Raw genomic sequence first — 57,671 nt, forward strand, 5'->3', positions numbered from 1 at the left:
CTAAAAGAAGCGAATCAAAAACAGCACTTTTTCTCTATTATGTCATACGAAATGGGACTTCATACAGAAACAAATCCCGTCATTTACTGGTCCTTTTCGTTTAGTTTACTCCTATGAAAATAATCTTAAATCATTGGATACGTTCTTTTTTAGCAATCGCATTAGCGATATTCCTTGCTAGTTGCAGTTCTATCACGCGCCCGCCTCCAGCAGCCGCTTTTATGGACAGCTATGGAAGAAACGATGTCATCAACAACGTCAGTTTTTCATATTATGCAGGGCAACTTAAAAATGGCGTTCGCGATGAAGACGGTCACAACACGGAATGGTGGGGCGACGCCTCTTTCGAAAGATTTATCAGCGGCGATTACTTCACTTTCGGATACGGACTGCAATCACTCACTCCAATCGTGCAAGCCGGTTTTGCCTCCCCGTATTTCGGCATCACAGGATGGGGCAACGCATTTGCAATTTTGTACGCTCCAATGCATGATTCCAGCACATTTTTCACCCGCTATTCCGGCGGAGGAATGCTTATCGAGCAGATTCCGATCAACGACAAATGGAAATTAGGCTTTACACAGCATTTGTCAAGGAACGGTCGCGAAATCGACAACGGCGGTAGATTTAGACAAATATGGATTCCGAATCCTGAGCCTAAATTTTATACAGAAGTTGGCGGAGGCCTTTTTATAACCGGCGCTGTTGGAGAAAATTGCAAAATGTCGTTTGAGCTCCGTTATGGCAGAGACCTCGATGAAAAGCGTAATCGTTTTGCAATAACGATAGACTTTTGGGGATTTTCCTCGCCATTTTCATTCGGCGGAAATGACGAAATAAGGAAAGCAGCTGCAAAGAATCTCGAAAAAATGAAAAACATGAAAACAGCTTCTATTGACAACACTCAGACAGCAACGCTCACAGATACACAAAAAATCGATTCAAAAACGACTAGTTCGCTAACAAATTCAAGCACGATCACCACAACAGATACGCTACATACGATAAAACGACGCTGGTTCCGTTTCAGCGACAGCTCTCAAACGATTTCAACCATATACCACCCCGTTAAAAACGTTACAGCCAGCACCACCAAAGGAATTTGTTATAACGAAAAAAACAATACCGTTTGGCTCAAGCAAGACTACGGCAAAATGTTGTACCAAGTATCCGCCGATTCGATTGACTATTGTCAAGAGATGGAACGCAAAAACCTGTTGGGAACAACCCTTTTAGAAGGGCTTCTCGGGTTCTTGATTGCAGCTCAAACTACGGGGAATTTCCCTGCTGCCATTGCAATAGGAGCCGGTTTTGGCACCGGAATTTGGGCACTTTTTAACTTTGGCTTTGATCCAGAAGAACTCGCCCCCAAAGTGTATCGCGAACTCTGTTCCGAAAAGCACACCCAGGAGCAAATCAAAGAGTGGCTCAAGCAATACCCGTGCGGTGGAGATTTACAACAAACCGCCCCATAAAATAGCGGTTTTCACAAACAAAAAAACTTTAATTTTTCACACAGCGGACAGAAAATGCAATATCCTTGTTATCGCCAGGGATATCTGCAGAGTTGTTGCGGAAATACATATCCATGAAATAAGAATTGGCAAAATAGACTTCAGTCGTACTCCAAAAATACGCACTGCTATCCTGAAATCCGAAATGCCCATTGGCATCCCTGAAACCAGCCGGCATCGCCGCAAATCCGAAAGCGTCCGCTCCGTTGCCATTTTCCGTCCAACCGCTAGTAGCTTTCAGCTTCAATGCGGCGATAGAACTGCCGCCCACCGCTTTTAGCAAAGCTTCGAATTCTTCCATGCTAGGGAGGTGCCAACCTTTAGGGCATACACCGCGAACAATCTCGCTTGCCTTGCAGTCTCTCGTATAACCGCAGCCTTGCGCATCCGTACTGAACAACGCAGCACTGTCCATAGCAGCAGGCCATGTATAAAGCCTCCCCAACGTTTTGCATTTTTCCGGGTCGTTATAGACGCAATAACTTGACGTATCGGCGACACCTCCATTAACGGACTTCAAATTATAGCGGTAATTCAGATTTTGTGCCATCCATACTTTGGAATAGCCCGTTCCTTCGGGAGCGATTGTCGTAGTACGGTAAACTTGTCCGTCACGAAGATCGGTCAATGTATTTTTCTCAGCATCGTAAACACTTTCGTCGCTGAAGGAAATCGTAGAATTACTGTCACAGGCAACGCAAGCAAAAGTTGCGGCACAAAGCAACCAATTCAGGAGCTTAAAAAGAACCTTTTGGGACGTAGATATTACAGACATGGTTACATTGAAAAATATAATAAAGCCACTTCAAAAAAGAGGTCACGCATATAAATCTGCGATTTTAGAATATTTATATGCATTTTTCGAATAAAATATCAGTATATTTTTCTCATCAAAGCATATAAAACACACGCCTTCTCCATTTTTATATGCATTCAAAGCCTCGAGCAGCTCCGCGACAGCACTTACTTTACACAAAATATACCTAAAAATGCATATAAATCGACTGAATTTGAATTTTTATATGCACATCCGCATTTTAACGGCATAATTATAAGCTTTAACCATTACATTTCTTGTTCGCACATTACATTTGCAAGCCCGCCTTTACACTTTCTAGAAGCTGCGTAGAAATCGCGTTAATATATCTCCCAAATACGCTTAAATTTTCCCTTTTCGCTGTTTTTAAAATTTCTATCTTTTCGGTCGAAAAATTCACGAGGTAACTATGCTTTTTAATTTCGACATGATCCAAGCTACTTACGCGCGCATTCCTGCACGAGTTGCAACAGCCCGCAAGCAGCTCAATCGCCCCCTCACTCTCGCCGAAAAGATTCTCTACAGCCACCTGATCGAAGGTGCCGAGAACAGAACTTACAAGCGTGGCGCTGATTTTGCCGAATTCCATCCGGACCGCGTCGCTATGCAGGACGCCACCGCCCAGATGGCCCTTTTGCAGTTCACGACGGCAGGCAAGTCCAAGGTTGCCGTTCCGAGCTCTGTCCACTGCGACCACTTGATTATTGCCCGCGAAGGTGCCGAAAAGGACCTCCCGAAGGCCAAGGAAGAAAGCAAGGAAGTGTATGACTTTTTGCAGTCTGTTTCTGCCAAGTACGGCATTGACTGCTGGCTCCCGGGTGCTGGCATCATCCACCAGGTGGTGCTCGAAAACTACGCCTTCCCGGGCGGAATGATGATCGGTACCGACTCCCACACCGTGAACGCTGGCGGTCTCGGCATGCTCGCGATTGGCGTGGGCGGTGCAGATGCCGTGGACGCCATGGTCGGCCTCCCGTGGGAACTCAAGTACCCGAAGATGATCGGCGTGAAGCTCACTGGCAAACTCCAGGGCTTTGCAACGGCTAAGGACATCATCCTCAAGCTCGCAGGCATCCTCACTGTTAAGGGTGGCACGAACGCTATTATCGAATACTTTGGCGAAGGCGCACGCAGCCTCTCCGCAACAGGCAAGGCAACGATTGCGAACATGGGTGCCGAAGTGGGCGCCACCTGCTCCACCTTCAGCTACGACGATTCCATGAGCCGTTACCTCCGCGCTACTGGCCGTGCCGACGTCGCTGACGCCGCTGACAAGATTGCCGCCGACCTCAAGGCCGACCCGGAAGTTGAAGCCGAACCGGAAAAGTATTTTGACCGCGTTGTGGAAATCGACCTCAACACGCTCATCCCGCATTACAACGGCCCGTTCAGCCCGGACCGTGCATTCGCCGTGACCGACATGGCAGAATCCCTCAAGGCTACCGAAACGAAGCCGGAATCTACGCCGGTCGTGAGCGCAGCCCTCATCGGTTCTTGCACGAACTCCAGCTACGAAGACCTTTACATGGCCGCCAACATGATCAAGCAGGCTCTCGCGAAGGGTCTTTCCCCGAAGTGCCCGCTCCTCATCAACCCGGGCTCCGAACAGGTGCGCTACACCGCCGAACGCGACGGCCTCATCGACTTGTTCAAGCAATTCGGTGCAACGATCATGACGAACGCTTGCGGTCCTTGCATTGGCCGCTGGGACCGCGCCGGTGCCGACAAGAAGGAACTCAACACGATCGTCCACAGCTTTAACCGCAACTTTGCAAAGCGCGCTGATGGCAACCCGAACACGCACGCCTTCGTTGCCTCCCCGCTCATGGCTGTAATCGCCGCCCTCTCTGGCGACATCCGCTTCAACCCGATGACCGATACCCTCGTCAATAACGAAGGCAAGGCCGTGAAGCTCGATCCGCCGGAACAGTGCGAACTCCCGCCGAAGGGCTTCGACGTGAAGGACGCGGGCTACCAGGCTCCGGCTGCCGACGGTTCCAACATTACCGTTTCCATCAACCCGACCAGCAAGCGCCTCCAAGCCCTCGCACCGTTCGCAGCTTGGGACGGCAAGGACATCGCCGGCGCCCCGCTCCTCATCAAGGCCAAGGGCAAGTGCACCACCGACCACATCTCCATGGCCGGCCCGTGGCTCAACTACCGCGGTCACCTCGAAAACATTTCGAACAACATGCTCATCGGCGCCGTGAACGCCTTCAACGGCGAAACCAACAAGGTTCTCTGCCAGTGCGGTGAATACAAGGAAGTTCCGGAACTTGCCAAGATTTACAAGGCCAAGGGCACGGGCTCCATCGTCATCGGTGACGAAAACTATGGTGAAGGCTCCAGCCGCGAACACGCCGCCATGGAACCGCGCTTCCTCGGCGTGAAGGCCGTGATCGTAAAGAGTTTCGCCCGCATCCACGAAACGAACCTCAAGAAGCAGGGCATGCTCGCCCTTACCTTCAAGAACGCCGCCGACTACGACAAGATCCAGGAACAGGACGTGTTTGATATCGTTGGCCTCACCAAGTTCGCCCCGGGTTCCGAGTTCACGCTCGTCGCCCACCACAAGGACGGCTCCGTCGATAACATCGCCCTCAGCCACACCTACAACGAACAGCAGTGGGCATGGTTCAAGGCAGGCTCCGCCCTCAACTTGATCCGCGCTAACAACAAGTAAGCGCATATCGCCATTAACCAAAGCGCAGACTCATCCGGGCCTGCGCTTTTTTTTATCCCCCCACACGTAACATTTTTCAAAGTTGCCATTTTTCGAGGAATAACTAAATTTAACACGATATTCACTGAGTTTCGGCTCAAATTTTAGGAAAAGAACATGGCAAATAATCGTGAAAGCTGGGGTTCCAAACTCGGGGTCATCCTCGCAGTCGCTGGTTCCGCAGTCGGTCTTGGCAATTTTCTTCGATTCCCTGTGCAGGCGGCTACCAATGGCGGCGGCGCATTCATCATCCCCTACCTCATTGCGTTTGTGTTCCTTGGGATTCCGCTCGCCTGGATTGAATGGACGCTTGGTCGTTACGCTGGCTACCACAATTACGGCACCTCCCCAAGCACGTACCACGTGATTTTCCAAAAGAAAAAGAAGTGGGCAAAGTACCTGGGTTCGCTCGGACTCCTCCCGCCGATTTTCATCATTTTCTACTACGGATTTATCCAGTCCTGGATTTTGGCATTTGCGTTCTACTCGGCAACAGGCACGTTGATGGACGTTGTCGCGCAGGGGCCGGAAAAAATGACGGAATTCTTCGGCAACTACATCATGCTCAAGACTTGCGTCGGTGGCATCCCGGTCGCCATCATCTTCTTCCTCATTACATTTATCGCGAACATGATTGTGCTTTCGTTCGGTGTACGCAAGGGCATTGAACGCGCGAACAAGATTTGCATGCCGATCCTCTTGATTTTGGGCCTTGTGCTTGTGGTCCGCGTGCTCACGCTCCCGGGCATTGGCAAGGGTCTTGCCTTCATGTGGAACCCAGATTTCTCGGAACTCGCTAGTCCGAAGGTCTGGATGGCGGCTGCAGGCCAAGTGTTCTTCACGATGAGCCTCGGTATGGCCATCATTTTCTGCTACGCAAGCTACCTCAAGCCAAAGGAAGACCTCGTGCTTTCTTCGCTCACGGCAAGCGCAACGAACGGCTTCGCCGAGGTGATTATTGGTGGTACGGTCGTGATCCCGATGGCAGTGCTTATCGCAGGCGCAAACATCGAAGAATGCGCCAAGCTCGGCACATTCGGTCTTGGATTCCAGACGATGCCTTACGTTTTCGGAACACTCCCGTTCGGAGGCGTGCTTCAGACCGTTTGGTTCACGATGCTCTTCTTTGCAGGCATCACGAGCGCCATTTCTATCATCCAGCCGCTCATCAGCTTCTGCGAAGACGACCTCAAGTTTACGCGTAAAAAGTCCGTCACGACGGTCAGCACGATTACCTTTATCGGTAGCCTTACCGCTATTTTCGGCCTCGCCGCAGGCACAGTCGATGAACTCGACTTCTGGGGCGGTACGTACCTCATCGTGTTCGTGGGCATGATCCAGGCGGTTCTCTTTAGCCTCGTGCTCGGACGCCGCAACGCCAAGAAAGCCCAGGAAAATGGCGACCTCCCAGCCGAAGTGGTTGTGGAACCGGGCGAAAATGAAGCTTTTGCCACCATGAACGATGGCTCGCTTCTCAAGCTCCCGCGTTTCCTCCGCCCGATTATCCTTTACGTCTGCCCGATTTACCTGATTGTGCTCTTAGTTTCGTTCACACTCACGGACGGTCTCCCATTCATCACGCTTAGCAACGTAGACCCGAACGCAACGGTCACATTCCTCGGACACACGTTCCCGCAAATCGGATTCACGTGGGCATTCCGCGGATTCTTGCTCGTGCTTTTCTTGCTTTTGAACCTCGCCATCGCCTATGCCTGGCGCAAGGGTGGTCCCGCAGAAAAGGGCCGCAGCAAGAGCATCAAGAAGATGGAAATCGGTAACTCTGACGAAAACATGGAGGGTTAAAAAATGGACGCTGAATTTACTACGGGCGGACTCGTTTTCATGGTTTGCGCTTGGGGCGCTATCATTGGGCTCTGCGCTTTCTGCTTCTATAAAGTGTTTAAGAAGTAGTTGTTAGTCAATAGTCTTTAGTCAATGGTCATCAGCCATTGGTCGTTAGTATCATGCCCGCCACCGCGCGGGCATCGCTTTTTTTACCCCCTCTAATCATTACTATATTTACCTCGCATTTTTGAACAATTTTTATACTAAACAACCTATATGAAACGTACTACTTGCCCTGGCGAAGTTCCCTATTACATAGCTGTATTTTTAACATCTTTTATGCAACTGGGTTTATTCATCCACTTCCAAAGATGGATAACCTTCAACTCCGAGGGTGCACGGTTTTTCTGGCTGAGCCTACTACTCCAATTCGCCATGTTCTCGCCGAGCATCATCATGATGCATGTGGCAAGTTACTTCGCCGGCCGTTTTCCCAAGAGCAAAGTCATGGGTTGGACCTCCATCGGCATGGCTATCTCCGTTTTGCTCATCGCATTCTTCTTTGGCGATAGACTAGACTTTGGTGCATTTGCATTCCTGTTCCTGTACGGCATTTTCCTCTCGATTTTCAATCCGGCAAAAATCGGCCTCATGAAAGAAATCACCGACGGGAACGACCTCGTGAAAATCAACGCCAAGCACTTGATTTTCATGGCGCTCGGTATCACAATTATATCCTTCCTCACGTTTGACTACAGTCCGAACGACAGCTCGACCATTAGCTACTCGCTCCTCCCGTTTATCCTCTCCGCTGTTGGACTTTTCGCTGCCATTTCGTCGTTCTGCATCCGCATCTGCAAGCAGAACAAGTTCGTGAAGCTTCGCTCCCCCATGCGCAATTTCTCTTCGACCTGGTCGAACCCGATGCTCAAGCTCTCGATGCTCGGCATTGCTGCATTCTGGAGCGTGACGCAATTCCTCATCATGATTTCGCAGAACATGACGGGTACGCAGAGCTCAACGCTATTCCAGTGGACATTCATCTTCACCGGAATCGGCTACATCATTGGCGCCATCAGTGCCGCAAAGTCTTCCAAGAACTTCGTGGAAACAGGCCTTATCCCGCTTGCCGCCATTGCGTCTTCCATCACGATGATTATAACGCCATTCATCAATAACCAGTACGTCCTTGCGTTCCTCTACGCATTCATCGCCTTCTGGGCAGGCTCCGCATTCGTCATCCTCCGCACGGTCATCCAAAACGTCACACGCCCAGACACATCTGGCCGCATCCACGCCGTTTCGTTCATGATTCAGATGAGCTTCCTGTTCATCTTACTTGGCTTCCAGGTCATCCTCTTCCTCATGACCGAACTCAGCCTCCACAAACAGCTATTCTTCCTCGCCGTAATCCTCGCCCTCACGTTCGTGTTCACGCTCAAGCGCACCCCGATGACGCTCCTCCGCGCTGGGCTCCGCTTTGCATTCTCATACGTGTTCCGCTATAAGGTCAAGGTCCACGGCATCCAGAACATGCCCGAATCCGGCCCGCTCCTTTTGGTGGGTCCGCACTTTAGCTTCATCGACTGGGCCGTGCTCCAGATGGCATCTCCGCGCACGCTCCTCATCGCAAGCAACAGGAACACGTTTGCAGATTGGTACTTGCGCTGGTTCTCTCACGGCAAGTCGGTCATCAACATCAACCGCCGCGACCCCAGCGAAGCCATGGAAAAAATCCACGAAGCGCTATTGAAGGGCGAAGCGGTGGTCATCTTCCCCGAAGGCGAAGTTTCCAAGACGCCATTTGTTTCCAAGTTCTCGCTCGACTACAGCAAGGCCATCGCAGGCACAGAAGCGCAAATCGTCCCGTTCTACATCCAAGGTCTCTGGGGCAGCCGTTACAGCCACGCCTCCGAATGCGTAAACCGCCCGCAGTACTTCAACCGCGTCATCAGCGTGGGCTTTGGCAAGGCACTTCCCGCCTCCACCCCCGAAGATGTTATCCGCAAGGACTTGCAGAACTTGGGCACGGATATCTGGAACATGGCGATGGACCATTCCGCAAGCATCATTCCGCTTTGGTACCGCGCCATGCGCAAGCGCCGCTCCCGCCCAATCTTGATTGACCCTGCCGGCCGCCACGTGAATGGTTACGAGATGATCCGCCTCTGCCACCACTTCGGCAAAAAGATCAAGTCGCTCACCAAGAATGACCAGAATGTAGGCTTCATGCTCCCCACAAGCCGCGACGCAGCCCTCGGCATTATGTCCATCCTCGGTTGCGGAAAGACGACGGTCAACTTGAACTACACCTCGCCCGTCGACACGCTTATCGGCTGCATTGACAAGGCTGAACTTTCGACAATCGTCACTTCGCACGCCTTCTTCGACAAGCTCTGCGGCAAGAACCCGGACTTCAAGCAGCTCGCCGAAAAATGCCAGATGTTCTACATCGACGAAGAAGAAAAGAAAATCAGTACCTTCTGCCGCCTGCTCGAATCGTTCATCGTCCTTACATTCCCCAAGAAGCTTTTGAGAGATTTCTGGTTCACCACGTCTAAGTTAACCGATGATGCCGTTATCTTGTTCAGTTCCGGTTCTGAAGGTACACCAAAGGGTGTAGAACTCACGCACAAGAACGTGATTTCCAACGCCCAGCAAGGAGACCACGTCATCAGGCTTTGCCGCACCGACGTGATGACATCGCTCCTCCCGCTGTTCCATTCGTTTGGCTTTACGATGACGTTCATGATGCCGCTCCTCGACGGCGTGCCGATGGTGCTCTGCCCCGATCCCACCGACATCAAGACTCTTGCCCGCGTATGCGCCGAATACAAGGCAACCATCCTCATGGGCACCCCGACGTTCCTCCGCGCCATCGCCATCAACCGCTGGGTACACCCTATGTGTCTCGACTCTTTGCGCTACGTGATTGCCGGTGCCGAAAAGCTCCGCCCCGAAATGCGCGAGACCTTCAAGCTCAAGTTCGGCAAGGACATTTACGAAGGTTACGGTTGCACGGAACTCACGCCGCTTGCCACGCTCAACGCCCCGAACGTATTGCTCGACGACTTCTTGACGATGGAAAAGTGCTGCGACCACTCGAGCATCGGCATGGTTGTCCCTGGTTCAACAGGCGCCATCATCGATCCGGAAACGAACCAGTTCCTCGCACCGGGCGAAGAAGGCATGCTCGTCATCACAGGCCCGCAAGTGATGAAGGGTTACCTCAAGGACGAAGCCAAGACATCCTCTGTAATCCTTGAAATCGATGGACGCCGCTGGTACAAGACCGGCGACAAGTGCACCATCACCAAGGACGGGTTCATACAAATTCTCGGTCGCTACAGCCGCTTCGCAAAGCTCGGCGGCGAAATGATTTCGCTTACTGCCGTGGAACTCCGCATTGCAGAAACAGGCATCTTGGACGACCACGAATTTGCGATTACCGCCGTGCCGGATTCTGTGAAGGGCGAACGCATCGTGCTCCTCGTCAAGGGCGACGCAACGCTCGACACCGAAGAAATCTCGAGAAGCCTCCGCAAGTCAGGCATCCCGCCACTCATGCAGCCGGGTTCTGTATTTGGCGTCGAAGCCATTCCGAAGCTCGGAAGCGGCAAGTGGGACTTCAACGGAATGAAGAAACTCGCCACGGAATTAGTCGAGAAGAAGTAATCGCCACTAATAGCTTTAGAATATACCCGCACACAAAAACGTGTGCGGGTTTTAATTAGCGAAACATAAACGCTCCAAACGCACCTCAATTATTGTATATTAAAGGCGCAAAAACAAGGAGATTACATGAGTCAAATTGTCTCTAAATTCCAAGAATTGGGGCTGACGCTCCCCGCCTGCCCCGCACCGGTAGCCGCTTATGTTCCGGCAACGCGCTTTGGCGATACGATTATCGTTTCTGGACAGTTACCATCTGTGAAGGGAGACTTTTCCGCCTTTACAGGCGTCGTCCCGAACCAGATTTCTGTGGAAAAAGCTAAGGAAGCGGCACAGATTTGCTTCTTGAACAACATTGCCGCCGCCCTCACGCAGTTGAAAGCCGGCGAAACACTCCGCCTCGTTCAGATCCAGGGTTTTGTGCAGTCCGCAAACGATTTCCACGACCAGCCGATTGTGCTGAATGGCGCTAGCGAACTTGCCGTACAGATTCTCGGTGAAAACGGGAAGCACGCCCGTACGGCTGTTGGCGTTTCGACACTCCCGAAGAACGTCGCTGTCGAAATCAGCTGCACGTTCCAGGCAATTAAGGAATAATTAAAGCACCAATTTGCGGATCCACTCGCGCATGTGGAATACGGAATAGCCCGAAGTGAGAGACTTCTGGGCTATTTTTGCACCCCATTCCGTCGCCATCTTTTGGGGATTCAGCGGGAACCCGACACGGCCCAAATCCAGACGGTCCGCATCAAAGCACGTGTCTATCGTAACAATTCCCGTACGCGGCTGAATCGTGTGGAGGCGACACGCATCATAGAGCCAGCCAAAGCGCTCATCGTCCAGCTCAAAGCGCTTTTCTTCACGACAGCGCTGTGCAAATTCTGCGCCACGTGCGCCATGTTCACGGTCGTACGCATCATCCAAACGCTGCGAGTCGTGGAAAATAGCAAACAAGCGCACCACGTCAATGTCGGCGCCAGTCTTTTTCGCCAGGAGGAGCCCATTATACTCCACCTGATGCCAATGCTCAATGCCATGAACCTCGGACTCGTAGAGCCGATTCTCAAAAGCAAAGTTCATTAAAGCCGCGAAATCAATCATATTTTAGTTGTTAGTTCTTAGTCATTAGTCAGTAGTTTTATTATTGCAGTTTCGCCGCATTTATCTAAAGACCATTGACTATTGACTAATTGCTATTTCCCGTAATTTTCCTTCAGGTCCATGAGGCGTTGCAGCGCTTGCATCGGAGTCATTTCCTCGGGCTTGAGCCTGCGAATTTCATCCTTGAGCAAAAGCGTGTTCTCGTCTGGCGGTGCAAACAAGTCCATCTGCGGCTGCGCCTTGATTTTCTTGTTTTGCGCCTCGTCGCTCGGGTCAATCTTCTGCTTTTCCAAACGGAGCAAAATCTTGCGAGCTCGGCGCACCACGTTAGGTGGCAGCCCCGCCATCTCGGCCACGTGAATACCATAGCTTGAATCGCAAGCACCTTCAAGAATCTTGTGCAAGAACGTGAGCTTGTCGCCCTTTTCCTGCACAGCGACCTGGAAGTTTCCGGCATGTTCTAACGATTCCACAAGGCCCGTCAATTCGTGATAGTGCGTTGCAAACAGCGTAAGCGCCATGCGGGCAGGCTCGCTGTGGAGAGTCTCGACAATCGCCCACGCAATTGAGAGACCGTCAAACGTACTCGTACCGCGACCGATTTCATCGAGCAGCACAAGGCTATGCGGAGTCGCATTGCGCAAGATGTTCGCCGTTTCGATCATCTCGACCATGAACGTACTGAGGCCACGGCTCAAGCGGTCGCTTGCGCCCACACGCGTAAAGATGCGGTCCACCACGCCAATGCGCGCACTTTCGGCAGGCACAAAGCAGCCAATCTGCGCCATGAGCACAATAAGCCCCGTCTGGCGCAAGTACGTCGATTTACCGGCCATGTTCGGGCCTGTAATGAGCATCAGTCGCGTACCATCCGGCGAGAGCGTCACATCATTCGGGATAAAGTTCAAATCAGGGTTCACCGCAACAATCACCGGATGGAAACCGCCGCGAATTTCAATACCCGTTCCTTCAAAAACTTCCGGGCAAACGTAATTGTACTTACGTGCCGCACGGGCAAAGCTGTACAAGCTATCGACTCGAGCAATTGCATCGGCAATGCCCTGGAGTTCGGCACGCCAGCTGTTCACGCGTTCGCGAAGTTCGCAGAAAATCTTGTATTCCAGCGCATGGATGTTGACTTCGGCATTGCTGATGACGGATTCGCATTCCTTCATCTCGGGCGTGATATAGCGTTCGCCGTTCACCGTTGTCTGCTTGCGGATGTACTCGTCCGGAATCGGCTGCGTGGCCTTCGCCATCTGCGCCTTCGTGATCTCGATGTAGTAACCGAACACGCGGTTGTAACCGACTTTCAATGACGGGATTCCGAGGCGTTCGCGTTCGCGACCTTCCAGCGAAGCAATCCATTCGCGGCGTTCCTTGATGTCTTCGTTCATCGCATCAAGTTCAGCACTTGCCCCCGGGCGGATCATACCGCCTTCGCGCACGGTCATCGGCAAGTCATCATTGAAGTACTTGAGCAAGTCTTCGCCACGGCCCTTTGCTGCATTCAACGTTTCGCGTAGACCTTCAAAAAGCGGCGCATGCAAGCCTTCCAAAACGTCAGCGACCTTCGATGCCTGCGAAAGAGAACGTCCCATTCCAGCAAGGTCACGCGCATTTGCACGACCGCTACCGACACGGCCCATCAAGCGTTCCATATCGAGAATCGACGTGAGCGATTCCTTGAGTTCATCAAGCGCCACAGGATTCTGGACAAGTTCGCCCACCGCTTCTTCGCGTTCGCGGATGCGGTCCACAGCAATCAACGGATGGCTCACCCAGTCCTTGAGCGTACGCCCACCCATCGCCGTCACCGTAAAATCGAGCACTGAGCAAAGCGTGCTGGAATAATCGTCAGCATTCAGCGGACGCACGAGTTCCAAGTTGCGGAGCGTGCTCGGATCGAGCGTCATGTAATCGTCCAGATTCAAAATCTCAAGCGTCGTAAAGTGCGACAATTCGGACTTTTTCTGGTTGATCAAATACTGGAGCAACGCACCCGTCACGGACGTTTCAAAAACGCGACCATCCAAGCCAAGGCCATCAAGAGCTTCGACCTTGAAGTGTGTAAAGAGCACATCCTTCGCCTGGTCTTCTGCAAACAAAATCGCCGGGAGTTCAGTGACCAAGACGTTTTCCGCCTTGATCAAGTCCATAATCGCTGATGGAATCGTCGTCCCTTCGGGAATCACAATTTCCTTGGGCATGCGGCGGCTGAATTCGCATTCAAAAGCCTGCACACTGCTACGGCACGTGGCCAAGTAACCCGTTGTCACATCGGCAATCGCAAAAGCAGCTACGTCCCCGTTTCCGCCCTTGCCATCATCGCTTGTCGCAGGCACATAAGCGCAAAGGTAGTTTGCCTCTTTCGCATTGAGGTTTTCTTCGTTCATCGCCGTGCCGGCGCTGATGATTTCAACAATGTCACGCTTGACAATGCCCTTCGCGAGTTTCGGGTCTTCGACCTGTTCGCAAATGGCGATGCGGTAGCCTGCGGCCACCATCTTTGGCACATAGCGTTCGGCAGCGTGGTGCGGGAACCCGCACAAAGGCGTTGCACCGGAGGCGCCGTTATTGCGGCTCGTGAGCGTTAAACCTAAAATTTTCGAGGCGATTACAGCGTCATCTTCAAAAAGTTCAAAGAAGTCGCCCATGCGGAAAAACAAAATGCAGCCAGGATTTTCTTTCTTGATTTCGTAATATTGCTGCATCAACGGAGTAACGGCCATTAAGCATCTCCCATAGACAATTCAATCTGGTCAGTCGATTCTTCGAGCGGAGTCGGTTCTTCCGGAGCGTTATCAGGCTTGGAGTACTGCGGCACCAGAGCGCCGGCTTCCAAAAGTTCGCTGAATTCGCGCAAACGCGGCAAGTCTTCTGGAATGCGATTGATACCAAAGTATTTCAAAAATTCTTGCGTCGTGACGTAAGTATAGGGGTTACCGACAGTTTCCGCTCTTGCACCCAAAGTAATAAAGCCCTTGTCAAGCAAATTACGGATCGGACCATCCGCAGAAGAAACGCCACGAACCTGTTCAATGGCGGCTTTGGTAATCGGCTGCTGGTACGCAATCACGGCAAGCGTTTCAAGAGCTGCCTGCGAAAGGCGTCTTGCATTTGCTTCCGGGAAGAGTTTGCGCACCCATGGATAATACTTTGCACGTGTTCTAAAGCGGTAACCGCCCGCCTGTTCCACAATTTCAAACGGAGACTGAATCTTGTTCAAAGAATCGTTCGCGGTAATGAGTGCATCCGCCACAGAACGAGCATCCAAAAAATCGCCGAGAATTTCGCGAAGCTTCTTGAGCGTCACGACATCCGGAGACGCAAACACAAGCGCCTGTATAATGCGAGCCAGGTCTTCCCTACTTTCAACTTTCGGGAGTTCCGCCGATTCTTCGGCCAGTTCTTCGACATTCTGATCTTCAGCCATACGTTTGATCCTTTTGTCTAAAGCGGTCTAAAGTCACCTAGTTAGAATACAACCAAGTCGTTCTTGTGGATAAGTTCATCCGGAACATTCTTGCCCAAGATTTCGTGCACTTGGGCAGTCTTCTTGCGGAGCACAAGCTTAAGCGTTTCGCTATCAAAACCAGCGACACCACGAGCCACAGGATTCTTCTTTTCGTCCTGTACTTCAATCAAGTCACCCTTGTCGAAATGCTTCTGTACCGCAATCACGCCAACCGGCAACAAGCTCGAATGATTTTCACGCAAAGCCTTCACGCCGCCTTCATCGACAATCACGCTTCCACGCGGAGTTGTGATAAAGCTCAGCCAGCGCTGACGGCTATTGAGCTTTTTCTTGGAACCTGCGAATAACGTACCTGTAGCATTTTCAAAGAACACCTGATGCGGGAGCACCTTCATACCGCTAGCAAGGAATGCATTTGCACCGCTCTTCGTCACATTGCGAATGGCTTCGAGCTTGCTCCTCATGCCGCCGGTACTGACGGCGGACCCGGCCTCGCCGGGCTTTCCGGCCAAAGCCAAAATGGCAGGCGTGATTTCAGGAACAAAGTTCAACAAGCGAGCGTTCGGATTCTTCTTCGGATTGTCATCGAACAAGCCGTCTTCATCCGTAAAGATGAGGAGCAAGTCTGCATCAAGGAACAGAGCCACATCGCTTGAAAGCTTGTCGTTATCGCCCACCTTGATTTCAGCGACAGCCAAGGAATCGTTCTCGTTAATAATCGGAACAATCTTCTTGGCAAGCATGGCCTTGATGGTGTTCTGCAAATTCTTGTAACGTGCGCGGTCGCGGAAGTCTTCTGCAGACAAAAGAATTTGACCAACAGAGAGTTGCACCCAGCGGAACATTTCGCGATAAGCGTACATGAGGTCAATCTGACCCACGGCAGCGCAAGCCTGCTTTTCGGCAAGCACGGTCGGCTTTTGAGCGTAACCCAGTTCAGCCATGCCAGTACCCACAGCGCCACTCGTGACAATGACGACCTCCTTGCCTGCATCCATCAAGCGAGCCACGGAATCCGCGAGCTTCTGGATGTAACGCGTACGAACGCCACCACGCTCGGAATCCACGAGAATGCGAGAACCAATCTTCACCACCACGCGGCGAGCTTCATCTAAAATGTTCTTTCTTAATTCACTCATTTTTCAGTCGTTAGTTATTAGTCAATAGTTTACTTGCACACCACCAAGCGAATGGCATCAAGGCGGAGCTGCGGATTAGCCACAATTTTCTTGCGTTCCTGCACGTTCTTGCGGAGCTGCTTCAAAGCTTCGCTTGTACCCGCCTTGCCACGCATCGAGAGCAAATGGTTCATGCGCTGGTATTCCTGTTCCGAACGCGCTTCCACGGCATTTGCCGCTTCTTCAGCATACTTCTTAGCCTGTTCAGAAACAATCAAGCGAGCCTTAGCAAGACCATCCTTAGCAAAGTAACGGAGCGTCATATCGACAGCCGCATTGCCCTGCGGAACGCCAACATCCTTGAGCGCCGCATCCGAAAGCGCATCGAAATGCGCGGACATGTTTTCGCCCTTCGCATTCACCAGCACCTTGAAATACTTCGGCCCTGCGATATCGGCACAGCCCCATTCTTCGGACACAGGCAGTTCCACAGCAAAGTTGTACTGCATCATGAGCCCACGCAAACCGGAGTTCGGCCAAATGGCGCAAGACACCGTTCCACGGCCAAAGCTCGTTTCGTAATCGAACACGCCTTGAGCCAGCGGATGGTCCAAGCTGATAAATTCAATATCGTCGTGCGTCATCGCAACATCGCGATCGAACGTGACCGTCATGCAAGTGCCACCACTCACACGACCATCGCCGTCGCCATCTCCACCGCCTTCGCCACACAAATCCGTCTGGCTATTTACGCGACCACCGCCAGCAGTAGCCGCAGCCATTGCCAAATCAGGCATGCCCGGCACAGAGCCCGCTTCAACCTGCGGTCCCATCGTGATGAGGAAGCAATCCTGCACAGAGCTCTTTTCAACATCGAGTCCGCGATTCATCAAGGAATCGAACACTAGATTCTTGAGTTCCGGCTCGGCATCAAGTTCACGAATCTCGTCCGTGATTTCCTTTGCCTTTTCAGGATTGCGGGAGTTAAATTCCAGCAAGCGGTCACGACCGTTTTCAATATGCTTACGCATCTGCTCGCAGTCTTTCTTGACCTGCGGGATGACGTTCTTCACAAAGTTTTCAAGGCTAGCGCGCGGCGTTGCCAAAGCTTCAATCAGCGATTCCGTGTACTTGAGGAAAAGTTCACCACCGCTCATGAGCGGAGCGCCAAACGAATTCAAGCCTTCGTTGTACCAGCGGAACATCACTTCCTGACCCGAGCCCTTCACGTACGGCACGTGGATGATGATGTCCTTATCCTGACCAATGCGGTCTAAACGGCCAATACGCTGTTCCACAAGAGCGGCATCAAGCGGCAAGTCGAACAAGACCAAGTGATGCGAGAACTGGAAGTTACGGCCTTCAGAACCAATTTCAGAAGCGATGAGCAAGTTGGCGCCATCAGGCTTGCTGAAGTTTGCCGCAGCCTTGTCACGAGCCATGATGCTCATGTCTTCGTGGAACATCACAAACGCACCTTCACCCAAGAATTCGAGAAGCAAAGTTTCAAGCGCCTGCACCACCTGAATGGATTCGCAAATCAACAAAACCTTTTCGTTCTTGTATTCCTTGAGGAATCCCTTGAGCCACACAAATCGTTCGTCCATCGCCCAAGCGTCGGAGAACCTCGTGCAGAGGAGGCCATTTTCCTGAATGTCCGTCGAAGCTTCCAAATCGCGGTCGGCAGCGACATCCACCATTTCACGGTAAGCCGGATTCGGTTCGAGCGGAATTTCATCGAGCACACGCTTCGGGAATCCGCCCACGCCCTTACGCGTATTACGGAACACCACGGAACCCGTACCCATGCCATCGACAATGCGGCGCATCCATTCGCCTGCGGTCATCGACTTTGAATTTTCCTGTTCCAGCCACGGACGGATTTGCGAGTTCTTCGGGACGCATTCGTACAAATCGTCCCAACTCATGTGGTGGTTCGGGTCGGTCGGAAGCTTATTTAAATCTCGCACAAGCTTGAGGTAAGCTTCCTGGTCCTTGATAAAATCGTTGTAATCGGCAAAGCGCACCGGGTCAAGCATCTTGAGGCGGTTGAACTGCGATTCCGGATGGAGCTGCAAGGGCGTACCGGTCAAAAGCAACACGCCCTTCGAGCGGCCAATCACCCTGTTCGCAAGCATGTACTCGTGGCTCGTAAAACCATCCTCGCACACCAGATGGTGGGCTTCATCAATGATGGTCATATCCCAGTTCGTCTTCAAAAGGTCTTCAATCAATGCAGGCTGCGCCATCAAAAAATCAATGGACACGATGATGTCGTTACTCTGCATGAACGGATTGGGCTTCGTTTCATCTTTTGCGACACCCACAAACAAACCACGGATGTAACCTTCGTCCACCAGCGTAAAGAGCTGGTTGAAACGGCGCTTCATTTCAATCATCCACTGGTGCTTCAGCGTTTCTGGAACAATCACAAGCGTACGCTGGATGCGGCCTCTCGACTTGAGAGCATGCCAAATCATGCCCGCTTCAATCGTCTTGCCCAAGCCCACTTCGTCCGAAAGCATAAGCCTCGGGAGCGTAGAGCTAGAGCATGCGCGGTAGCAAAGGTAATACTGGTGCGGGATCATGTTCACACGCGGGCCAATCATGCCGCGAACCGGCGAAGAAATCCACTTGTAATACATTTCCATCGCATCTTCATGACGCAAAAAATCACGCGACGAACACACTTCGTCATCAGCCAAGGCCTTAAACAGCACAGCCGGTCGAGCGGTCGAAATCTTCGAGCTCAGCTCGGATTCCTTCATTTCTTTACCATTACGCCCGACATAGACTTTGATTCCCGAATCTTCGCGAACGGAATCCACCACAAAGGAGACTCCCTTTTCGCTCTTGACGGTTTCACCTACTTGCAAAACAAAACGTTCAATCGGAGCTTCATCGGTCCTGTAAATACGAGCTTGGCCGATAGACGGGAACAAAATTTTAACAGTACGGCCCTGAACTTCAGATACAATACCAAGCCCCAGGGTAGGTTCGGCTTGGCTAACGTAGCGCTGACCAATTTTAAACATCATCATAACCTGTAAATTTAGGATTTTTTCGAAAATTCGGCTTGCGAACTTTTTACTAAATTATTCCACAACATGAAATGGTTTTATATCGATACATCAATCACCGACGGGGATAGGCGTCAAGGTCCTTATTCTATCGATGAAATTAGAGATTTTGTCAACGAAGGCAAGATAAAAGACGAAACTTTAGTCTGGCACACCGGCGAAACTAATTGGAAGGCATGGAAGGATTTTCCCGAAGCAAGCGAACCCCCAGAGCCAACCGAAGAAGAACTCCTCAAGCAGACGATTGAAACGCTTCTCCAGAGCAAACTAAACCGCAAACGCTACGCAGGATTTTTTGTACGCGCTAACGCGTTTATTATAGATAACTTAATTCTTTCTATAGTCGGTGCGTTGTTCCTTTACGTCATGAGTTTGGCAGGAATGCTGGACTTGAACGCCGTCACCGAAATCGTAAACCAGTACATCGATAATCCCGCCTCCACAGAACTCGTTTCCAAAGCGCTCGAGCTCCCCGGAATGTCTACGTTCTTTACGATTTGGAGCGTTGTACAGGCCATTTACTTTATCGTTTTCCATGCGGTTTGGGGCGCCACGCCAGGCAAAAAGCTTTTGCGCATTCATGTTGAAATGGCAAATGGCGAAAAGCTCTCTTGGGCTTTCTCATTTTTCCGCTTTGTGGCAAGCATCGTCACGCAAGCGACACTCATTTTTTATGGTTTGGGTTACCTGATAGTCCTTATCGATCCGCAAAAGAGAGCGCTACACGACTTTATCGCACAGACTCGTGTCGTTCATAATGCCATCGAACAAAAAGAAAATAAAGAGGTTTAATTTATATGGATCAGTTTATTGTTCCGCAAGTGAAAGCACCGGTCAATGGTGAAGTTGAAATTTCTGGTGCCAAAAACGCCGTGCTTGCCGTCATGGCAGCAGCCCTCCTCGCCGATGGCGTTTCTGAAATCACAAACGTTCCGCACTTGAAAGACATGAAGACCATGTCCGATGTGCTCCGCGTGATTGGTTGCCACATCAACGGCGGAAGCCACGTCCTGAGAATCGACACCCGCGGTGTAGACCATCTCGAAGCACCGTACGAACTTGTGAAGACCATGCGCGCAAGTTTCTACGTTCTCGGCCCTCTCGTCGCCAGATTCGGTCGCTGCCGCGTCTCGCTCCCCGGCGGATGCGCCTGGGGCCCGCGCCCCGTTGACCTGCACCTCAAAGGTCTCGAAGCGCTCGGTGCAAAGATTACCGTCACGCACGGCTATGTCGAAGCCACTTGCGAAGGCCGCCTCCCCGGTGGCAACTTCAACTTCCCGATTTCTAGCGTCGGTGCAACGGTCAACGTCTTGATGGCGGCGACACTTGCCAAGGGCGTGAGCGTCTTGCAGAATGCAGCCCTCGAACCCGAAATTGACAACCTCATCGACTTCCTCACAAGCATGGGCGCCAAAATCCAGGGCCGCGGAACGCGCACCCTGACCGTCCAAGGTGTTGAATCGCTCCGCCCGGGTACAGGCGTCACCATCCCGGACCGCATTGAAGCAGGCACGTTCCTCTGCGCCGCCGCCATCACGCGCGGCCGCGTCAAGGTCACACGCATCATCCCGGAACACATCGCCTCTACGCTCGATGCCTTCCGCGAAATCGGCTGCAAGGTGAACGTCGGTGCCGACTGGGCCGAAGTCGATGCCCGCCAGCAAGAACTCAAGCCGATGAGCCTCGTCACGCTCCCGTTCCCGGGATTCCCGACCGATATGCAGGCTCCGTTCATGGCAACGCTCCTCTCCATTCCAGGGAACAGCCTCGTGCAAGACACGGTTTATAACGACCGTTTCAAGCATATCGCTGAACTCGAACGCTTAGGAGCCTCCATCCAGCTGAACGGCAACACCGCTACAATCAAGGGAGGCCTCCCGCTCGAAGGTGCCGACATCATGGGTTCCGACCTCCGCGCCAGTGCGGCTCTCGTTCTCGCAGGCCTCATTGCCGAAGGCGAAACGACCATCAGCCGTATTTACCATCTCGACCGCGGTTACGAAGATTTCGAAGCTAAGATGGCAAAGATCGGTGCAACCGTCAAGCGTTTCAATCCGGACGCCCGCGACGATTAAAAAATTACGTCTTCCCAAACGCACAAAAGCCGGCTTCCAGCCGGCTTTTTTTCGTATTTATCGCATTTGCTCTCTGCAAATTTCCGTTGCCGAGCGCCCATCCGGAGACTTAAAGTCAAGCAAATCCTGCAATGAAATTGCCGCCTGCTCCAGTTCCGGAGTCGAAGCGCACGTATTGTTCGAAAGGATCATCTGCAAATACTGCTTTTTACGGTCCAGATTGCATTCATTGCCGTAAATCGAAGCAAGTTTATACATGCCCGCACAAGCCTTCATCCCATTCGGATTAGAATCCACAAGATTCGTGAGGAGCGTCTTTGCCTTTGCCGCCTGGTTCGCTTCAATCAAACAAAGCGACATCCAGTAGAGAGCCCCTTCTGCCATTTCGCCCTTTTTCACAAGTTCGTACACCTGCTTAAAGCCATTGTACGCAAGCTTGTATTCGCCACGATGATAATCCGAATGAGCGGCATTGAACATCGTTTCCGCTTCAATCATCTTTTCAGCATTGGCGTCCGGTTCCATCACGGCGCTAGCCACGCCGTTGTTCACCACCACCTTCTTTGCCAAAATCTTGTCAGACTTGCCAAGTAGCAAATCCAAGCGGTAGATGATTTCTTCCTGACGCGTATCGCGACGGACCGTTTCTTCACTCATGCGATTCGAAAGCACCGTCACTTCGGCCTGCAAGCGCTTTTGCGCCACTGCAGCAGCATCGAGTTGAGCCTTCACGCTATCGAGTTCCGCACGGAGCGATGCATTTTCAGCAGAAAGAGCCTTGTACGCCGAGTCATTTTTGGCAATGACATCGTCACCGACTGCACGCATTTCTTTTGTGCGCAACATCGTAATGCTACTGCATCCCGAAAGCACAAACGAAGCCAAAACAACGCCAAGAGATAAAGACTTCAAATTCACAATCAAATCCTCCCCAAACTATTGATCAATGGACACGCGGAAATGAGCTCTGCGATTCTTGGAATACGCCGTTTCGTCAGTTCCCTGAACCTTCGGACGTTCCTTGCCATAGCTCACCGAAACAAGCCTGTTGGCATCCACGCCGTACGCAATCAAGAACTCACGCACCACCGTCGAGCGGCGAGCGCCCAGAGAAATGTTGTAGTCTTCAGTACCGCGAGCATCCGTATGACCTTCGACCGTCACGATAAAGCGATTTTCATTGACCAGAATTTCAGCCACTTGCGCAAGCAAGCGCTTTGCATTTTCGGTCAATTCGGAGCGGTCATAGTCAAAGTAAACATCTTCGAGCATGATGCGGTTGATCAATTCTTCCAAGCGTGCACGTTCTGCTTCAAGGCGTTCCGCTTCCAAGCGTGCCAAAGAATCCGCGCTCAGCGTATCCGTCACAAGCGTATCGAGGTTCAATGTAGAATCCGCAGGAGCTTCCGGCGCCGTTTGCGGTTGCGGATCCGTTTCTGGCTTTTCCTTGCTGCAACCCCAAGCAAAGAGTGCAACAGCCGTACCCATCAAAGCGAGTTTAATTACCTTACCCATAATTCACTCCTCTATTTAAATTTTTTATCGTCAAAGAACCAGGACCAAGTCGGTGCTGTATTTTCGACACCATTCGTAATACGTGTGACACCACTTCCGTCTTTACGCATAATATAAATTTGATAATTGCCACCGCGGTCGCTAGCAAATGCAATCAGCTTGCCATCGGGCGACCAAGTCGGGTGTTCGTTATTCCCCGCGTTCGATGTCAACTGGATAATATCCGTACCATCGAGAGCACAAGTATAAATGTTCATCTTGCCATCATCCATCGATGTGTAGACAATGCGGTCACCTTCTGGGGACCAGCTTGCACGTTCATTGTAATGACCCATGTACGTAATGCGGCGCACGTCCGTGCCGTCCTTCCCAACCGCATACACTTGCGGAGAGCCGCCACGATCACTCGTAAAAAGCACTTCACTTGCAAACGGGCTCCAAGAGGGGCTTACCTGATTCGATTTCAAGTGCAAGAACTTCTGTGCAGAACCGGTCTTCATGTCGCCGCGATAAAGTTCCGTCTTTGCACCTTCCGTCACCGAGAAAAGGAGTTCACCGGTCTTCGGGTTTACAGCCGGGCTAAACGTCTGCTTGAACTGCGTAAAGAGCGGGGTTTCCTTGCCGCCAAACGTGATGGCGTAAAGGTTCGGGCGTTGCTTGCGGAAGTTCACATACACAAGGCCCTTGTTGCCCTTCTGCCAAACCGGCATCATATTGATTGAAGAATCACGCGTAATCTGACGACGGGAGAAACCATCGTAATCCGAAATCACGACCTGTTTCACGCCATCGATTTTCGAAACATAAGCAAGCTTTGTCGAAGCAACACCGCGTTCCCCGAACAAGCGATAAACGACCTTGTCAAAGAACGAATGCACCACCTGACGCACGTCATAAGGCTTCACGGTATAGCTTTCGCCAAGCAACACATCCTTCGTCTCGGAAGCATACAGATAGCAATCAAGCTTGATTTTTCCATTCGGGAGCTTGGTCGCATTGCCGGTCACGTACTGGCGAGCACGTTTCTTGCTAAAAAGCACCAAGTCAAACTTATCCGAACTCACAGCTTCAAAACGCCCCGTGAGGTTTGCATCACGCGTCAAAATCAAATGCGGAGCTTCATTTGTCCACTTGATGTTTCCATTTTCTTCAAAAGGCACAACGCCAATCGGCATCGTCTGGAATACCGAAATTCCCACATCCACAGCAATCGTATCAATCGCCGCAAACGCAGGCACCGCAAGCGCCATCGCAACAAACACAAAAAGCAATTTTACTTTATTCATCATAATCTCATTTTGCCAACAAGATAGTTTGGTCTTTGGTCATTAGTTATTGGTCATTAGAGTTATTCGGAAATCGGAATTATTTAACTTGGCGGCTTAGCCGCGATTATTTTTATTCCGAACTCCGACTTCCTAATTCCTAATTTTCAGGACTCCTAACTATGCTGCAGGCATCTCCTTTTTCTAGTTCGGCGTAAAGTTAAACTGCAACACAAGACTTGAGCCCTTGTACGTCGGCGGGAGTTCCGGCAACTTCGAAATCTTCACCGCACGCATCGACAAGTGGTCCCATGCGCTATTCGACGAAGAACGCTTGAGGAACACACTAGTAATCGTACCAGAACGTTCAACTGTAAACTGTACCGTCGTTTTTGCATCACGATCAATCGTCAGTCCGTTTGGCGGATTGAAATTGCTCATGATTTTTGCCTTCGCGCGTTCTAGGAACACCTGCATCAGCGGGTCCATATCAATCGGATTTACCGCCTTGAGGCTCGGCAATTCAAACGACTTCTGCAAATTCAAATCGTCGATATCAAAGTCGTCGTCATCCTTCGGCTTTTTCGCAGGTTTCTTTTCGACCTTCTTCTTTTCAACCGTTTTCTTCGCGACCTTTTCCACCGGCTTTTCAACAGGCTTCTCAACCGGCTTTGGCTTTTCGACCTTTTCTTCCGGCTTCTTTTCTTCGGACTTGGGTTCCGGCACAGGCACGGGCTCCGGCGTATCCGGCTTCACTTCGGGAGCAGGTTCTTCAGGAACTTTCGGAGCTTCCGGCTCTAGTGTTTTTGCAGGAGTCGGCTCTGGAGCGGGTTCCGGTTCAGGAGTCGTTTCCGGCACCGGCTCGGGCTGTTTCGGAGGAGGCGGTTCCACCTTCGGCGCTTGCTGCGGTTCAGGATCCGGCTTCGGGGCATGTGCCACCGGCTGCTTTACCGGTTCATCGACATGAACCATTTCGAACACGGGAATTTCTTCGGCAGGCTTGCTCAAATCAATATTGTGCAAAGCCATCAAAGTCCCGACAACCACCAAATGAAACACGACAGCACACACGATGATCTTGAATAAAGATCCATCGTTTTCCGTCTCGAAATATTGGATATGGTCCCTATTTCTTTTCATTTACCAGTTCGTCTTTTGGAGTCATTGTCAAGAAACCAAGCTTCGTCACACCGAGCTTTTGCACCTGCGTCACAACCTTCATCACAAAGCCATAACTTACAGCTTCGTCCGAATTGATGACCACAGCCATTTCGCCATTCCACAGCGACTTGAAAATGCTCTCGAAGCTTTCCATGTCCACCTGCATATCGGCGATGAATATTTCGAGGTTCTTGGTGATGGAAACCTTTAAAAGTTTCTGCTGTTCCATCGTCGGAGCCTTGACCTGCGGGAGATTGACCTTCACGCCCTGGCTCATCAACGGTGCACACAAAATAAACACAATCAAGATGGCGAACACGATATCAATCATGTTCGTGAGGTTGAGTTCCTGCTTTAAGTCCTTACGGCGGCTGCGTTTCACGCTTCCTCCTCGGCAACTCCTTCAACAGCGAGCATGTCACCTCTCTTGAACAAGCTCAAAACTTGCGATCCAAAGTTGTAATACGAAGTTTCATTACTTCCATTTTTAGAGGTAAAGTAATTATACCCGGCAGAGGCAGGTATTGCCACCAAAAGGCCAGCCACCGTAGTGATAAGAGCCATGGCAATACCCGGAGCGACAACAGTCAAGTCCGCAGAGCCATGATGACCAATCTGGAAGAAAGCAATCATGATACCCCAAACGGTACCGAGCAAACCAAAGAACGGAGCCAAGTTAGAACTTGTGGCAAGGAAAGTCAAATAGCGGTCCTCCCCCATGCGGATTCCTTCAATCGAACGCTGGATAGCATCTTCGAGTAAGGAAGAACGATGCTGAATGGATTCGTAAGTTACTTTACCCTTGAACTTGGATACTTCGTTCAGGACTTCGACACTCAGCAGACGGAGCGCGCTATCGCTCGATACAGTACAAAGTTTTTGGAGTTCCGAAAAATGCTTAAGCTTGCAAAAATCCTTAAAGAATTTGGCGTTCGCACGCAAATTTGATTTATGCTTAAAGAACTTCACGATGATGATGCCCCAGGAGCCTAGCGACATAAAAGCGAGAATCCCGAGAATAACCATGGTCACAATATCGGACTGCGTAATCATTTGCAGGACGGGTACTGTATTGTTCAAGACAACCTCCAAAATTTTACAAAAATATACGTACTATATTATAATACAAAAAAGCACTATCGAAAGTGTCATTCCTTACGTTTAACAACACTTTTTTTGACAAATGCTGCAAAACTGCTTCTTTGCATGATATTTTTTGTATATTAAAATCACAAAACAATATATCTGGATTTTAATTCCAAGGAGAAAACAATGAAAAAACTCATCGCATGTTTCGCTCTTGCAGCGCTCTTCGCAGGTTGCTCTAGCAATCCTCCGCAGACCCCGCAAGAAAAGTCTGCAAGCATCCTCGTCGAAATGCAGATGCAGAAAAAGAACTACATCAAGCAGCACATTCCGGCAGGCATCGGTATTGGCGAATCTGCTGATGAACAGATTGCTCTTGAAAAGGCAGACCAGAACGCTCGTGTAGACCTCGCCAAGTCTATCGATGCACAGACCAAGGCTCTCATCAAGAACTTCAAGGAAGACGTGAGCGACGAAATTGCAGAACACTTCCAGAGCACTTCCATGACTTCCGTGAACCAGCGCCTCAACGGTGCTACGCTCAACGACGTCAAGGTTGAAACCACTGCCGACGGCAAGTTCAAGGTCTACGGCGTGATGACGCTCGACTCTGACCTCGTCTCCGAATACGTCAAGATGCTCGAAGAACAGGAAAGAAAGGACGAAGCCGAAAAGGTTCGCGCCGCTGCAGAAAAGGCATACGCCGAACTTGATGAAATGGAATAATCATCCTGCTTAAATTTCAAGCAAAAAGACATTGGCTTAGCCAATGTCTTTTTTTATCGATGTTCGTTCGTCGTGGGCTCCATCCCACGGAAAAACGCGAGCCCATCAAAATCATCCTTGAGCGCCTGCACCGTCGCCCCAATCATGTAAAGGCTACCCGTAATGAGCACTGGCGAACCATCCGTAACACTCGCACAAACTTCATTGAGATACTCGCGGGAAAACTCGCCCGCACTTGCGACATTCAGCCCAAGCTTTTCAAGCTCGCCCTGCAAATCAATGAGCTCGCGGAAACGCGGATACGGCGTACGCGTGATATGCCAAGCGCTCACATGCGGAGCCATGAGCTTGAGCATTTCGCCCACATCCTTGTCACGGAGCGCACCGAATACGCAATGGAACTTTTGATTCGGGTAATACTTGTCAAGCGTCTCGACCAGACGGCGAACCGCGTGGGAATTATGCGCACCATCTAGGATAAACTTTGTTTCGCCGTTAGCATCGATAAGCTTTTGCATACGTCCCGCCCAAGAACGCGTCGTAAGAGTCTTGAGCGCAAGTTTATCGTCAAACTTTTTCAAGAACAGTTCCGCAGCCTTAAGCGAAAGGCTTGCGTTTTCAATGTAATGTTGTCCTAAATTCGGAAGTTCAATATCGTTACGGATTTCCGGAACAACACAAGAGCATCCATGCGATGCCGCAAATATTTTGGCTTCAGCAATCAAAGCATCATTCAAGCCACCCAAGACAAAAGTCTTGCTACGACCATTCGAAAGAATACTTTGTGCAGAACCCGCTACCCCCATTTTTTCCTTGAGAATAGCAGATTCCGTGCTACCGAGAACTTCAGTGTGCTCCAGCCCAATGCTTGTAAGCACAATCAGTTCGCCATCAGCAACGGCAGTGCTGTCCAAACGACCGCCCATGCCCGCTTCCAAGACTGCAACATCAATGTTCTGTTCTGCGTAATAGAGGAATGCGACAATCGTCAGCACTTCAAAAAACGTCGGCTCCACTTGCGTTTCTTCGGCAGCGGCCTTGACCTGCATAATCAAACGGTCAAGAGATTCATCGTCAATCGGCAAATCGTTCACACGGATGCGTTCGCGCATGCTCACCAAGTGCGGGCTCGTATAAAGTCCCGTCTTGAGACCGTGCGCCTGCAAAACACCCGACAAGTAATAGCTCGTCGAGCCCTTGCCGTTCGTGCCAACAACATGAATCGTCTTAAACTTTTTTTGAGGATTTCCGAGAGCTTCGCAAAGTTTACGGGTAGAAGCAAGACCCGGCATCATCCCGAATATGAGGCGGGAATTCAAATATTCCAATCCGTTCTGAATCATGGTCTATAATATAGAAAGTTAGAGGTTCGTCATTAGTTATTAGTCGTTAGTTACTAGTCACTAGTCTTTAGTCATTAGCTATTTCAGCATACATAGACTAATTACAAAAACTACAGACCATTGACCAATGACCAAAATGATTACATTTCTATCACACACAAAAAGAGGTTTTGTTTATATGAAAGTTTCAGCAAGCGCTGTCGCTTTGATTCTTTGCGTTTTCGCAACTTTTTCGTTTGCGAAAGTCGATCCCGAGGCAGCACCTCGTCACTACAACTACCGCGATGCAGGCAAGCAGATGAGGCGCATCTACTACGGCGAACTCCAGGAAACCATCTACTGCGGTTGCCGCTACCTCGACAAAAAACACGTGGACTTTAGCACCTGCAACTACAAGCCGCGCGAAAACCCAAACCGCAAAAGCCTTGAACGCACCAAGCGCATCGAGTGGGAACACATCGTGACCGCCCACAACATGGGGCAACACCTCCCCTGCTGGCGTGACGGCGGCCGCAAGAACTGCAGCGCCAATGACTCCACGTTCAAAATCATGGAAGGCGACCTCCACAACCTCTATCCCGCCATCGGCGAAGTGAACGGAGACCGCAGCAACTTCATGTTCAGCCAGTGGACGAACAACCCGGTCCCCATGTACGGCGAGTGCGAAACCATCGTCGATTTCAAGGACAAGAAGGTCCAACCCCGCAAAGAAGTCCGAGGCTTAATCGCCCGCGTGCATTTCTACATGGAAAAGACCTACAACATCAACCTTTCCAAGCAAGACCGCAAGCTTTTTGAAGCCTGGGACAAGATGTACCCCGTCACCGAGCGCGAATGCGAGCGCGACCGCCGCATTTTCAAGGTTCAAGGCGACCACAACCCCTTCGTCTTCGAGAAATGCCGAGATTCTGTTGACAAGTAGTGAACATTTGACTAAATTTGAAGTCCAAATCTCGCATGTCGTGCCAAGCTCTGCCAACTTGCGAGCGTAACCAAAGAGCTTCCTCAAAGAGGTAAATATGTCCTCCTTCCGCGGACCTAAAGGTAAAGTAGCACGCTCTCTCGGCGTTGCCGTTTCTCAGAAGACTCAAAAGGCTCTCGACCGCCGCAACTTCGCACCTGGCCAGCATGGTCAGACCCGCAAGAAGTCTGCTTCCGTTTACAAGCAGCAGTTGGTCGAAAAGCAGCGTCTTCGTTTCACCTACAACATTTCCGAAGCTCAGCTTGCCAAGGCATACAAGGAAGCTAACCGTCGTGAAGGTTCTGCAGGTGATAACCTGATGATCTTGCTCGAAACTCGTCTTGACGCAGTCGTCTACCGCATGGGTTTTGCCCGTACGATCTTCGCTGCTCGTCAGTACGTTGCACACGGTCACTTCACAGTGAACGGTGTTCGTAGCTTCTCTCCGAGCCGCCTCATCAAGGCTGGCGACGTGATCGCTGTTCGTGAACAGTCCAAGGAACACGTGCAGATCAAGGAAGCAATCGCTTCTGCAGCTGCCGCTCCGGAATACTTGTCTGTCGATCTCGGCAAGATGCAGGGTACTCTCGTGAAGCTTCCGCTCCGCGACCAGATCCCGGTCAAGCTCGAAGAACAGCTCGTCGTGGAATACTACTCCAGGTAGTAAACCGCTTAGAGCCAACAAGACTCAAGCTTTTAAAGACGCTCGCAGTAATGCGGGCGTTTTTATTTTATTATAAAAGCAAGTTTTTCTTCGTAAGACAAATCATTTATAGACTTGCCAACTTTTTGGGCATATGCGACAAGCGCACGATGATCATACCTACAAGATGGAGCATCTTTATAAGGATTCGGGAAACCCAAATATTCGCTTTGAATATCCGCAAAATTCATGGTCTTTTTTTCAATTCCACTCATAAGTGTAATTCTCCAAAAGCTTTTGGGCCGCACAAGGTTCTATCAAAAAATGATACGGATGAAGAATACCAACGAAAGAACATCCGAGAAACGCAATATAGTGATTCAAAAGCTCCCTATTAAGAGCAAAGCCGTAAACAAATCCATCAAAGCCCCATTTAAAAGACATATCTACAGCAATAGCAAAAAGATGACCACCGACACCACTATACTTTTTCTTTCCAAATAAATATATGTTATTTCTAGGCGCCGTACAAGCCCAATGCAAATACACGGCTCGAATATCAGAATCCTTTTTTAGCGCAATAAGTCCCTGTACTTCATTATTTCTCTTTAAAGCAAGAGCAAACACATCAACATTTAAAGGGACTTTAACCCAATCAATTCCCCAACCATTGGACGAATTATATTTTCTAAGAACAGAACGACTTTCTATTTTAAAAACGAAAGTTTCTTCAATTGATCCTGTTTCCAAATCCTTGAGGCAAGGAACCATTTCATCTAGCCATATATCAACGCAGCCATTTAATACATCATTCATTTTTTTCTCCTTCCCCGTCTACATGCAAAAAAAAACGGGATTACTCATTTTTTATAAATATAGAATCATAAAATGTCAAATCATGACATTTTCAATTTTATTCATTTTTTTTAACGAATGCCACAATTTTCCAAGCGCGCTAAGAAACACTCGCAACACTTTTAAATAATTTCATCTACAAAAGAGGACGGGAGCCCAATACATTTCTATTTTAGATGCCATGAGAAACATTTTTGAAGAAATTGGTAAGACTCCCGCCGAAATTGAGGCAAAACTCAACAAGGCTTTCACGCAACTGTTTGAAGGCGACCGCGAAAACGAACGCATTTGCTTTGACAAAGGCAATGACATGGCGTACATCGTGGATATCGGCCACAACGACATCCGCTCCGAAGGCATGAGCTACGGCATGACGGTTGCCGCACTCCTCGGCAAGCAGGACCTTTTCGACAAGCTCTGGAAATTCGCCAAGACGCACATGAAAAACACCGAAGGCGACCTTGCCGGTTATTACTCCTGGCAAGTATCGACCGCCGATTTCACGATGATGGACCCGGGTGCCGCCCCGGATGGCGAAGAATACTTTGCTGCAGCGCTCCTATTCGCCGCCAAGGTTTTCAAAAACGAACAATACAAGCACGACGCCGTCGAGCTCATCAACGACATGGCTCACAAGCCGCAAGCAGGCGATGTGTACACGATGATGGACGTGAATGCAGGACTTGTGCGATTCTCGCCCATGAAGGGGAACGATTACACCGACCCAAGCTACAACACGGTCGCGTTCTATAGAATGTACGGTGAAGCCAGCGGCGATGCAATTTGGAACAAGATTGCAGACAACAGCGTTGCCTACTTGAAAAAGGCTTGCCACCCGGTCACGGGACTTGCCGCCGACTACAGTGAATTTGACGGAACACCGAAGAAAACGCCTTGGCACCCGGAAAGCGATTGCTTCTGCGGAGACGCTTGGCGCGTCGTGTGGAACATCGGGCTTGACGCTGCGAAATTGCAAGATAAAGGCGAACGTACCGACGTGAGCGAATGGGAAGTTTCAGCTGTTCGCAAAATTCTCGGTTACCTCCACGGGCGTCGCCCGTATCTCGCCGACATGCGTGTCGACGGGAGCGCGTTCCCGCGCGAGGCAAGGCCTGCTACGGGCGGCCTGATTGCCATGAACGCAGCATCGACTGTCGCACTCCCCGCAGGCGATCCGCTTATCAAGCCGTTCGCCGAAGACCTTTGGAATATGGAAATCCCGACCGGACTCTGGCGCTACTACGACGGACTCCTGTATATGCTCGGGCTCCTCGCCTGCTCTGGCAAGTTTAACGCTTGAGCAATGTCGATCCCGGCACAACGGCCGGGGTGACAACTGCGTTTAGTGTTTCTCGACAACTCTTCCAAGCGGCGTCTGCATTTGGCGCCGCTGTTCTGCATATATGGTCGGTGCGACAATGTGGTAAATTGCCTCTTTCACCATCGTCCCGACATTGAATGCAAACGAATCAAACACGTAGCGGTAACTTTCAATCGTATCGTCAAAGCCTACCACGTACGGCGCAGGTAACTTTTTCGCCTTGAAGTAATCAATCAGCGAAGCCGCCACCCAGTCATTTGAGCACACGAATTTATCCAAAGTCGCGTTCTTCAAAAGCGATTCCAAAATGTTGTCCAAAAGAACCTGGCGCTCAACGCCCTCGTGCTCAGCCGCATCCGCCAAATCAAACGGAGATGCATAGCGTTCATCGACAAGCGGGATTACATCCGTACCCGCATCCAGCAAGCCCTGCAAACGAGCCTTCGACCAAAAACTAGCGTGGTACGGCGAGAGGTAATGAACAGGCCCCATATCCTTGCTCTTGAGGTAGCGCCCAACAATCACGCCCGCTTCCTTTCCAAAAGCCACGTTGTAGAAAGCCCACTTCTTTTTATTGCGCGCAATCACCGGAATCACATCCGGCGCGTATTCCCACCAGACCGAAATCGGATTCTTGAACGATGCAAAATGCGCAAACAACTTCGCCGCATCATCCACCAGCCACGTCGAGAGGAACACACCCAAGCAGTGGGTATCGTTCTTTACAACAAACGTTTCGCCCGACGACAAATAGAACTGGTTCGAAGATTCGTGATACCCGATAAACTTCACCGCAATTTTCTGTTCTGCGGCAATCTGCGCAAACGTGCGGAACACATCGGATTCACGTTCGGATTCAATCTTCAAACGCCCGAATTCATCCGAGCGATGCACAAACAAAATGTAATTCGACTTTTCGACAGGGCGTTCTTCGCTAAAGAAAAAGCGGTGCCCCACATGGCGCAAAATTCCTTGCGAACACTTTTGCATCAGAAACTTTTTAACAATGTAAAGCGAAACATTATAACGGTTCGAAAGCTCCTTGCACGAAGGAAGTTCATCAAATGCATTCAAATACCCGCTATCCAAATCGTTCTGGAACTGACGCTCGACTACCGAATAAACACTCTCTTCTGCCTTCACCTCGAACGACGGAGCTGAGCCCCAAAAACAGCCCTTGCCATGAACGAGCTGCACAAGTTTTTCTTGAGCCAAAATCTTGTAAGCGCGATGAACCGTATTGACTGAAAGACCAAGACGCTCCGCCATTTTACGCACAGAAGGCATCTTTTCGCCATCGTGAAAACCGGCATCCGCAATCGATTTTTTTACATCTTCAATAAGCAACTTTAAATCCTCTTCATTTCACAAAATAACAAAATTTTCCATCATGAAAATTTCTAAATTTGTCGTCATGAGAATTGGTTTAGTATTTATGCTTTTGGCAGCCTGCATCGCCGCAGCCGCCCCCTCCAAAAAAGCCTCCGCGAAAAAGTTCAAGGACCCGCGCGACGGCCACACCTACAAGATTGTGAAAATCGGCAACCACAACTGGCTCGCCGAAAACCTCACCTACAAGACGACCAAGGGTAGCTACTGCTACAACGACGACAAGGAAAACTGTCACAAGTACGGTCGCCTCTACACGTGGAAAGCCGCCATGAAGGCATGCCCAACCGGTTGGAGACTCCCCGACCGCAAAGACTGGAATTTCTTGAGCAAGTACCTCGGCGCAAGCAAAAAGAACGGCTTTAGAGTCAAGCAAGCAGGTCAGAGGATCTGCTTCGGTAACAACGACATGTGGAGTCCTTACTGCGAAGAAACCAAAGCATCATTCAATGCGTCTGGCAAAAGCGACACACATTTCGCTTACGAAGACATGGAAAAATCCGCCTTCTTCTGGACAGCCACCGAAGAAACGACCTACATCGCAAACTTCGTGACCATCGGCGGTTACAACGAACGTTATGCGGAACGCGCCATCGAAGAGAACAACGCTTTCTCTGTCAGGTGCATCCAAAAGTAATATAAAATAGTTTATTAAAAGAGCCTCCCCAACGGGAGGCTTCTTTTGTTTTAATTAAAAATCCTTTGCAAGTCGACCTTCACCGCTCTGTAATAGCTCGGTGAGGTAATTCTTTGCCATTTGGCAAGCTTCAGGGAGCGTATGTCCAAGCGCCAGATTTGCAAGAATTGCCGAGGATAAATGGCAACCGGTACCGTGTTTACCATTGCCCGGAATTCGCGGACATGTAAACTTGTACTGTTTACCGTCCTTGTCCCACAAGGTATCAACGGCTTCGTCATCCGTCGAATGTCCACCTTTTAAAAGCAAGGCGAAATCCTTCCCGAATTCAAACTTTCCACGAGAAGCAGCCTGTTCAAATCCCAAGAATCCAAACTCATCCAGATTCGGAGTGACCAAATCAATCTGCTTCATCACCGGCATAAATTCATCGCGTTCAGCCGAGCGCATAAAGTGGAAACCCGCCGAAGCGCTAGCAATCGGATCCCAAATAATGTAGGCGTCCGGAGATTTTTCACGGACAAATTCTACAATTCGCTGTAGCACCTTTGCTTTTTCGACAAGTCCTATTTTCACGAACTTGAACTGTCGCTTAGCAAACAACGTTTCAAGTTGCGCTTCGATGCGTTCCCAGATAACCCATCCAGGCGCCACAAATTCATCTTCATTTTGCTGCGTGAGTGCAGTACATACAGATTCGCAGAACACGCCAAAATGCGCCATCGTCTTAACATCCGCTAAAATTCCAGCGCCCGCAGAGCCATCAAAGCCTGCGATTGTCAATGCAAATTTCATTTTTTCAGACATTTTATACCACCGAGTAAATTCCAATTAATACCACGGACACGCCGCAGATAAGCCCCACCGCCGGGAGAATCGGGCGTCGCATGGACTTAGACCCAAGAAAATACACCATGCAGCCCTTAGTAAGCGTATTGGCAAGGCTCGCAAAAAGGAGTGCCAAAATCAAGTTGTGGTGTTCAAGAGTCGCCTTTCGGCACATGTCAATGAGCGAGAACGCGACCGCATCCATTTCAGCCGCACCGCCCAAGAAGCTACAAATCATCAACGCGCCCGAGCCAAAATAAGCGTGGGCAGCATTGGCGATGAACATGACCACGGTAAAGACCAAGCCAAACTTAATTGCCGGCAACAGCTTGAACGGGTTGTTAAAATCAGTCGTCTTCTGGCGATGATCCTTAGATTCACGAAGTTTCAAATACGCCGCATAGCCAAGCCCCGGCACCACAGGCACAAGCAGAGGCGCCAACAACGGGAACGCAAGTGACGGCATCAGGAATATGCAAATGAGGTAGAGTCGCGCATACATCACCGACCAGCTGAGCACAATGCCGAGCGTAAAATCAGCCGCATACTGTTCGTTATCAACGCTACGCCCCGCCAAGTTCAGCGTGAGCGCGGTACTGCTCGCAAGCCCGCCCAAAAGCCCAATGAGCCAAATGCCTTTACCCGGACCGACAAGCTTGATGAGCACATAGCCCACAAAGCCGATGCCGCAAATGAACACGACAAAGAGCCAAATCGTATGCGGATTCAAGACTTCAAGCCCAGCCGGGCCAAATGAGCGATTCGGCAAGAAGGGCAAAATCATGAGAGAAATCACCGCAAACTTGACTGTAGCAATGATGTCTTCGGTCGAAATCTTTTTCGCAAAATCGTGAAGCTGCCGCTTGACCGCCAACAGCCACAAAAGCACAATCATGAGGATACACGCTTCTAAGAGCCGGTTAAACCAGCAAAGCGCCCCCAAGAAATAAATCATGATAAGTGCCGCACTCGTCGTGACACCCGCAGGCCCTCCATTATTCTGGTTCGAAAGGCCGTACGCAATATGGCTTGCCACAAGCAAAAGCCCGACAATCACAAGCCCTACAACAAAGGGAACAATCGAACCCATCAGGTCGCCCAAATAGCAAGACAAGGCGCCACAAAGGCTCACAATCGAAAACGAGCACAGCCCAGCGGGGTGCCTTGAATTATTGCGGGAATACGAGTTTTCACGCTGCATACCGATAATAAAACCGATACCCAGCGCCGCCGCAAGCTTATAAAAGATATTGAACTCAATCATCATTCAAAATCTAATCAAAAAATTGCGGAGAATGAATTTTTTTGTGAAATTACGCCATTCGCTGTTGCTTAGAAGCAAGCTTCATAGCGTACATATTTGCATCGGCCATGCGGTAAACATCCATTGCAGTCACGGCATCACCGCGACGGCGCACAGAATAGCCATAAGCGACATTCAATTCAATCGGCAACTTGGCTTCTTTTTCCAAGAGCACCATCGTCTTCAAAGCGGTATTCAAATCCGAGAGGTGTTCTGCACGGACAATCGCCACAAACTCGTCACCGCCCATGCGAATAGTCGTCCCGATGCCGTTAAACGCGTTCTTGAACACATCGGCAAAGGCGCACAAAAGCTTATCACCCGTCGAATGCCCAAAGTGGTCATTCACATACTTGAGGCCGTTCACGTCAATACTCACAATAGCATAGTCGCTATCATCGCGGTTGAGCACTTCAAAAATGTGTTCGCACTTAGCGCGGTTATAAATGCCCGTCAAAGCATCGCGATAAGCAATCTGGCGGAGCACTTCTTTCTCGGTCTTGTCCATGAGTTCTTCGTACATGTAGACGAGATAACCCACCATCAAAAGCAAGATGAACAAGAGCGTACCGACCGGTAAGCAAGTCGCATCCAAGAAGGATTTTTCCATGCCAAACAAGTTCTGCACATTATAGCGGAACAAGTCTGCAATGCCAAACAGCACAAACACCACCGTTCCCGACGCGAGAATTTTCTCTTGCAATCCGGCACCGCGGTCATAAAGGACCTTGAAGAATACCATGAACAGGAACGAAACAAAGATATAGCTATGGTAAATGAGCAAGAACGTCGGGTAATGCGCAATATCGGTCACATGCAAAATCGTCGTCACCACAAAGAACAGCACACCAAAGCCGACAATGACTTTCAGCACGTTCAACTTCCAGGTCGAAATCTTACCCGCACGCATATTGATAATCAAAAGCCCAAACGGAATCGCAGCGAGGTAAAGCGAAACGTATTCCAGCGTCGTATCCAGCGCATAGTTCGTGGAAACAATCTGGATACCCTTCGCGTAATTCAGCGTCCAAAGTCCCATCAAACCAGCAAACAAGCCAATCAGAACAAGGCGGTAATAAGCCCTGTCAAAGCCGACGGCACAGCAGCCTGTAATAAAGGCAATCATCCCGAAAAACATTAGGAATATGCCAATGGTAATGGAATCAGAATTTTGCGAAAAATAGTCTGTCATGCTATTTGAACGCAAAAGTTCAATCTGCGCCACAGATTTTGCGGCCGCTTTTTCGGTCACAATCGTCACCACGCGGATGACATGGTCGTCAAGAAATTCCGGCATATTTACAAGGTGGATGCCGCTACCGACCAGTTTTCCCTCTTTAAAGCGTTCAAAACCATAACGGTAATAGCAAACACTGTCAACATAGACAGCTACTGCAACGTGATACGCATGGAATCGGAGCGTTGTCGGCAAGGGAATCGAATCGTTCCGCATGTTGCGCTCGTAGATGATCGTATCGCCGGGCTGAATATTTGAGGGAACTCGGAAATCGGAGACATGTTCCATCGGCGGAAGATGAATGCCGCCAAAAGAAATGGACCAGCCATCGTTAAGGGCGATGACATTGTTGCACGAACCATGACGGCACATGCCGTTAAAACTGACTACAAATAGAACAACAATTACAGCGGCAACCACTGCAATGAGAAGTCTAAGTATTTTCTTTCCATTCCTCAACAACATCTCTAGTATATAATAAGTAATTCTAAGGGCAATAGAACCTTATTTTTTTCGTACCCAAATTTCAAAGGTTGTCGGGAAGTCGTTTTTTTCGTCTGCCGGGAAGGATTCTGCGCTCTCTTTCTGGAACTTATCGTTCCACTCCGGGAAGAAAACATCGCCTTCCACGTGCGACAAAACTCTCGTCAAATAGAGCTTTTCAACCAGCGGCATCGCTTCGCGGTACACGGCGGCACCACCGATAATGAAACATTCCGTCTCACCAGCAGCGCGGGCGGCCTCGATAGCCTCACCGAGCGACGAGCAGACAATGCAGCCCGGGGCCTGGAAATCCTTGTTGCGGGTGAGCACGTAGTTCGTGCGGTTCGGGAGCGGGCGTCCGATATCGTCATAATTCTTGCGACCGAGGATGATGGCATGCCCCGTAGTAATCGCCTTGAAGCGCTTGAGGTCAGCAGAAAGGTGCCACGGCAAGTGACCGTCACGCCCGATGACATTGTTTTCAGAAACCGCTACAATTGCAGAAATTAACATCTTTCGTCTCTCGTCTGTAGGTGCGCAGCACCGTTCTCTCGTCTCATCGGTGATGATATGGGTGGTTTTGCATGACCATCTGGACGCGGTAGAGCTGCTCCACCGTAATAATCCTGGCGTGGTCGTGGGTAAAAGTCAATGGAGAAAGGCTCAAGAGCAAGTCGGCGGACTTTTTTAAGTTCTCGTCGATGCCGTACGCGGAGCCAATCAAAAACACAATATTTCCCGTAAAGCGGGCCTGTAACGTATCGGCAAGCTTCACCGTCGTCATGAGCTTGCCCTCTTCGGAGAGGATTACTCGGCGGTACTCGTTACGCGGGAATTTTTTTTCGAAAAGGGCGGCTTCCTGGGCAAGCGCCTGGGCGTGGTCGTCAATTTTCGATTCCTTGAGCTCCACCACTTCCAGTGGCATCGCGGAACCGCGCAAACGCTTCACATACTTTTCCACCTCGTCCGCAATGAACGGGGAACCAGCCTTACCAAACACCGCCAACACCCACTTCATCTAACGCCCCACCGATAGTCGGTCAATCAAGAACGAGGGCATCCCCTGCTTTTTCATGCGGTTCTGCGTCTCGCGAATGTCGTATTCCACTCGGATGAGCCGCACGCACTTGGTCTCGGTATCGAGCAGGCACCAGCAGGCCCTCGGGTCGCGGTCGCGAGGTTGCCCCACACTGCCGACGTTCACCAGCAAACGTTCGGTATTCGCAATCACGTACTCGTACTCGTCCAGAATCTTCGGGATTGCCAAGGGGCGGCTAGCAATGATGACCGGGCTATGCGTATGCCCCACAAAGCAGTAGCGCTCCGAGAAATGGTCGAAAGCGTTCAGCGCATCCTCGAGATCGGTCACGTAAACCCAATCTGCCGGAGACAAAGGCGACGCATGCACAAAGCAGATATCGTTTTCTTCCTGGATGTACGGGAGCGAGCGGATATACGTCACGGACTCCTTGGAAAGGTTCTTCTGGGTCCATTCAATCGCCTGCTTCGCATACGGGTTGAACCCGGCGCTGGATTCGTACCGGACCGCCACGCTGTCGTGGTTCCCGATCAGGCAAACATCCATGTTCTCTTTAACCAAATTGACGCACTCATCGGTATCGACGCCATATCCCACAATATCACCAAGGCATACTCTCCGTTCCACGCCATTTTCGCGCATGGACTGGAGCACAGCCTCGAAAGCGGTGGCATTGGAATGGATATCTGAACAAATACCGTAAAGCATGTCCGTAATTTAGAAAAACAATTTAATATAAGTGGCGAAATTGACCAATTTTACTACATTTGGGCATGTATGGTAGTCATTCAAGACAAGATGAAGGTGAGCATAGCCTACACCCTCAGAGAAGGCAAGCGAATTCTTGAAGAAGTTCCCGCCTCCCAACCGTTCGTGTATATCCACGGATACAACAATATCATTCCCGGACTCGAAGACGCATTGACGGGGCGTCGTCTGGGCGAAAAGTTTACGGTGAGCATTCCGGCAAATCTCGGTTACGGCGAATACCGCAAGGACCTTATCCTCACGGTCCCGAAAGAAGAACTCCGCGACGTCGGAGAGCTCTGGCTCGGCATGGAACTCGAAATGTACCAGGATAACGACATGCGCGAATTCCAGTTGCCGGACACCGCCGAGGAATTTGTAAACGACTTGAACCTGGATGGCGATGACGACCAGTGCGACGGCATTTACACCATCAAGGAAATTCTCGAAGACACCGTGATTGTGGACGGGAACCACCCGTTTGCAGGCAAGGACTTGATTTTTAACGTCGAAGTTGTAGACATTGTCGAAGCAAGCTTCACCGAACAGGAATCCGGATTCCCGGACGAAGACGATTACGACGGCTACGATAACTACGACAGTTACGACAATCGCATGGGCGACGACAATTTTGATTCAAACGAAAGGAGATGGCGCTAATGGCATCGATGGATGAACTCAAGAAGGCTGCAGGCGTTCGTGCCGCAGACATGATCAAGGACGGAATGATTGTCGGTCTCGGTACAGGCAGCACGGCAGCTCACATGGTGAACCGCCTTGCCGAACGCATCAAGACCGAAGGCATCCACGTAACGGGCGTTTCGACCAGCTGGAGCACCACACTTCAATGCCGTAGCCTCGGCATCCCGCTCAAGGAAATGGGCGAAGTGAGCCACCTCGACATGGTGATTGACGGTGCAGACGAAATTGACCCGAACCGCAACCTCATCAAAGGCCGCGGAGCCGCTCACCTCCTCGAAAAGATTGTCGCCTCCATGACGGACAACTATGTGATTATCGCAGACTCCGGCAAGGCCGTGCAGCAGCTCGGCACCAAGTTCGCCGTACCTCTTGAAATCATCCCGGGCGCTATCGCCGTCGTCACAGAACGCGTGAAAAAGCTCGGTGGCGAAGTCAAGGTTCGTATGGGCGCTCCTGGCAAGGACGGTCCGGTGATTAGCGACAGCGGTAACCTCATCGCTGATGCGAAGTTCGCCCCCATCGCAGACCCGGACAAGCTCGCCCGTGATCTGGAACACATCGTGGGTATCGTCGGACACGGCCTGTTCATCAACATGGCAACGAAGGTCATCCTCGCTGACGAAGCCAAGGGCTTGATTGAATTCTAGTCATTAGAATCGTCATCCTCGACCAAGCGTAGCGCGGGAGGGGATCCAGTGAATTGTCGCCCCGCACACTGTTGCGGGGTCTTCTTTTTTTTACTTGAGTTTACACGACAGAAAAAGTATATTGTCGAGAACTCTGGTGTAATTGCCCCCTTGTATGAAATTTGCAAAGATATTCTTGCCCTGTTTGTTGCTCGCGCTCGTAGCGATTGTCTCTTTGGTGAGCGTCGACAAGCGCCCCGTAAAAGAATACCAGATCGAGGGCATGCACGTTTACGAGATGGCGGCCGCAGACGAAACCAAGCCCGTCATCCTCTACCTCCACGGCGGAGCCTACAGGCAAGGCATAACGCCATCCCACTGGAAAATTCTTTCTGAAATATCAAAGGCAACAGGTTGCGGTTTTGTCATGCCGGACTACCCCCTTTTGCCGGAACATACGGCGCTCGAAGCCCATACACTCGTATTAAAGCTCTACAGCGAACTCTTGAAACGCTTCCCCGCAAGCAAAATCATCATCATGGGAGACAGTGCCGGTGGCGGATTCTCGCTTGCGCTCGCCGAAGAAATCCTGGAACAATCGCTCCCCTCGCCCAAGCACCTCATCCTGATTTCACCGTGGGTCGACATCACTGGCGGCGATGAATCCATTGCAGAATACGACAACTGGCTTCATATCGACGAACTACATCAATTTGGTCTTTCTTGGGCTAACGGCATGGATGCGCACGACCCGATGGTTTCGCCACTCTACGGCAACATGCAAGGACTCCCGCCCACCGACATTTTCGTTGGCACCTGGGAAGTTTTCTACCCCGACATCGTCAATTGCGGTGAAAAAATGAAGGCGGCTGGCGTTTCCGTCACGCTCCACGTCGGAGAAGAACTGGGACACGTATTCCCCCTCTACCCCGCCCCCGAAGGCGAAGAAGCCCGCCAGACGATTGCGGACATTGTCAAGAGCAGCACCGAAAGAACGACGGCGCTTACACTGACAAACGCGGTGCAATAACTATATTTGTTTGCATAAACTAAAGAAGGAAAAAACAATGGAAACAGAATCCAAATTACAGCCCAAAGTGCAACCCAAAATACAGCTTCCCAAAAAGAATTACACAAAAGCAATCATTGTCGCGGTCATCGTTGTTATCGCTCTTATTTTGCTCAAATGTAATATCGGTTACAACAGTGCAACGCAGCTTCTTGTGAAGCAGTCCCCGTTTGGCACGCTCTCCTGCATCGACCACGCCGGTTTTTACTTCAAGGGATTTGCAAGCATTTATTCTTACGACAGAACCAAGGACTTCTACTTCAACTCCTCTACAGATAAGGTAAAGGGCGAAGGCTGGGAAGGCGGTGACGACGACGAGGACGACATCTCCGTTACCTTGTCCCGAAACGCAAACGCCGAAATCAGCGGCTACCTCAAATACCAGCTCCCCACGGACTGCGAAGACCTCGTGAAAATCCATCGCGAACAGCGCTCCGACAAGAAGCTCAAGCATGACCTTGTCCGTAACTCCGTGCTCTCCGCCGTTAGAAAGACCGCACCGCTCTTCACCGCCGAAGAAGCCAAGGTGACAAAGATTGCTGAATTCAGAAGAATCGCCGAAGACCAACTCACCGAAGGCGAATACCTCACCACGATCGAAGTGCTTACCGAAAAGGCCGGCGAAGACGAATACGATTCCGAAGGCAAAATCATCAAGAAAGCCGAAACGCAAGAATACAAGGTCACAAAGCTGAAACTCGATAAGAACGGCAACCGCATTTTGACAAAGCCCTCGGCACTCCGTCTTTACGGCATCAGAGTGGTGCAGTTCGAAATCCAGAACGTCCGCCTCGATCAGAAAGCTCAACAGCAGCTCGACATCGTGAAAGACCGCGAAATGAAGCGCGTCTCTAACGCCACCGCCGCTGAAACCGCAAAGCAGGCCGCCATCACCGCCGAAGCCGAAGGTAAGGCTCGCATCGCCCAGGCCAAGGCCGACCAGGAAGTGGAAAAGATCAAGGCTGTGACGCAGGCTGAAAAGGAACGCGACGTGGCCGTTCTCCAAGCTCAGAAGGAACAGGAAGTCGCTCGCCTCGAAGCTTTGAGAGCTCTCGAAGTCGCTAAGAAAATAAAGGCCGAAAAAGAAGCTGAAGCAGCCGCCAACAGAGCTCTCGTCAGCGCCGGTTTGACTCCGCAAGAACGCGCCGAATGGGATTACAAGACCAAGGTCGGTGTTGCTGAAGCTCTCGCCAAGTCCGCACATCCGCTCGTCCCGGAAATCATGATGACCGGCGACTCCAAGGGCGGCGCAAGCACAGCCATGGACGCTGTCGGTTTGAACATGCTCATGGGCCTTACTGAGAAGCTGTCGAAGTAAACGGCACGTTACTGATTAATAGTCATTAGTTTAAGATAGGCGGCTTCGCCGCAAAGAATATTCCCCCGGCCAGTTGAACTGCGCCGGGGTCGTTTTTATACGAGATAGCAACGAAGCAAGCCTAGTCCTTTATACAACGAACGGAATGCCCCCAATTTTTTTTAGGGTTCTGTATAGTAGCCACATCCTGATAGTCCAAGTGCATGAAGTACACCTTGTCAGAATCAGACACGGTGGAACTCCAAAATGATCCTATAAGACCATCAAGAATAATATGATAACCAAAATCCGGATGAGAACTTCCAAAGCCGCCAGGGAGTGCATTAAAGCCGAAGTCATCTGTACCATTTCCATCATTGCGCCAGCCGGTTTTACTCTTCAGCACCCTGCCTGCAATCGAATCTCCACCAACAGTAGTTATCAAAGTTTCCAATTCAGCCCTGCTCGGAAGGTGCCAGCCTGCAGGGCAGGCATTTTGCGCAGCCTCCCATGAGTAAATGCGACCATATTTAGCACAATATGTTTCTAAGCGATTCTTACTACAATAGCTACCGTTCATTTCATAGTTCAAATTCGCCGCCATCCAAACTTGCAAACCAATGTTAACGACCGGATAAGACTGATTGTCCCTTGGATCGGTAAAATTATGCGTAAGGACCTTACCCCTATGCTCATTATGAGTATCGATTTCCTTACAAGCAACAAGACACAAAGCCGACAATGTCAATACAGACAAACAATGAAGATTTGAAAAAATCATAATAATAGCATACGTCTTTGAAATTAGGTCATTTGCAAAAATAGCAATCATTCATCCAAGTTTATCGAACCTTAAACAAAAAAAATCCCAGTCCGGTTGGACTGGGATTTTTTGCAAATTCTCGTGAGAATTAAGCTTCTTCGGAGAGTTCCGGAGCCTTCTTGATCACGTTGCGGCGGCCATAGCGGACCTTGGACGGATCAAAAGCGGTTTCTGCAGCAGCTTCAGCCGGGGCTTCAGCAACCGGAGCGACCGGGGCAGCTTCGACAGCCGGAGCGGCCGGAGTTTCAACCGGAATGCGCGGAGCGAGCGGGCGACGAGCTTCGGCGACCGGAGCTTCAGCAGCCGGTGCAACCGGAGCGGCCTGTTCTGCAGCAGCAACAGGAGCTTCAGCGTTAGCTTCACGATGCGGGCGTTCCGGGCGGCGTTCGCGGCGCGGGCCACGTTCCGGACGCTGTTGTTGTTCATTGCGATCACGCGTTGCAGGGGCATGAGCCTGAGCCTGCTGCTGATTGCGGTTGTCCTTATTATTGTTGTTCGGACGTTCCTTGTTCTGGCGATTTTCCTTATTGTTGCCACCACGCTGAGCCATTTCCTGTGCGCTGATCGGGCGACGGGCGGACGGCTTCAAGTTCATGTCCGGGGTGAGCTTCTTGAAAATCGGGGTACGAAGCATCGTGAGAAGCTTATTAACCTTAACAAGGATAACAATGCACAGAATCACTGCGAGGAGTGAAAGTGCGAGAGCGATTATTTCCATGTGGGCACCTCATAAAGTAAGGGTTGAACCACACGAGCAGGCTGGAAAATAACCTGCAAGCGGGGTGACTGGAATGTGTGGGTTAATTAAAGACCATCTTACTAGCGCCTCCTTGGAGACTTGACGGTCGCAAGGCTTCACGTGGGAAGCAAAAATGGTTTTCGCCGTGGCGACAAACCGGGGCCAGTCACGAGCGCAAATTTAACAAATTTTTCTTGCAGAAAATCGGTTTATTGTAATAAAATGAGAGAAAATTGTATGTTTTTTTGAGCACATGCGCCCAAAGGTTCTCTTATTTCATGTCCAGGGACTTGAGCGAGTGATCCACAGCCTTGTTGTGGGCATTCAATGAATCCAAAGTAGCCTTGAGAACAAGGACTTGACGTGCCAGACGGGCGTTTTCTTCGGTAAGAGTTGCAATTTTGTACTCAGCCTCCTGGTTGGAGCAGCCCGAGAATCCAAACATTGAAATGCAAACTAAAGACGACAAAATAAGGGATTTCTTGAACATATCGCAAAATTAGATTATTTTTTGAGGGAATTATGACAGTCGGACAAAAATGGTTGAAATTTAAACAGGATGGCTATTGCGGTTCTCTTACGATCCGTAGCCGTTCCGAGCAATCATTCGAGAGCGATCCGGGCTATAACGACAAGCATATCCACGAAGCAATCCTTGAGATGGATCCGGAATACACTTACGTGAAGGTCATCCACGAGGGTTACAAAGGTTCACTCAACATACCGACCATTGAACTTGGGAACGATGCGGCGCAAAATCAGGACACGCTTGACAACGCCATCCTCGAAGGGCTTGCCCACTTGCGCATTTTCCGTGAAGCCAATACCGACGCCATCGTGCAATTCGGCTACAAGCTAGAAGACATTTAATTAACATTTCCTAATGAAAACAGCGTGACAAAAAAACAATTGTAACGCATATAATTTCGTCGAGAGAATAAAAGCGTCGGCCAAGGATGGGGAAGGTGCAGGGAGGGGCCCGTGCGGCCTTCGCAACTCCGAGCTGGGGCCCCGCCCGCATGACGTACTTTTCTAAAGTTATTCTTCAGACTTTTTTAAAGTCATTCAATAAATTCTATTTTTGCGGGTATGAACAATCCTGAACTTCTTTTGCCTGTCGGTACGCGCGACATGCTGGAATCCGCCATCAACAACGGGGCGGACGCGGTTTACTATGGTGTGCCCCACTGGAACGCACGCGGTAGAACCGAAGATTTTTCATTTGAAGATGTCGAAGAAATGATCCGCTACGCAAGGCTTCGCGGCGTAAAGACGTACCTTGCGATGAACATCCTCATCTTCGAGCGCGAAATTCAGGAGTTGCCGGAATTTTTGGAACGCTTGATTGCGTTAAAGCCGGACGCGTTCATCATCCAGGACATCGGGCTTGCAAGGCTCATCAAGGCGATTAGCCCGGAACAGGAAATCCATGCGAGCACGCAAATGACGCTCGCGAGTTCCGAAGCGGTGAACTTGGTCAAGGACATCGGTTTTTCAAGAGCGGTCTTGGCTCGCGAACTTTCGGCAAAACAAATTGCGCAAATCAAGAGCCTCACCGACTTGGAACTGGAAGTTTTCATCCACGGGGCGCTTTGCGTCTCGTACTCGGGCCAGTGCCTCACCAGCGAAAACTTTGGCGGGCGCTCGGCAAACCGCGGGCAGTGCGCCCAAAGCTGCCGCCTTCCCTACCGCATTTTTGTGGACGGCAAGGAATGGAAAGACCCGAAGGCCCGTTACTTGTTCAGCACGCGAGACCTGTGTGCGCTCCCGAAGCTTGAAGAGCTCAAGGAAATCGGCGTGGAATCGCTCAAGGTCGAAGGGCGTTTGAAGAGCCCAGAATATGTGGCCGCCGTTTCGCACGCTTACAGGAAAGCTCTCGATAAGTTGAATACTAGCAGCGCGAATGCTGACGGGGACTACGCAAACGCTAACGGGAACAGCGCAGCGGATTTAGGGTTGAATGCGCAGGACTTGGAACCGCTTGAAGTTTTGTTCTCGCGAGGACTCAACACAGGTTGGCTCGATGGAGTGAACCACCAGGAACTCGTCGACGGATCGTTTTCAAACCATCACGGTGAATTTATCGGAACCGTTGTTCAAGTAGACCGCAACGGCGTGATTGTAGAACTTGAAGACAAGCCTGTTCCATGTACTTTATTGCCTGGCGACGGGATTTTATTTGAGGAATATAGGGCAGAGCCGGAGCCGCGACAAACGGGAAGCAGGTTGTATAAGGCAACATTCCAGCAAGCGAACCGAAACGGGAAAAAAGCAAATACCGATCCCGGCATGCTTCGGCCTAGCTCAGCACAGGCTATGGCCGGGGTGACAAGTACGCAAGTTCGTTTGGAATTCGGTCGAGAATTCAACTTGCGCAAAGTCTCGTACGGCATGAAGGCATACCGCAACGACTCCCCCGCTCTCGAAAAAGAACTCCACAAGACTTTTACGGACAAGAGTTTCGCCAAGCACATTCCTGTTTGCATGACGCTCGAAGGGAAAATCGGCGAACCGCTCAAGCTCACGATTTGCGAAAGCACGAAAGCCGCCGTAAACAAGACGCGTGCGGTCTCCGTCAAAGGCGCCATTCTCGAAGCCTCACGCAACGAAGTCGCTCCCGACGCACTCCAAGCCATCGCCAAGAAAGAACTTTCTGGATTGAGCGCGACCGCTTACATTCTCGACAAGCTCGAAATCAAGCTCCCGCAAAACGCATTCCTCCCCGGCAAAGTTTTGCGTACACTCCGTCAAGAAGCCGTTCAAGCCTTGGACGAAAAGCGCTTGCAGTGGAAAGAACTTGCACCTTCTGCGGACAATGGTCGCGCATTCCTACACAGCGTCACAAGCAATACAAACACAGTCGCGAGCACTCCCGGCAGCACTACGAGCACACCCAAGAATCGCCGCACAATTACCGTCCTCGTTCGCCGTCCCGAACAAATCGATGCATTGCAAGGTCTCGACATCGACAAAGTCGTCATGGACTTTGACTGGGGCGTCAAATACGACGAACCGCTCGAACGCATCCATAAGCTCGGTTTTGAAGCAGGCATCGCAACCCTCCGCATCCACAAGCCCGGCGAGAACCATTACATCAAACAAATTCTCATGCTCATGCCGGAATTTGCACTGGTACGTAACTTGGGTTCGCTCGCGCTCCTCCAAGATTCCGGAATCCCGATGGTCGGCGACTACAGCTTGAACGCCACCAACAGCGCAAGCTACGATTGGCTTTTGGCTCAAGGCCTCGAAAAATTGCACCCGTCGTGGGACCTCAACAGCACCCAGCTTTTTGACTTACTCAAGAACATCGACGGAAGCAAGCTCGAACTTGCGCTGCACCAGTACATGCCAGCGTTCCACTCGGAATACTGCGCCTTCGCACGCGCCCTCACGACTGGCCGCCGATTCCCCGAATGCAAAAAGATTTGCACACAGCATAAAGTTGAAATCTTGGACCACAAGGGCGAACGCCACTTCTTGCAATCCGATGCCGAATGTCGCAACACGCTTTTCGTTGGCAAGCCACAATCCGCCCTCAAGCTTTTGCCAAGGCTCATCGCACAAAACGTGAGCAGCTACCGCCTAGAACTCTTGGACGAAGAACCCGAATCTGTCCGCCGCAAAATTGACATTTATACGCAAGCCATCCGCGGCAAGCTCGACATCGACACCGCCATTTCAAAAGCAGGCGTCGAAGAAAAGTACGGACTCTCCGAAGGCCAGCTGTTCAACCAAAGCGTCTGGCAAGACAGAAAGAAAGGGTAAAAATTACTTCTTGTCGCGGATGCGGGCGTAGAGGGCTTCGGCTTTTTCGGTGTCACCGGCGTTCGAGAAGATGTGGCCAACGTTTTCAGCACCGATGCGGCCCTGGGAATTACCGGCACGCCAAGCCTTCATGTAGCATTCAAACGCTTCGTCGTAGCGCTTTTGCGTAAAGTAAATTTGTCCCAAATCAAGATTCAAGTCTGCAATCCCTTTCTTGTGGCGGAGGCCTTCTTCAAGCGTGAAAATAGCCATCCACGGGGATTCATTCTTGACATACATCTGTGCGAGATAGCGGCGAGCGGAAACGTTTTCGGGATCCATCATGATGCCGTTTTCCATTTCATTGAGAGCGAGCCGCGTAGAATCCATGCTGCGGTAGTAATACGAAAGCGTGTAATGGACGTCGGCGCCAGCGGTCGCTGTCATCTGGAGCGCATTCTTGAGCGTCTTCACTGCATATTCGTAATCGCCAAGCTTTTCATAGACTTCGGCAAGGCCATACCAAGCATCCATGCGGTCCGGGTTTAGCGCCAAAGCGCGTTCAAAATGCTTTTGCGCAAGCGTCCAATCGCTACCCTTCATATAGCATTCAGCAAGTGCAAAATGGATGTGGTCCGTTTCCGTCCCGAGTTCAATCGCGCGGTTGTAAGCGACAATCGCATCGCTCGGAGATTCGGCGAGGTAATACAAATCGCCAAGGAGCATCCAAGCCTTCACAAAATCCGGAAGGAGTTCAACGGTACGCTTGTAAGCAACCATCGCAACTTCTTTTTTGCCAAGCTGCACAAGGGCGTTGCCCAAGTTGAACCACGCAAAAGGTTCGTAACGGCCATCGTCAATCGCGGCACGGTAATACTTCACCGATTCCTTGTAACGCCCCTGATCGTAAAGTTCATTTGCCTTGAAGAAGAAATCATCAGCAGCATGCAGCGGCAGCGCAAGGAAAAAGAGCAGTAGGAAGTAGACAGTAGGAAGTAGGAAGAGCTTCTTTGCGAAAGAAATAGGAGATTCCCGATCGAGTCGGGAATGACAGCCACCCAAAGAGTTCCCAAATTTGTAATTAAAATTACTTAACAAAACGGAACTCCTTTGTAGCTTTTTGTGCTACTGGGAAGCCGCGTAACTGCGCCGGAGAGAACTTCCACTGGCGAATAGCCTTGAGCGCTTCGACATCAAAGCCATAGCCTGCCGGGTCCTGCGTCAGCACCTGCGCCTGAGCCACGTCACCGTTCACATCAATCACAATAAATACTTTCACGTAACCCGAAACGCCCATTTTCTTGGCGCGTTCTGGGAACTTCGGCTGGATTTCACGCAACACCTGCGCCTGTTCATCCACTTCGCCCGCCTCATAAATTACATTTTCCATCGAGCCTGCATCCACGGCAACGCCATCACCAGCGGCACCACGGGCAAGCGACAAATCCATCTGAAAATTCTGGTTGCGGGATACACCCATGTGCGCCGAAACCTTGAACGTATTCGGAGTTGCCACCGTACGGATGACCTTCTGCTTCACTTCGGGCTTTTTCTCACTCACGAGGACTTCAACTTCAGTCACTTCTTCGAGAACTTTTTCGGACTTCACGCCTTTATCGAAGAACAACACGTTGATGACCGGAATCGCAAGGAAGAACACTGCGCCCACGACAAACGAGAGCACAAACGCCACCGGGAATCGGAAATATTTCGCACAAAAGTCAAGCATGAGAGCGAAAGCTACTCCTCCTTATTCGCGGAAATGGAGACTTTTCTCACCTTCGCCAAATTACATTCATCGAGGATATCGACAACAACTCCGTTGGGGGCGTCACGGTCACTCACGATAATCACCGGGCGGTCCGGCGCTTCGGCCATCATCTGGCGGAGCACGGTCTGCAAAGTCGAGAGGTTCACCTGCGTCTCGTTGATGTGGATGGTCCCCTGACGGGTGACACCTATCAAAATGCTTTCCTTCGCAAGTTCCTTCGCGGTACTCGCCTTCGGCTTCGTCACATCCACACCAGTCTCACGCGTGAACGTCGAGGTCACGATGAAGAAAATCAAAAGGATGAACACCATATCGAGCATCGGAGAGACATCAATGCCACCACCGCTTCTCGAACGTTTACGGATAAAACTCATTCAACCTCCTTGGCAAAGCAGCGTTCTTCGAACTTGAGCGCTTCGCTCCAGGCAAAATCACCAATAGAATCCACTCGTCTTTCGAGATAGTTATAAACGAGCATCAACGGGAACGCGACAAGCAAGCCCGCCTGCGTCGTGAGAAGCGCTTCGGAAATGCCGTCAGCCAATAGCACCGGGTTTCCAAAACCAAATTGCTTAATCGTCTCGAACGTATGCACCATGCCAGATACCGTTCCCAAAAGTCCAAGGAGCGGAGCAATCGAGGCACAAGTCACAATCGTCTTGAGCGACTTTGAAAGGCTCACGTCTAGTTCGTGACGCGTCGCAAGCATAGCATTGCGCACAGCCACAGGGCCATCATTGCGGTATTTGCGCACGTTTTCGACCAAAGCCAAGAAGTAGCCAAAGCGGCGCTTGCGGAGTTTTGCAAAAGCAGCCTCCTCGCCCACCGTGTCCAAGTCCTTGAAAAACTTCGAGGTCGAAGTGCCCTTCAGCATAAAATAATAGCCGTATCGTTCAAACATCAAGAACCAGCCCAGCCACCCAATCAGGAATAGCGGGAGCAACACCCAGCCGCCGCGCAGCAGGATGCTCATGGTCGCTTCGATGACGGAATATTCGTCCATTACTTTTCCTTAATCCAGATAGCGTTGAGGACGGCAAGGCCCGTCTTTTCCATACGGGTACGGACAGAATCCGAGATGTTCACGAGGAGCGTGTGCAAGAGCTGGAGCGGGATAGCCACGATAAGGCCAGCTTCCGTCGTCACAAGGGCGATGGAAATGCCGCCAGCCAAAAGCTTCGGGTCGCTCGTGCCGTGCATGGTGATGACATTGAAAAGTTCAATCATACCCATAACGGTCCCCAAGAGACCAAGGAGCGGAGCCGTCGAGGCAAACACGGAAATCCAGCTGAGGCCCATTTCGAGCTTTGGCACTTCGCCTGCGAACAGGACTTCGAGAGACTTTTCGGCGCTGGCACGGTCCTTGAAATTCTTACCAAGCACGGAGCGCAACACCTTGCCCACTTCACCATGAGCCCTCTGAGATTCAGCAGTTGCAAGACGGAGGTCGCGATTAGCGAGAGCCTTAGCCGCATTGCGGGCACCACGGCCACCAAAGCCAAGGACGAGGAGCCAAACGAGGCGCACGAGGAAGATGATAAGACCAAGGATAAAGAGCGTTGCAATCGGGTACATCAGGATGCCGCCGTTATGGAAGAATTCAGCAAAGTCTTCTTTCCACGTGGTTTCCTGGTGATTTGCAAGTTCACTCGAAAGTTCGGTACTGAGGAGGACATCGACCGGCACCATCACGAAAGCGGAATCGTTAGCGCCAGCAAAAGCCTTCGCCACGTCCTTGCGCGTTTCGGGAGAGAGATTTTCTTGCCAGCTATAGACGCGCTTCTTTTCGCCTGCCACCGGGAGCATCAAAGCCGACGGATGGAAACCGTTGATATCAGTGACCTTCGCCATCTGCATGGCAAAGAGACCGCCCAAGCGCATGCGGTCGCCTTCGGCAACCGAACTACCGAACATGAGGTCAGCCTTTTCAGTGCGGACTTCACGCGTAAACTTCATTTCTTTCTTGGCAACGTCGAGCATCGCGCGGGCAATGCGGAGCGGGTCATCACGGTAGAGCCCCATCTCTTTCTTGACCTTGTTCTGCGCTTCGACGCGATCGGCTACCTTGAACGGCACGCCCTGTTCCTGGAACTTGGCAAGCATTTCCAAGCGTTCCGGACCTGCGGCGAGCGAGAGGTATTCGGCACGGGCCTTTTCGGCCTGGAGCTTGACCTGGGCCAAGTCTTCGCGAGCCACGCGCACATCTTCGAGCAAGCGGGTACGTTCGGACATCAAGGCATCCACGCGTTCCTTGCCGAGCTGATACTTTTCATTGAAGAGTTCACGTTCCTTGTTGAACGTTTCGCGGTCCTTCCAGCGGGCGGCGACTGCCATGTCGCGCTTGCGACGGGCTTCTTCGAGGTCTGCCTTAGCGCTGTTGAGTTCTGCACGCTTCTTGACAGCATCGACAGTCGTGTTCTGCTGAGCATGAGAAGCAGGTGCAAAAATTGCGAAAGCAGCTACAACAAGAGGCAATAAGAAACGTGCACTGGATCCTTCGCTTCGCTCAGGATGACGGTTGAGGCTAATTCCTAATTCCGAATTCCGAATTCCGAATTTCATTAGTTAGCCTCCTTCGGGAAAGATACTGGGATAGTCACAAGTCTTGGAGCAGTCTTGCCTTCGGCGACCTTCATCACGTCCTTGAGAATGGTGCGCATCGTGAGGTCTTCGGAGACGTTCTTCCAGGAGTAGCCGAGACCGTTACGAGTGAGGAACAGAACATCGTTACCGTCATTGCTGACAAAGATCGAAGCGACTGCACCGTAGCGCAAATACGTTCCGGCCACGTTGCGAGCGTCCACCTGCAAGAAGCCCTTCCAAACTTCGGTGGTGTAACCCAGGCGGATGCGGTCGTAAAAGACTTCCATCGTGCGGTTCAGAGCGTCGTCCGTCTCAATCAGGCCCTTGTGCAACATGCTTGCGATTTCCTGGATATTCTTGACGGCTTCGTCCGTGCGGTACGGGAAATCCGATTCAAAGAACGGCACGAGAGAATCGATGACCGTCGCAAGAGAATCAGCGTACTTCGTCTTGCGGTTTTCGAAATAGCGGATCGAGCCATTCGTTTTGGCGCGAGCAGCAGAAATTTTCTTGAGTTCTACATTGAGCGAATCAATTTCGGCTTTCAAGGACTTGTTCTGAGCCGAGAGATTCTGCACCTTTTTGCGACCGACTTCAACGAATTCAGCATGGCGTTTTTTTTCGGCTTCGTGCATGGATTTTTCGCGAGCGGTTTCGGCTTCGACCGACTTGATTTGGCGACGAACGCTTTCTACCGTTTCTTGGGCCATGGCAAAAACGCCAGAAAGCCCCAGACACAACAATACTTTAGGAAGGAATGAAAATTTCATGTGCATAAAATACAAAGATGCAGCGAAAAAATTTGCACCTTTTTGCGATTTTTATGTAAAAAACGGCTTTTTTCCGTCATTTTGAAGGCAAGAATTGACTGGATCTTTCGCTTCGCTCAAGATGACGTTAAAAGAAAGGGTCAGGATGACGTAATAGGAAGGCAGCAGGAGACGCTGTAGGGAGTCTTATTCTTCCAACAGTCGTTGCATGTCAGCGGGGTACGCATGGCTTTCGAAGGTGCGGGGTTCTTTCCAGTACGGGAGCTGGAGTTCAACCTTGTACGCAAAAAGCATCTGGTTGTGGGCGCCAAGAACCTTGATATCTTCGTCAGTAAGTTCACCACCCTGCGCGAGTTTCTGGTAAAATTCACCATCGCGGTAATACAGGCGGTCCCCCACAATCGGGTAACCCATTTCAGCGAGGTGCGCACGAATCTGATGCTTACGTCCCGTAATGAGCTCCGCCTCGACAAGCGAAAGCTCCGGCGCAATTTCTGGGCAATCCAAATGGCGCACGAGCTTAAAGCGCGTAAAGCATTCCTTGCCACCTTCACGGTGGTGCATGCGCAAGCGAATCGGGTCTTCCGGGTCTTCACGCAAAGGCATGTGGCATTCCACTTCGCCTTCAGGGAACTTTCCACGCACGACCGCAAGGTAGAACTTGCGGAGCAAAATGCGGTCCAGATTTTTTTGGAAGCGTGCGGCCGTTTCGCCATACCTTGCAAACAAGATAAGTCCGCCCGTATCGCGGTCTAGGCGATGCATCGGCGTTGCCGTCTCGGAATCAAATTCGCGACGGATAATCGCAGCAAACGTGTTGTAGAAAATGCGACCCGTATGATGCACCGGGACGCCTGCCGGCTTTGCGACTAGAATAAATTCATCATCCTCAAAGACCGTTTCAAAATCGGTCGGGACTTCAGGCTCGCTGTAGTTTTCGACATGGTACACGACCTTGTCGCCACGATGCGCTACAGTCTCTACATTGGCAGTTGCACCATTAATCGTCACGAGTCCGCGCGTCAGGCGATCCACCCAGTCTTCGCGGCTGTGGTACGTGAAGCGATCACAAAGGGAATCGAGCAAAAGGCGGCCTTCGTATTCCGGGCGCACTTCGCTTTCAAAGAACATATCTGACGGAGCCTTGCCCATTTTATTCCCTGTACAAATCGTGCTTGATGATGTAATCGTAAACGGACTGTTCCAACCCCTGCGGGCAAACACCCCGGTTCAGCAAAAGCGATCTGCGGATGGCAGTACTTGAATAAACGCCGTTAAAGCCCTGTTCCGGTCCAAGCCAGTAAAGCGGAGCGTAACCGTTGCGCTTATGTTGTTCCATATCCGGCTGTGGGTAGCCATTGCGGGCAAAGACAATCAATTCAATATCGCGAAGCAGCAAATGACCGTTGTAGTTCGTGCCGTAAAAATTCAAGGGGTCGCGCCAATGCGGAATACCTTCGTAAGTATCGGCACCCGTGAGCAAGCGGAAATTGATATCCGGGAATTTTTCCTTGAGGCTCATCAAGAACACGTAAGAGCCGCGGTAATCGCCTTGCTGTATTTCCAGATCAGAAAGGAACAAACGCTTATCGCCCGAGAATGCAAGTTCGAGCATCGCAAAGCGGTCTTCTGGCGAAGCGTTCAGTTGCTTGTCCCAGCGGTCGGGACTCGGCATAAACCAGACTTCATCACAAAAACCACGATCCAGACAAGTTCTAGCCACACGCATGTGGTCTTTATGGACCGGATCAAAAGCACCACCCAAAACAGCAACATTCTTCATTACAAAACTCACCAATAATTACAAATTAATAGACAAACACAGAGAACCCAAGATTCATCTGCCAACGTCCACCAGTGACATCCCTATCAATGATGGGGTCATAATGTTCGCGCACCCAATGATAACCGATATCCAACGTCAAGAACGTTCTCGAAAAAACAATCCAGAACGTACCAAAGCCTAAGCTCCATTCGTTCCACGCAATGTCGCCATTTTCACTGAGAGCACTAGCTCTGGAATATGAACCCATTACATAAAATTCACTGAAAAGATGAGCGCCCACATCAACGCTAAAGTCCGAAGACTTGACTTCGCTTTTATGATTATCATCATCCTTTTCTTCATAGTTTGAAAAACCGTAACCAAAACGGACAAAGGCAAGCCCAGGCATCCAAGCGCCAATCATCGGCTTAATTTGGCAAATGCCAACACCGTGACCCTCGCCTACGCCCGTTCCAGACCCCAGTCCAAAAGAGCCTCCCAAGAACAGAGGCCAGCGCATGTTAGTTCCGTTTCCTGTAGAGGCACTTCCAAAAGGACTAGAGACAGCCGGAGTCGATCCCATCGAAGTTCCCTGGGCAAAAGAAGAGGTCGCTCCAACAAAAGCAATGGCAAAAGCAACAATAACGCACTTTGCCCAAGCCCACAAATTTTCATTCAAACGTTTCATATTACAATACCAAAGCTAAAGCAAAGACAAGCCCCATTACCGCATTCAAAAGAGCATCGTACTTTGAGACAAGAAAATTCTTTTGAGAAAGCGTTCTATCGTGTAGGACTTGAATCAAGACCTTATCCGAAATAAGCAACGTGATTAACAACTTGCCGACCACAACAGCCACAAGCCAAATCACAATATCCGAAAAATAAATCAGCACCGAATAGCCAACAGACAATACGCTAGACAGCAAAAGATTGGACCTGCGCAAATCAGCATCAGAGGCGGCATTGTCTTTTGCCATTTGCAAAAACTGGCTTGCTTTTTCAGAAACGACCTTATAGCTAGCCACAAATTCCGAAATATTATAGCCCATCAGAATAATCGAAGCGATGAGCGCAATTTTTACAACATAATCAGACATTGAATTACTTTCCTGAATTCAAAATTCGTACATAGCTTGCATAACGGGCTTCGGAGATTTTGCCCGATTCCACAGCCTCACGCACAGCGCAACCCGGTTCCTTGAGGTGCTTGCAGTTGCTAAACTTGCACGTGAACAAATCATCATCGAAGAATCCCGGAAAAATCTTTGCCAAAGTTTCCGGTTCCATATCCATAAGACCGATGCTACGGATGCCCGGCGTATCAATCACATAACCGCCACCCGGGAAATCGAACAAGCTCGAAGAGGTCGTCGTATGGCGACCCTTGCCGTCGCGTTCACGGACATCTCCCGTGCGCAGTTCGGCGTGCGGAACAAGCTCATTGATGAGCGTAGACTTGCCGACACCGCTCATGCCACTAAAGACCGAAGATTTACCGACGAGTTCATTGCGCAGGACTTCGAGACCATCCCCGCTTTTAACGCTCACGGGAATCACCTTGTCCACGATTTTCATAAAGTCGCGGATATCCGTCGATAGGTCCGCTTCGCCATTCGGCAGCAAATCCATCTTGGTAAGCACCAGCACAAACGGCAAATCGTTCAAGTTTGCGGCAAGCAAAAAGCGGTCCATGAACCCGTAGTTGAATTCCGGCTGCGTCACACTCGCGACAATCACGACCTGGTCGATATTCGCGGCAAGCGTCTGCTGCTTGTAGAAGCTATCGCGCGGACCCGGGCGCTTGAGTTCGCTCTTTCGCGGGAGCACTCGCACAACGCAATACTTCTGCGAACCGACACCATCGCCTTCGTCATC

Annotated in this window: 55 protein-coding genes (2 of these 55 only partly in view); 19 read left to right on the plus strand and 36 right to left on the minus strand. The window is 50.7% G+C overall.

Annotated features, from left to right (window positions below):
- Both BUC30_RS08630 and BUC30_RS08635 read left to right on the plus strand, forming a co-directional pair.
- On the plus strand, positions 1–117 hold the 3' portion of the coding sequence (locus BUC30_RS08630; RefSeq protein WP_073424457.1) for a hypothetical protein. The gene continues 759 nt to the left of window position 1, outside the view; only the last 117 of its 876 coding nucleotides appear in the window; the start codon falls outside the window, past its left edge; it ends in the stop codon at positions 115–117.
- Positions 114–1,475: a hypothetical protein gene (locus BUC30_RS08635; protein ID WP_139260815.1), complete on the plus strand. Its 1,362-nt coding sequence runs from the start codon at positions 114–116 to the stop codon at positions 1,473–1,475. The genes BUC30_RS08630 and BUC30_RS08635 overlap by 4 nt, the downstream gene beginning before the upstream one ends.
- A gap of 28 nt (positions 1,476–1,503) precedes the next feature.
- Here the strand turns inward: BUC30_RS08635 and BUC30_RS08640 are convergent, their stop codons facing one another.
- Positions 1,504–2,289, minus strand: a complete 786-nt coding sequence (locus BUC30_RS08640) for a fibrobacter succinogenes major paralogous domain-containing protein (protein ID WP_073424459.1) — start codon at positions 2,287–2,289, stop codon at positions 1,504–1,506.
- Positions 2,290–2,740: 451 nt separating this feature from the next.
- Here BUC30_RS08640 and BUC30_RS08645 point away from each other — a divergent pair, with 451 nt between their 5' ends.
- From BUC30_RS08645 to BUC30_RS08660, 4 genes are all read left to right on the plus strand, one after another.
- Positions 2,741–5,014, plus strand: a complete 2,274-nt coding sequence (locus BUC30_RS08645) for an aconitate hydratase (protein ID WP_073424460.1) — start codon at positions 2,741–2,743, stop codon at positions 5,012–5,014.
- Positions 5,015–5,170: 156 nt separating this feature from the next.
- Positions 5,171–6,856, plus strand: coding sequence for a sodium-dependent transporter (locus BUC30_RS08650; RefSeq protein WP_073424461.1), 1,686 nt, complete (start codon positions 5,171–5,173; stop codon positions 6,854–6,856).
- A gap of 321 nt (positions 6,857–7,177) precedes the next feature.
- Positions 7,178–10,513, plus strand: coding sequence for an MFS transporter (locus BUC30_RS08655; protein ID WP_244536561.1), 3,336 nt, complete (start codon positions 7,178–7,180; stop codon positions 10,511–10,513).
- 126 nt (positions 10,514–10,639) lie between these two features.
- The gene (locus BUC30_RS08660; RefSeq protein WP_073424463.1) at positions 10,640–11,107 is read left to right on the plus strand and encodes a RidA family protein; all 468 of its coding nucleotides are present in this window, start codon (positions 10,640–10,642) and stop codon (positions 11,105–11,107) included.
- Here BUC30_RS08660 and BUC30_RS08665 read toward each other — a convergent pair whose 3' ends face one another.
- The 5 genes from BUC30_RS08665 to rapA form a co-directional block, all read right to left on the minus strand.
- Positions 11,108–11,590, minus strand: coding sequence for an HD domain-containing protein (locus tag BUC30_RS08665; protein ID WP_244536562.1), 483 nt, complete (start codon positions 11,588–11,590; stop codon positions 11,108–11,110).
- Between the two features lie 113 nt (positions 11,591–11,703).
- Entirely contained in the window at positions 11,704–14,343 is a 2,640-nt protein-coding gene (mutS, locus tag BUC30_RS08670) for a DNA mismatch repair protein MutS (protein WP_073424465.1), read from the minus strand.
- Positions 14,343–15,047 (minus strand): SMC-Scp complex subunit ScpB, encoded by a 705-nt coding sequence (scpB, locus tag BUC30_RS08675; protein WP_012820032.1) that lies wholly within the window; start codon positions 15,045–15,047, stop codon positions 14,343–14,345. Before scpB ends, mutS begins: the two co-directional genes overlap by 1 nt.
- 41 nt (positions 15,048–15,088) lie before the next feature.
- Positions 15,089–16,228, minus strand: coding sequence for a glutamate 5-kinase (gene proB, locus BUC30_RS08680; RefSeq protein ID WP_073424466.1), 1,140 nt, complete (start codon positions 16,226–16,228; stop codon positions 15,089–15,091).
- 29 nt (positions 16,229–16,257) lie between these two features.
- Positions 16,258–19,248, minus strand: a complete 2,991-nt coding sequence (gene rapA, locus BUC30_RS08685; RefSeq protein ID WP_073424467.1) for an RNA polymerase-associated protein RapA — start codon at positions 19,246–19,248, stop codon at positions 16,258–16,260.
- Between the two features lie 66 nt (positions 19,249–19,314).
- Here rapA and BUC30_RS08690 point away from each other — a divergent pair, with 66 nt between their 5' ends.
- Together BUC30_RS08690 and murA are read left to right on the plus strand one after the other, a co-directional pair.
- Positions 19,315–20,079 (plus strand): RDD family protein, encoded by a 765-nt coding sequence (locus tag BUC30_RS08690; protein WP_073424468.1) that lies wholly within the window; start codon positions 19,315–19,317, stop codon positions 20,077–20,079.
- A gap of 5 nt (positions 20,080–20,084) precedes the next feature.
- Entirely contained in the window at positions 20,085–21,362 is a 1,278-nt protein-coding gene (gene murA, locus BUC30_RS08695) for a UDP-N-acetylglucosamine 1-carboxyvinyltransferase (RefSeq protein WP_073424469.1), read from the plus strand.
- A 57-nt stretch (positions 21,363–21,419) separates the two neighbouring features.
- Here the strand turns inward: murA and BUC30_RS08700 are convergent, their stop codons facing one another.
- The 6 genes from BUC30_RS08700 to BUC30_RS08725 all read right to left on the minus strand — a co-directional run bounded on the left by BUC30_RS08700 (position 21,420) and on the right by BUC30_RS08725 (position 26,383).
- Complete coding sequence (locus tag BUC30_RS08700; protein WP_244536563.1) at positions 21,420–22,280, minus strand: tetratricopeptide repeat protein; 861 nt, start codon at positions 22,278–22,280, stop codon at positions 21,420–21,422.
- Between the two features lie 18 nt (positions 22,281–22,298).
- The gene (locus tag BUC30_RS08705) at positions 22,299–22,877 is read right to left on the minus strand and encodes an OmpA family protein (RefSeq protein ID WP_073424471.1); all 579 of its coding nucleotides are present in this window, start codon (positions 22,875–22,877) and stop codon (positions 22,299–22,301) included.
- A gap of 11 nt (positions 22,878–22,888) precedes the next feature.
- Positions 22,889–24,166, minus strand: a complete 1,278-nt coding sequence (locus BUC30_RS08710; RefSeq protein ID WP_244536564.1) for a translocation protein TolB — start codon at positions 24,164–24,166, stop codon at positions 22,889–22,891.
- 180 nt (positions 24,167–24,346) lie between these two features.
- Positions 24,347–25,282, minus strand: a complete 936-nt coding sequence (locus tag BUC30_RS08715) for an energy transducer TonB (protein ID WP_073424473.1) — start codon at positions 25,280–25,282, stop codon at positions 24,347–24,349.
- Positions 25,269–25,685: an ExbD/TolR family protein gene (locus BUC30_RS08720; protein ID WP_072828243.1), complete on the minus strand. Its 417-nt coding sequence runs from the start codon at positions 25,683–25,685 to the stop codon at positions 25,269–25,271. The genes BUC30_RS08715 and BUC30_RS08720 overlap by 14 nt, the downstream gene beginning before the upstream one ends.
- The gene (locus tag BUC30_RS08725; RefSeq protein ID WP_139260816.1) at positions 25,682–26,383 is read right to left on the minus strand and encodes a MotA/TolQ/ExbB proton channel family protein; all 702 of its coding nucleotides are present in this window, start codon (positions 26,381–26,383) and stop codon (positions 25,682–25,684) included. The genes BUC30_RS08720 and BUC30_RS08725 overlap by 4 nt, the downstream gene beginning before the upstream one ends.
- A 192-nt stretch (positions 26,384–26,575) precedes the next feature.
- Between BUC30_RS08725 and BUC30_RS08730 the strand changes: the two genes are divergently transcribed.
- Positions 26,576–27,115 carry an LPP20 family lipoprotein gene (locus tag BUC30_RS08730; RefSeq protein WP_073424475.1) on the plus strand — a complete coding sequence of 180 codons (540 nt, stop codon included), beginning with the start codon at positions 26,576–26,578 and terminating at the stop codon, positions 27,113–27,115.
- 53 nt (positions 27,116–27,168) lie between these two features.
- On the opposite strand, the gene BUC30_RS08735 is transcribed toward BUC30_RS08730, so the two are convergent.
- The gene (locus tag BUC30_RS08735) at positions 27,169–28,458 is read right to left on the minus strand and encodes a bifunctional folylpolyglutamate synthase/dihydrofolate synthase (RefSeq protein ID WP_073424476.1); all 1,290 of its coding nucleotides are present in this window, start codon (positions 28,456–28,458) and stop codon (positions 27,169–27,171) included.
- 178 nt (positions 28,459–28,636) lie between these two features.
- Here BUC30_RS08735 and BUC30_RS08740 point away from each other — a divergent pair, with 178 nt between their 5' ends.
- Both BUC30_RS08740 and rpsD read left to right on the plus strand, forming a co-directional pair.
- Positions 28,637–29,380: an endonuclease gene (locus BUC30_RS08740; RefSeq protein ID WP_073424477.1), complete on the plus strand. Its 744-nt coding sequence runs from the start codon at positions 28,637–28,639 to the stop codon at positions 29,378–29,380.
- 97 nt (positions 29,381–29,477) lie between these two features.
- Complete coding sequence (rpsD, locus tag BUC30_RS08745) at positions 29,478–30,083, plus strand: 30S ribosomal protein S4 (protein ID WP_012820048.1); 606 nt, start codon at positions 29,478–29,480, stop codon at positions 30,081–30,083.
- Between the two features lie 62 nt (positions 30,084–30,145).
- Here rpsD and BUC30_RS08750 read toward each other — a convergent pair whose 3' ends face one another.
- The gene (locus BUC30_RS08750; protein ID WP_073424478.1) at positions 30,146–30,337 is read right to left on the minus strand and encodes a hypothetical protein; all 192 of its coding nucleotides are present in this window, start codon (positions 30,335–30,337) and stop codon (positions 30,146–30,148) included.
- Complete coding sequence (locus BUC30_RS08755; protein WP_073424479.1) at positions 30,324–30,878, minus strand: hypothetical protein; 555 nt, start codon at positions 30,876–30,878, stop codon at positions 30,324–30,326. Before BUC30_RS08755 ends, BUC30_RS08750 begins: the two co-directional genes overlap by 14 nt.
- A gap of 220 nt (positions 30,879–31,098) precedes the next feature.
- Between BUC30_RS08755 and BUC30_RS08760 the strand changes: the two genes are divergently transcribed.
- Complete coding sequence (locus BUC30_RS08760) at positions 31,099–32,217, plus strand: glycosyl hydrolase family 8 (protein WP_073424480.1); 1,119 nt, start codon at positions 31,099–31,101, stop codon at positions 32,215–32,217.
- Positions 32,218–32,259: 42 nt separating this feature from the next.
- On the opposite strand, the gene BUC30_RS08765 is transcribed toward BUC30_RS08760, so the two are convergent.
- Positions 32,260–33,585: a GntR family transcriptional regulator gene (locus BUC30_RS08765; RefSeq protein ID WP_073424481.1), complete on the minus strand. Its 1,326-nt coding sequence runs from the start codon at positions 33,583–33,585 to the stop codon at positions 32,260–32,262.
- A 67-nt stretch (positions 33,586–33,652) separates the two neighbouring features.
- Here BUC30_RS08765 and BUC30_RS08770 point away from each other — a divergent pair, with 67 nt between their 5' ends.
- Positions 33,653–34,264, plus strand: a complete 612-nt coding sequence (locus tag BUC30_RS08770) for an FISUMP domain-containing protein (RefSeq protein ID WP_170861523.1) — start codon at positions 33,653–33,655, stop codon at positions 34,262–34,264.
- A gap of 54 nt (positions 34,265–34,318) precedes the next feature.
- Here the strand turns inward: BUC30_RS08770 and BUC30_RS08775 are convergent, their stop codons facing one another.
- The 6 genes from BUC30_RS08775 to BUC30_RS08800 form a co-directional block, all read right to left on the minus strand.
- Complete coding sequence (locus tag BUC30_RS08775) at positions 34,319–35,071, minus strand: bifunctional hydroxymethylpyrimidine kinase/phosphomethylpyrimidine kinase (RefSeq protein WP_073424483.1); 753 nt, start codon at positions 35,069–35,071, stop codon at positions 34,319–34,321.
- 1 nt (position 35,072) lies between these two features.
- Entirely contained in the window at positions 35,073–36,359 is a 1,287-nt protein-coding gene (locus BUC30_RS08780; RefSeq protein ID WP_083555687.1) for an MgtC/SapB family protein, read from the minus strand.
- 46 nt (positions 36,360–36,405) lie between these two features.
- On the minus strand, positions 36,406–38,004 hold the full coding sequence (locus BUC30_RS08785) for a diguanylate cyclase (protein WP_244536565.1): 1,599 nt from the start codon (positions 38,002–38,004) through the stop codon (positions 36,406–36,408).
- Between the two features lie 132 nt (positions 38,005–38,136).
- Positions 38,137–38,628, minus strand: coding sequence for a dihydrofolate reductase (locus BUC30_RS08790; protein WP_012819865.1), 492 nt, complete (start codon positions 38,626–38,628; stop codon positions 38,137–38,139).
- 43 nt (positions 38,629–38,671) lie between these two features.
- A complete protein-coding gene (locus BUC30_RS08795; protein ID WP_073424487.1) occupies positions 38,672–39,133 on the minus strand; it encodes a 23S rRNA (pseudouridine(1915)-N(3))-methyltransferase RlmH in 462 nt (153 codons plus the stop codon).
- Entirely contained in the window at positions 39,134–39,862 is a 729-nt protein-coding gene (locus BUC30_RS08800; RefSeq protein WP_012819867.1) for a metallophosphoesterase family protein, read from the minus strand.
- A gap of 69 nt (positions 39,863–39,931) precedes the next feature.
- Here BUC30_RS08800 and BUC30_RS08805 point away from each other — a divergent pair, with 69 nt between their 5' ends.
- The 4 genes from BUC30_RS08805 to BUC30_RS08820 all read left to right on the plus strand — a co-directional run bounded on the left by BUC30_RS08805 (position 39,932) and on the right by BUC30_RS08820 (position 43,616).
- Positions 39,932–40,561, plus strand: a complete 630-nt coding sequence (locus BUC30_RS08805) for an FKBP-type peptidyl-prolyl cis-trans isomerase (RefSeq protein WP_073424488.1) — start codon at positions 39,932–39,934, stop codon at positions 40,559–40,561.
- On the plus strand, positions 40,561–41,250 hold the full coding sequence (gene rpiA / locus BUC30_RS08810) for a ribose-5-phosphate isomerase RpiA (protein ID WP_012819869.1): 690 nt from the start codon (positions 40,561–40,563) through the stop codon (positions 41,248–41,250). The genes BUC30_RS08805 and rpiA overlap by 1 nt, the downstream gene beginning before the upstream one ends.
- A gap of 154 nt (positions 41,251–41,404) precedes the next feature.
- Positions 41,405–42,259 carry an alpha/beta hydrolase gene (locus BUC30_RS08815; protein ID WP_073424489.1) on the plus strand — a complete coding sequence of 285 codons (855 nt, stop codon included), beginning with the start codon at positions 41,405–41,407 and terminating at the stop codon, positions 42,257–42,259.
- A 37-nt stretch (positions 42,260–42,296) separates the two neighbouring features.
- Complete coding sequence (locus tag BUC30_RS08820) at positions 42,297–43,616, plus strand: SPFH domain-containing protein (RefSeq protein ID WP_073424490.1); 1,320 nt, start codon at positions 42,297–42,299, stop codon at positions 43,614–43,616.
- A gap of 121 nt (positions 43,617–43,737) precedes the next feature.
- Here BUC30_RS08820 and BUC30_RS08825 read toward each other — a convergent pair whose 3' ends face one another.
- The 3 genes from BUC30_RS08825 to BUC30_RS08835 all read right to left on the minus strand — a co-directional run bounded on the left by BUC30_RS08825 (position 43,738) and on the right by BUC30_RS08835 (position 45,647).
- The gene (locus tag BUC30_RS08825) at positions 43,738–44,427 is read right to left on the minus strand and encodes a fibrobacter succinogenes major paralogous domain-containing protein (protein ID WP_073424491.1); all 690 of its coding nucleotides are present in this window, start codon (positions 44,425–44,427) and stop codon (positions 43,738–43,740) included.
- 79 nt (positions 44,428–44,506) lie between these two features.
- On the minus strand, positions 44,507–45,136 hold the full coding sequence (locus BUC30_RS08830; RefSeq protein ID WP_012819878.1) for a hypothetical protein: 630 nt from the start codon (positions 45,134–45,136) through the stop codon (positions 44,507–44,509).
- Positions 45,137–45,428: 292 nt separating this feature from the next.
- Positions 45,429–45,647 (minus strand): hypothetical protein, encoded by a 219-nt coding sequence (locus BUC30_RS08835; RefSeq protein WP_012819879.1) that lies wholly within the window; start codon positions 45,645–45,647, stop codon positions 45,429–45,431.
- Positions 45,648–45,679: 32 nt separating this feature from the next.
- Between BUC30_RS08835 and BUC30_RS08840 the strand changes: the two genes are divergently transcribed.
- Together BUC30_RS08840 and BUC30_RS08845 are read left to right on the plus strand one after the other, a co-directional pair.
- Positions 45,680–46,027, plus strand: coding sequence for a hypothetical protein (locus BUC30_RS08840; RefSeq protein ID WP_073424492.1), 348 nt, complete (start codon positions 45,680–45,682; stop codon positions 46,025–46,027).
- Between the two features lie 219 nt (positions 46,028–46,246).
- Positions 46,247–48,925 carry a U32 family peptidase gene (locus BUC30_RS08845; RefSeq protein WP_073424493.1) on the plus strand — a complete coding sequence of 893 codons (2,679 nt, stop codon included), beginning with the start codon at positions 46,247–46,249 and terminating at the stop codon, positions 48,923–48,925.
- A gap of 3 nt (positions 48,926–48,928) precedes the next feature.
- On the opposite strand, the gene BUC30_RS08850 is transcribed toward BUC30_RS08845, so the two are convergent.
- The 11 genes from BUC30_RS08850 to rsgA all read right to left on the minus strand — a co-directional run.
- Entirely contained in the window at positions 48,929–50,002 is a 1,074-nt protein-coding gene (locus tag BUC30_RS08850) for a tetratricopeptide repeat protein (RefSeq protein ID WP_244536566.1), read from the minus strand.
- A complete protein-coding gene (locus tag BUC30_RS08855; RefSeq protein WP_073424494.1) occupies positions 49,992–50,633 on the minus strand; it encodes an energy transducer TonB in 642 nt (213 codons plus the stop codon). Before BUC30_RS08855 ends, BUC30_RS08850 begins: the two co-directional genes overlap by 11 nt.
- An 11-nt stretch (positions 50,634–50,644) precedes the next feature.
- On the minus strand, positions 50,645–51,049 hold the full coding sequence (locus BUC30_RS08860; protein ID WP_012819885.1) for an ExbD/TolR family protein: 405 nt from the start codon (positions 51,047–51,049) through the stop codon (positions 50,645–50,647).
- A complete protein-coding gene (locus tag BUC30_RS08865; RefSeq protein WP_073424495.1) occupies positions 51,046–51,678 on the minus strand; it encodes a MotA/TolQ/ExbB proton channel family protein in 633 nt (210 codons plus the stop codon). The genes BUC30_RS08860 and BUC30_RS08865 overlap by 4 nt, the downstream gene beginning before the upstream one ends.
- The gene (locus BUC30_RS08870) at positions 51,678–53,237 is read right to left on the minus strand and encodes a MotA/TolQ/ExbB proton channel family protein (protein ID WP_244536567.1); all 1,560 of its coding nucleotides are present in this window, start codon (positions 53,235–53,237) and stop codon (positions 51,678–51,680) included. Before BUC30_RS08870 ends, BUC30_RS08865 begins: the two co-directional genes overlap by 1 nt.
- Positions 53,237–54,034, minus strand: a complete 798-nt coding sequence (locus BUC30_RS08875) for a DUF3450 family protein (RefSeq protein ID WP_073424496.1) — start codon at positions 54,032–54,034, stop codon at positions 53,237–53,239. Before BUC30_RS08875 ends, BUC30_RS08870 begins: the two co-directional genes overlap by 1 nt.
- Positions 54,035–54,214: 180 nt before the next feature.
- Positions 54,215–55,180: an RluA family pseudouridine synthase gene (locus BUC30_RS08880; RefSeq protein WP_073424497.1), complete on the minus strand. Its 966-nt coding sequence runs from the start codon at positions 55,178–55,180 to the stop codon at positions 54,215–54,217.
- Position 55,181: 1 nt separating this feature from the next.
- Complete coding sequence (locus BUC30_RS08885) at positions 55,182–55,811, minus strand: nicotinate-nicotinamide nucleotide adenylyltransferase (RefSeq protein ID WP_073424498.1); 630 nt, start codon at positions 55,809–55,811, stop codon at positions 55,182–55,184.
- A gap of 25 nt (positions 55,812–55,836) precedes the next feature.
- Positions 55,837–56,481, minus strand: a complete 645-nt coding sequence (locus tag BUC30_RS08890; protein ID WP_073424499.1) for a hypothetical protein — start codon at positions 56,479–56,481, stop codon at positions 55,837–55,839.
- 1 nt (position 56,482) lies between these two features.
- A complete protein-coding gene (locus BUC30_RS08895) occupies positions 56,483–56,893 on the minus strand; it encodes a hypothetical protein (RefSeq protein ID WP_073424500.1) in 411 nt (136 codons plus the stop codon).
- A 4-nt stretch (positions 56,894–56,897) separates the two neighbouring features.
- Positions 56,898–57,671, minus strand: partial view of a ribosome small subunit-dependent GTPase A gene (gene rsgA / locus BUC30_RS08900; protein ID WP_073424501.1) — the 3' portion only. The gene runs 435 nt beyond the window's last position; the window shows 774 of its 1,209 coding nt (coding positions 436–1,209); the start codon falls outside the window, past its right edge — the gene reads right to left on this strand; its stop codon occupies positions 56,898–56,900.

Source organism: Fibrobacter sp. UWB7 (assembly GCF_900142945.1).
Taxonomy (GTDB): domain Bacteria; phylum Fibrobacterota; class Fibrobacteria; order Fibrobacterales; family Fibrobacteraceae; genus Fibrobacter.

Excerpts from the sequence above, each read along its gene's own strand:
- BUC30_RS08890 (WP_073424499.1), bottom strand. The coding sequence starts at position 56,481 with ATGAAACGTTTGAATGAAAATTTGTGGGCTTGGGCAAAGTGCGTTATT.
- scpB (WP_012820032.1), bottom strand. The coding sequence starts at position 15,047 with ATGGCTGAAGATCAGAATGTCGAAGAACTGGCCGAAGAATCGGCGGAA.
- proB (WP_073424466.1), bottom strand. The coding sequence starts at position 16,228 with ATGAGTGAATTAAGAAAGAACATTTTAGATGAAGCTCGCCGCGTGGTG.
- BUC30_RS08665 (WP_244536562.1), bottom strand. The coding sequence starts at position 11,590 with ATGAACTTTGCTTTTGAGAATCGGCTCTACGAGTCCGAGGTTCATGGC.
- BUC30_RS08660 (WP_073424463.1), top strand. The coding sequence starts at position 10,640 with ATGAGTCAAATTGTCTCTAAATTCCAAGAATTGGGGCTGACGCTCCCC.
- BUC30_RS08880 (WP_073424497.1), bottom strand. The coding sequence starts at position 55,180 with ATGGGCAAGGCTCCGTCAGATATGTTCTTTGAAAGCGAAGTGCGCCCG.
- BUC30_RS08875 (WP_073424496.1), bottom strand. The coding sequence starts at position 54,034 with ATGCACATGAAATTTTCATTCCTTCCTAAAGTATTGTTGTGTCTGGGG.
- murA (WP_073424469.1), top strand. The coding sequence starts at position 20,085 with ATGGATCAGTTTATTGTTCCGCAAGTGAAAGCACCGGTCAATGGTGAA.
- BUC30_RS08845 (WP_073424493.1), top strand. The coding sequence starts at position 46,247 with ATGAACAATCCTGAACTTCTTTTGCCTGTCGGTACGCGCGACATGCTG.
- BUC30_RS08710 (WP_244536564.1), bottom strand. The coding sequence starts at position 24,166 with ATGATGAATAAAGTAAAATTGCTTTTTGTGTTTGTTGCGATGGCGCTT.
- BUC30_RS08655 (WP_244536561.1), top strand. The coding sequence starts at position 7,178 with ATGCAACTGGGTTTATTCATCCACTTCCAAAGATGGATAACCTTCAAC.
- BUC30_RS08790 (WP_012819865.1), bottom strand. The coding sequence starts at position 38,628 with ATGTTAATTTCTGCAATTGTAGCGGTTTCTGAAAACAATGTCATCGGG.
- BUC30_RS08640 (WP_073424459.1), bottom strand. The coding sequence starts at position 2,289 with ATGTCTGTAATATCTACGTCCCAAAAGGTTCTTTTTAAGCTCCTGAAT.
- BUC30_RS08760 (WP_073424480.1), top strand. The coding sequence starts at position 31,099 with ATGAGAAACATTTTTGAAGAAATTGGTAAGACTCCCGCCGAAATTGAG.
- BUC30_RS08750 (WP_073424478.1), bottom strand. The coding sequence starts at position 30,337 with ATGAGTGGAATTGAAAAAAAGACCATGAATTTTGCGGATATTCAAAGC.
- rapA (WP_073424467.1), bottom strand. The coding sequence starts at position 19,248 with ATGATGATGTTTAAAATTGGTCAGCGCTACGTTAGCCAAGCCGAACCT.
- BUC30_RS08840 (WP_073424492.1), top strand. The coding sequence starts at position 45,680 with ATGACAGTCGGACAAAAATGGTTGAAATTTAAACAGGATGGCTATTGC.
- BUC30_RS08815 (WP_073424489.1), top strand. The coding sequence starts at position 41,405 with ATGAAATTTGCAAAGATATTCTTGCCCTGTTTGTTGCTCGCGCTCGTA.
- BUC30_RS08755 (WP_073424479.1), bottom strand. The coding sequence starts at position 30,878 with ATGAATGATGTATTAAATGGCTGCGTTGATATATGGCTAGATGAAATG.
- BUC30_RS08835 (WP_012819879.1), bottom strand. The coding sequence starts at position 45,647 with ATGTTCAAGAAATCCCTTATTTTGTCGTCTTTAGTTTGCATTTCAATG.
- rpsD (WP_012820048.1), top strand. The coding sequence starts at position 29,478 with ATGTCCTCCTTCCGCGGACCTAAAGGTAAAGTAGCACGCTCTCTCGGC.
- BUC30_RS08715 (WP_073424473.1), bottom strand. The coding sequence starts at position 25,282 with ATGAAAAGAAATAGGGACCATATCCAATATTTCGAGACGGAAAACGAT.
- BUC30_RS08780 (WP_083555687.1), bottom strand. The coding sequence starts at position 36,359 with ATGATGATTGAGTTCAATATCTTTTATAAGCTTGCGGCGGCGCTGGGT.
- BUC30_RS08645 (WP_073424460.1), top strand. The coding sequence starts at position 2,741 with ATGCTTTTTAATTTCGACATGATCCAAGCTACTTACGCGCGCATTCCT.
- BUC30_RS08740 (WP_073424477.1), top strand. The coding sequence starts at position 28,637 with ATGAAAGTTTCAGCAAGCGCTGTCGCTTTGATTCTTTGCGTTTTCGCA.
- BUC30_RS08735 (WP_073424476.1), bottom strand. The coding sequence starts at position 28,458 with ATGATTCAGAACGGATTGGAATATTTGAATTCCCGCCTCATATTCGGG.
- BUC30_RS08895 (WP_073424500.1), bottom strand. The coding sequence starts at position 56,893 with ATGTCTGATTATGTTGTAAAAATTGCGCTCATCGCTTCGATTATTCTG.
- BUC30_RS08865 (WP_073424495.1), bottom strand. The coding sequence starts at position 51,678 with ATGGACGAATATTCCGTCATCGAAGCGACCATGAGCATCCTGCTGCGC.
- BUC30_RS08785 (WP_244536565.1), bottom strand. The coding sequence starts at position 38,004 with ATGTGCCGTCATGGTTCGTGCAACAATGTCATCGCCCTTAACGATGGC.
- BUC30_RS08805 (WP_073424488.1), top strand. The coding sequence starts at position 39,932 with ATGGTAGTCATTCAAGACAAGATGAAGGTGAGCATAGCCTACACCCTC.
- BUC30_RS08885 (WP_073424498.1), bottom strand. The coding sequence starts at position 55,811 with ATGAAGAATGTTGCTGTTTTGGGTGGTGCTTTTGATCCGGTCCATAAA.
- BUC30_RS08860 (WP_012819885.1), bottom strand. The coding sequence starts at position 51,049 with ATGAGTTTTATCCGTAAACGTTCGAGAAGCGGTGGTGGCATTGATGTC.
- BUC30_RS08730 (WP_073424475.1), top strand. The coding sequence starts at position 26,576 with ATGAAAAAACTCATCGCATGTTTCGCTCTTGCAGCGCTCTTCGCAGGT.
- BUC30_RS08800 (WP_012819867.1), bottom strand. The coding sequence starts at position 39,862 with ATGCTTTACGGTATTTGTTCAGATATCCATTCCAATGCCACCGCTTTC.
- BUC30_RS08825 (WP_073424491.1), bottom strand. The coding sequence starts at position 44,427 with ATGATTGCTATTTTTGCAAATGACCTAATTTCAAAGACGTATGCTATT.
- BUC30_RS08635 (WP_139260815.1), top strand. The coding sequence starts at position 114 with ATGAAAATAATCTTAAATCATTGGATACGTTCTTTTTTAGCAATCGCA.
- BUC30_RS08855 (WP_073424494.1), bottom strand. The coding sequence starts at position 50,633 with ATGCTTGACTTTTGTGCGAAATATTTCCGATTCCCGGTGGCGTTTGTG.
- BUC30_RS08795 (WP_073424487.1), bottom strand. The coding sequence starts at position 39,133 with ATGAAGTGGGTGTTGGCGGTGTTTGGTAAGGCTGGTTCCCCGTTCATT.
- BUC30_RS08820 (WP_073424490.1), top strand. The coding sequence starts at position 42,297 with ATGGAAACAGAATCCAAATTACAGCCCAAAGTGCAACCCAAAATACAG.
- BUC30_RS08650 (WP_073424461.1), top strand. The coding sequence starts at position 5,171 with ATGGCAAATAATCGTGAAAGCTGGGGTTCCAAACTCGGGGTCATCCTC.
- BUC30_RS08770 (WP_170861523.1), top strand. The coding sequence starts at position 33,653 with ATGAGAATTGGTTTAGTATTTATGCTTTTGGCAGCCTGCATCGCCGCA.
- BUC30_RS08830 (WP_012819878.1), bottom strand. The coding sequence starts at position 45,136 with ATGGAAATAATCGCTCTCGCACTTTCACTCCTCGCAGTGATTCTGTGC.
- BUC30_RS08775 (WP_073424483.1), bottom strand. The coding sequence starts at position 35,071 with ATGTCTGAAAAAATGAAATTTGCATTGACAATCGCAGGCTTTGATGGC.
- BUC30_RS08870 (WP_244536567.1), bottom strand. The coding sequence starts at position 53,237 with ATGAAATTCGGAATTCGGAATTCGGAATTAGGAATTAGCCTCAACCGT.
- BUC30_RS08705 (WP_073424471.1), bottom strand. The coding sequence starts at position 22,877 with ATGGGTAAGGTAATTAAACTCGCTTTGATGGGTACGGCTGTTGCACTC.
- mutS (WP_073424465.1), bottom strand. The coding sequence starts at position 14,343 with ATGGCCGTTACTCCGTTGATGCAGCAATATTACGAAATCAAGAAAGAA.
- rpiA (WP_012819869.1), top strand. The coding sequence starts at position 40,561 with ATGGCATCGATGGATGAACTCAAGAAGGCTGCAGGCGTTCGTGCCGCA.
- BUC30_RS08690 (WP_073424468.1), top strand. The coding sequence starts at position 19,315 with ATGAAATGGTTTTATATCGATACATCAATCACCGACGGGGATAGGCGT.